The 42,031-nt window shown below is 68.3% G+C and carries 39 protein-coding genes; 17 read left to right on the plus strand and 22 right to left on the minus strand.

The genetic code is table 11. The features are described 5' to 3' along the window. The first annotated feature begins 146 nt into the window (after positions 1-146). From AB0B82_RS25810 to AB0B82_RS25825, 4 genes are all read left to right on the plus strand, one after another. The gene (locus AB0B82_RS25810; protein WP_360173554.1) at positions 147-788 is read left to right on the plus strand and encodes a sugar ABC transporter permease; all 642 of its coding nucleotides are present in this window, start codon (positions 147-149) and stop codon (positions 786-788) included. Further along, positions 785-1,627, plus strand: coding sequence for a carbohydrate ABC transporter permease (locus AB0B82_RS25815; RefSeq protein ID WP_360173557.1), 843 nt, complete (start codon positions 785-787; stop codon positions 1,625-1,627). Before AB0B82_RS25810 ends, AB0B82_RS25815 begins: the two co-directional genes overlap by 4 nt. Next, on the plus strand, positions 1,627-2,748 hold the full coding sequence (locus tag AB0B82_RS25820; RefSeq protein ID WP_360173560.1) for an ABC transporter ATP-binding protein: 1,122 nt from the start codon (positions 1,627-1,629) through the stop codon (positions 2,746-2,748). The genes AB0B82_RS25815 and AB0B82_RS25820 overlap by 1 nt, the downstream gene beginning before the upstream one ends. Positions 2,749-2,916: 168 nt before the next feature. Beyond that, entirely contained in the window at positions 2,917-4,164 is a 1,248-nt protein-coding gene (locus AB0B82_RS25825; protein ID WP_360173563.1) for a CehA/McbA family metallohydrolase, read from the plus strand. Between the two features lie 53 nt (positions 4,165-4,217). On the opposite strand, the gene AB0B82_RS25830 is transcribed toward AB0B82_RS25825, so the two are convergent. From AB0B82_RS25830 to ssd, 9 genes are all read right to left on the minus strand, one after another. Continuing rightward, entirely contained in the window at positions 4,218-4,679 is a 462-nt protein-coding gene (locus tag AB0B82_RS25830) for an NYN domain-containing protein (protein ID WP_360173566.1), read from the minus strand. Positions 4,680-4,805: 126 nt separating this feature from the next. Then, positions 4,806-5,426 (minus strand): response regulator transcription factor, encoded by a 621-nt coding sequence (locus AB0B82_RS25835; protein ID WP_360173569.1) that lies wholly within the window; start codon positions 5,424-5,426, stop codon positions 4,806-4,808. A gap of 180 nt (positions 5,427-5,606) precedes the next feature. Beyond that, on the minus strand, positions 5,607-5,969 hold the full coding sequence (locus AB0B82_RS25840) for an Rv3654c family TadE-like protein (protein WP_360173571.1): 363 nt from the start codon (positions 5,967-5,969) through the stop codon (positions 5,607-5,609). Further along, the gene (locus tag AB0B82_RS25845) at positions 5,966-6,379 is read right to left on the minus strand and encodes a TadE family type IV pilus minor pilin (protein ID WP_360173574.1); all 414 of its coding nucleotides are present in this window, start codon (positions 6,377-6,379) and stop codon (positions 5,966-5,968) included. Before AB0B82_RS25845 ends, AB0B82_RS25840 begins: the two co-directional genes overlap by 4 nt. Before the next feature lie 120 nt (positions 6,380-6,499). Then, a complete protein-coding gene (locus AB0B82_RS25850; protein ID WP_360173577.1) occupies positions 6,500-6,688 on the minus strand; it encodes a DUF4244 domain-containing protein in 189 nt (62 codons plus the stop codon). Positions 6,689-7,021: 333 nt separating this feature from the next. Next, positions 7,022-7,549 carry a type II secretion system F family protein gene (locus AB0B82_RS25855; protein ID WP_360173580.1) on the minus strand — a complete coding sequence of 176 codons (528 nt, stop codon included), beginning with the start codon at positions 7,547-7,549 and terminating at the stop codon, positions 7,022-7,024. Positions 7,550-7,710: 161 nt separating this feature from the next. After that, positions 7,711-8,346 carry a type II secretion system F family protein gene (locus AB0B82_RS25860; protein ID WP_360173583.1) on the minus strand — a complete coding sequence of 212 codons (636 nt, stop codon included), beginning with the start codon at positions 8,344-8,346 and terminating at the stop codon, positions 7,711-7,713. 272 nt (positions 8,347-8,618) lie between these two features. Next, entirely contained in the window at positions 8,619-9,893 is a 1,275-nt protein-coding gene (locus AB0B82_RS25865) for a TadA family conjugal transfer-associated ATPase (RefSeq protein ID WP_360173585.1), read from the minus strand. Continuing rightward, on the minus strand, positions 9,890-10,999 hold the full coding sequence (ssd, locus tag AB0B82_RS25870; RefSeq protein WP_360173588.1) for a septum site-determining protein Ssd: 1,110 nt from the start codon (positions 10,997-10,999) through the stop codon (positions 9,890-9,892). The genes AB0B82_RS25865 and ssd overlap by 4 nt, the downstream gene beginning before the upstream one ends. 203 nt (positions 11,000-11,202) lie before the next feature. Between ssd and AB0B82_RS25875 the strand changes: the two genes are divergently transcribed. Further along, a complete protein-coding gene (locus AB0B82_RS25875) occupies positions 11,203-12,963 on the plus strand; it encodes a glycosyl hydrolase family 18 protein (protein WP_360173591.1) in 1,761 nt (586 codons plus the stop codon). A 28-nt stretch (positions 12,964-12,991) separates the two neighbouring features. Next, on the plus strand, positions 12,992-14,533 hold the full coding sequence (locus AB0B82_RS25880) for a cellulose binding domain-containing protein (protein WP_360173594.1): 1,542 nt from the start codon (positions 12,992-12,994) through the stop codon (positions 14,531-14,533). Between the two features lie 59 nt (positions 14,534-14,592). On the opposite strand, the gene AB0B82_RS25885 is transcribed toward AB0B82_RS25880, so the two are convergent. Together AB0B82_RS25885 and AB0B82_RS25890 are read right to left on the minus strand one after the other, a co-directional pair. Continuing rightward, positions 14,593-15,366, minus strand: coding sequence for a hypothetical protein (locus AB0B82_RS25885; protein ID WP_360173597.1), 774 nt, complete (start codon positions 15,364-15,366; stop codon positions 14,593-14,595). 80 nt (positions 15,367-15,446) lie between these two features. Continuing rightward, positions 15,447-16,334 (minus strand): LysR family transcriptional regulator, encoded by an 888-nt coding sequence (locus tag AB0B82_RS25890; RefSeq protein ID WP_360173600.1) that lies wholly within the window; start codon positions 16,332-16,334, stop codon positions 15,447-15,449. Positions 16,335-16,405: 71 nt separating this feature from the next. On the opposite strand from AB0B82_RS25890, the gene AB0B82_RS25895 reads away from it, so the two are divergent. Next, positions 16,406-17,617, plus strand: coding sequence for an MFS transporter (locus AB0B82_RS25895; protein ID WP_360173603.1), 1,212 nt, complete (start codon positions 16,406-16,408; stop codon positions 17,615-17,617). A gap of 4 nt (positions 17,618-17,621) precedes the next feature. Continuing rightward, entirely contained in the window at positions 17,622-18,071 is a 450-nt protein-coding gene (locus AB0B82_RS25900; RefSeq protein WP_360173606.1) for a YbaK/EbsC family protein, read from the plus strand. On the opposite strand, the gene AB0B82_RS25905 is transcribed toward AB0B82_RS25900, so the two are convergent. Then, positions 18,068-18,970, minus strand: a complete 903-nt coding sequence (locus AB0B82_RS25905) for a helix-turn-helix domain-containing protein (protein WP_360173609.1) — start codon at positions 18,968-18,970, stop codon at positions 18,068-18,070. The two genes, AB0B82_RS25900 and AB0B82_RS25905, sit on opposite strands and share 4 nt — an antisense overlap. Before the next feature lie 2 nt (positions 18,971-18,972). Further along, positions 18,973-20,655: a glycoside hydrolase family 18 protein gene (locus AB0B82_RS25910; protein ID WP_360173612.1), complete on the minus strand. Its 1,683-nt coding sequence runs from the start codon at positions 20,653-20,655 to the stop codon at positions 18,973-18,975. A 436-nt stretch (positions 20,656-21,091) separates the two neighbouring features. Here AB0B82_RS25910 and AB0B82_RS25915 point away from each other — a divergent pair, with 436 nt between their 5' ends. Beyond that, a complete protein-coding gene (locus AB0B82_RS25915; protein WP_360173615.1) occupies positions 21,092-21,895 on the plus strand; it encodes an HAD-IB family hydrolase in 804 nt (267 codons plus the stop codon). Between the two features lie 276 nt (positions 21,896-22,171). On the opposite strand, the gene AB0B82_RS25920 is transcribed toward AB0B82_RS25915, so the two are convergent. After that, positions 22,172-22,954, minus strand: coding sequence for a cell filamentation protein Fic (locus tag AB0B82_RS25920; protein WP_360173618.1), 783 nt, complete (start codon positions 22,952-22,954; stop codon positions 22,172-22,174). A gap of 24 nt (positions 22,955-22,978) precedes the next feature. On the opposite strand from AB0B82_RS25920, the gene AB0B82_RS25925 reads away from it, so the two are divergent. From AB0B82_RS25925 to AB0B82_RS25940, 4 genes are all read left to right on the plus strand, one after another. After that, complete coding sequence (locus tag AB0B82_RS25925; protein WP_360173621.1) at positions 22,979-25,045, plus strand: CDP-glycerol glycerophosphotransferase family protein; 2,067 nt, start codon at positions 22,979-22,981, stop codon at positions 25,043-25,045. Between the two features lie 118 nt (positions 25,046-25,163). Further along, positions 25,164-26,846 carry an arginine--tRNA ligase gene (gene argS / locus AB0B82_RS25930; protein ID WP_360173624.1) on the plus strand — a complete coding sequence of 561 codons (1,683 nt, stop codon included), beginning with the start codon at positions 25,164-25,166 and terminating at the stop codon, positions 26,844-26,846. A gap of 16 nt (positions 26,847-26,862) precedes the next feature. Next, positions 26,863-27,891, plus strand: a complete 1,029-nt coding sequence (locus AB0B82_RS25935; protein ID WP_360173627.1) for an alpha/beta hydrolase-fold protein — start codon at positions 26,863-26,865, stop codon at positions 27,889-27,891. 41 nt (positions 27,892-27,932) lie between these two features. After that, positions 27,933-28,907, plus strand: coding sequence for a GNAT family N-acetyltransferase (locus AB0B82_RS25940; protein ID WP_360173630.1), 975 nt, complete (start codon positions 27,933-27,935; stop codon positions 28,905-28,907). Positions 28,908-28,927: 20 nt separating this feature from the next. Here the strand turns inward: AB0B82_RS25940 and AB0B82_RS25945 are convergent, their stop codons facing one another. The 3 genes from AB0B82_RS25945 to AB0B82_RS25955 all read right to left on the minus strand — a co-directional run bounded on the left by AB0B82_RS25945 (position 28,928) and on the right by AB0B82_RS25955 (position 31,661). Then, complete coding sequence (locus AB0B82_RS25945) at positions 28,928-29,194, minus strand: hypothetical protein (RefSeq protein WP_360173633.1); 267 nt, start codon at positions 29,192-29,194, stop codon at positions 28,928-28,930. A gap of 719 nt (positions 29,195-29,913) precedes the next feature. Next, complete coding sequence (locus tag AB0B82_RS25950; protein ID WP_360173636.1) at positions 29,914-30,447, minus strand: dTDP-4-dehydrorhamnose 3,5-epimerase family protein; 534 nt, start codon at positions 30,445-30,447, stop codon at positions 29,914-29,916. Continuing rightward, positions 30,444-31,661 carry a DUF2786 domain-containing protein gene (locus tag AB0B82_RS25955; protein WP_360173639.1) on the minus strand — a complete coding sequence of 406 codons (1,218 nt, stop codon included), beginning with the start codon at positions 31,659-31,661 and terminating at the stop codon, positions 30,444-30,446. Before AB0B82_RS25955 ends, AB0B82_RS25950 begins: the two co-directional genes overlap by 4 nt. Before the next feature lie 198 nt (positions 31,662-31,859). Between AB0B82_RS25955 and AB0B82_RS25960 the strand changes: the two genes are divergently transcribed. Beyond that, positions 31,860-33,248, plus strand: coding sequence for an FAD-binding oxidoreductase (locus tag AB0B82_RS25960; protein WP_360173642.1), 1,389 nt, complete (start codon positions 31,860-31,862; stop codon positions 33,246-33,248). On the opposite strand, the gene AB0B82_RS25965 is transcribed toward AB0B82_RS25960, so the two are convergent. From AB0B82_RS25965 to AB0B82_RS25975, 3 genes are read right to left on the minus strand one after another with little or no spacing between them, the layout of a single operon-like run. Beyond that, on the minus strand, positions 33,245-33,991 hold the full coding sequence (locus AB0B82_RS25965; protein ID WP_360173645.1) for an SDR family NAD(P)-dependent oxidoreductase: 747 nt from the start codon (positions 33,989-33,991) through the stop codon (positions 33,245-33,247). The two genes, AB0B82_RS25960 and AB0B82_RS25965, sit on opposite strands and share 4 nt — an antisense overlap. Next, entirely contained in the window at positions 33,984-35,225 is a 1,242-nt protein-coding gene (locus AB0B82_RS25970; protein ID WP_360173648.1) for a class I adenylate-forming enzyme family protein, read from the minus strand. The genes AB0B82_RS25965 and AB0B82_RS25970 overlap by 8 nt, the downstream gene beginning before the upstream one ends. Continuing rightward, complete coding sequence (locus tag AB0B82_RS25975; RefSeq protein ID WP_360173651.1) at positions 35,222-35,473, minus strand: acyl carrier protein; 252 nt, start codon at positions 35,471-35,473, stop codon at positions 35,222-35,224. The genes AB0B82_RS25970 and AB0B82_RS25975 overlap by 4 nt, the downstream gene beginning before the upstream one ends. Positions 35,474-35,714: 241 nt before the next feature. Between AB0B82_RS25975 and AB0B82_RS25980 the strand changes: the two genes are divergently transcribed. Then, the gene (locus AB0B82_RS25980) at positions 35,715-38,198 is read left to right on the plus strand and encodes a hypothetical protein (protein WP_360173654.1); all 2,484 of its coding nucleotides are present in this window, start codon (positions 35,715-35,717) and stop codon (positions 38,196-38,198) included. On the opposite strand, the gene AB0B82_RS25985 is transcribed toward AB0B82_RS25980, so the two are convergent. Next, positions 38,185-39,759 carry a family 10 glycosylhydrolase gene (locus tag AB0B82_RS25985; RefSeq protein WP_360173657.1) on the minus strand — a complete coding sequence of 525 codons (1,575 nt, stop codon included), beginning with the start codon at positions 39,757-39,759 and terminating at the stop codon, positions 38,185-38,187. The genes AB0B82_RS25980 and AB0B82_RS25985 overlap by 14 nt on opposite strands. A gap of 160 nt (positions 39,760-39,919) precedes the next feature. On the opposite strand from AB0B82_RS25985, the gene AB0B82_RS25990 reads away from it, so the two are divergent. Continuing rightward, positions 39,920-40,429 (plus strand): GNAT family N-acetyltransferase, encoded by a 510-nt coding sequence (locus tag AB0B82_RS25990; RefSeq protein WP_360173660.1) that lies wholly within the window; start codon positions 39,920-39,922, stop codon positions 40,427-40,429. Further along, positions 40,426-41,478, plus strand: a complete 1,053-nt coding sequence (gene pseI / locus AB0B82_RS25995; protein ID WP_360173663.1) for a pseudaminic acid synthase — start codon at positions 40,426-40,428, stop codon at positions 41,476-41,478. Before AB0B82_RS25990 ends, pseI begins: the two co-directional genes overlap by 4 nt. 344 nt (positions 41,479-41,822) lie before the next feature. Here pseI and AB0B82_RS26000 read toward each other — a convergent pair. Then, positions 41,823-42,031, minus strand: a 209-nt coding sequence (locus tag AB0B82_RS26000) for a hypothetical protein (RefSeq protein WP_360173666.1), incomplete at its 5' end; no start/stop codon positions are given.

Here is a 42,031-nt window from a genome sequence, read left to right on the forward strand (position 1 = left end):
GGCGCTGCCGTCCACAATCGCGTCGTACGCCCCACGCTCCGCGAACAGCAGCACGCTGATCAGCGTCAGCGCCAGCAGGATCAGCCAGGTCGAACTACACCAAGGCCCTGAACGACGCGCTGTTTCACAACGCGTTGTGGCTGACGATGCTGTTCGTCCTCGGCTCGGCGATCATCGGGCAGAACTTCCTCGGTTTCGCGCTGGCCTGGATCCTGCGGCGCACCCGTCCGGCGGTCCGCCGTACCGTCGAAGGGCTCACGCTGCTGGCGTGGATCCTGCCGTCGACGGTGGTCGCGTACCTGTGGGTCGCGTTCTTCGACCGCGACGGCGGCACGCTGAACGGCATCCTCGGTACGCCGGGCACAGCCTGGCTGATCGACTACCCGATGGCCTGTCTCGTCGTGTTCAACACCTGGCGCGGTACGGCGTTCTCGATGATGCTCTACTCGTCCGCACTGCAGGCCGTACCACCGTCGCAGCTGGAGTCCGCGCGGATGGTCGGCGCCTCGGGCTGGCAGACGTTGCGGGACGTGGTCTTTCCGCACATCCGCGGCCATGTCCTCACCAACACGCTGCTGATCTCGCTGTGGACGGCCAACGACTTCTCGCCGTTCCTGCTCACCAAAGGCGGGCCGAACCACGAGTCCGAGACGGTGCCGGTGTACATCTACAACGTCGCGCTGCAGGGCGGTGAGCTCGGGTACTCGTCGGCCATCTCGTTCCTGCTGCTGATCGCGAACCTGCTGGTCTCGCTGGTGTACCTGCGGCTGCTCAGGAGGCGCGCATGAGCTCGCGTTCGTTGCCGGCGACCCCTGCTTACGTCGTCCGGCGGATCGGGTTCTACGTCCTGATCTGCGCGATCACACTGTTCTTCGCCGTCCCGATGCTGTGGATCGCGTCCGCGCCCTTCGACGCCTCGCCGGGGCTGGGCGTGCACTGGCCGGACTGGACGCTGGAGAACGTCCGGAAGACGCTCGACCACCCGTATGCGATGCATTCGATGGTCAACTCGCTGCTGATCTGCGTAACGACCGCGGTGGCGGTGACCGCGTTCGCCGCGTTGGCGTCGTACGCGTTGTCCCGGGTCCGGATCCCCGGCCGGGACGGGCTGCTCTACGGACTGCTGCTGTTGTCCTCGGTGGTCACCGGGACGGCGGCGATGGTGCCGATCTTCGTGATGATGTTCCAGCTCGGGCTGATCGACTCCCGGTTCGGTGTCGCCCTGGTGATGACCGGCGGTCTGCTGCCGGCGGCGATCTTCATCCTGAAGGACTTCGTCGACGCGGTCCCGAAGTCGTACGAGGAGTCCGCGCGGGTCTTTGGCGCCTCCACCGGCCAGATCCTGCGGGACGTCGTACTCCCGGTCGCGCGGCCCGGCCTGGCCACGATCCTGGTCTGGGCGTTCGTCAACTCCTGGGGCAACTTCCTGGTGCCCTTCCTGCTCATCCGGTCGATCGAGAAGCAGCCCGGTGCGGTGCTGATGCAGACCCTCACCGACGAAGGTGGCAGCGTGAACCTGCAGGTGCTGCCGGTCTTCTCGCTGTTGTTCTCGATCCCGGTCGTCGTGCTGTACCTGCTGGTGAACTCGCGTTACGGGTTCCGCTTCCACGGAGGGATCAAGAGCTGATGGCGGGCATCGACATCGAAGGCCTCGCAACCGTCTACCCGAACGGCGTCCGCGCCGTCGACGGGCTGGACCTGCACGTGGCCGACGGCGAGTTCTTCGCCCTGCTCGGTCCGTCCGGCTGCGGCAAGACCACGCTGCTGCGGACGATCGCCGGTCTGGAGTCCGCGTCCGAAGGCACGATCCGGATCGACGCCGCCGATGTGACCCGGACCGAGCCCGGCAAGCGCGGCGTCGCGATGGTCTTCCAGGACTACGCGCTCTTCCCGCACATGAGCGTCGCCGAGAACATCACCTACCCGTTGAAGGTACGACGGGTAGCACCGGCCACCCGTACTGAGACGGCTACGCGGACGGCCGCCGAGCTCTCGCTGGCGGGCCTGCTCGAACGCAAGCCCGGTCAGTTGTCCGGTGGTCAGCAGCAGCGGGTTGCGCTGGCGCGTGCGATCGCCTCCGAGGGCAAAGTGCTGCTGCTCGACGAGCCCCTGTCGAACCTGGACGCGCGGCTGCGGCTCGAGGCCCGCACCTTCCTGAAGAAGCTGCAGCGCGATCTGGGCATCACCACGGTCTTCGTCACCCACGACCAGGCCGAGGCACTCGCTCTGGCCGACCGGATCGCTGTGATGGAGAACGGAAAGCTCCGCCAACTGGGGTCGCCGCGTGAGGTGTTCGCCCGGCCCGCCAACACCTTCGTGGCGAACTTCATCGGGTCGACGCCGATGAACCTCCTCCCGGGGAAGGTCCTGGGTTCGCCCAGTTCGAACGGCTCCGACGCGTCCATCGGCTCGGTCGCCGTGGCCGGCGGTTCGTTGCCTGCAGCGACTTTCTCGGTCCCGGCGGACGCCTCGGTCACGGTCGGCATCCGGCCCGAGTACCTGACGCTCTCGACCGGCGATGTCGCCGGCCCGGCCCTCCGCGGCGAGGTTGTGGTCGCCGAGAACCTCGGCACCCAGTCGCTCGTCACCGTCGACTGCGCCGGCACCCTGATCGGCGTAACGGTCCCCGAAGAGACCGAACCAACCCCCGGCACCCCGGTCTCGCTGACCGCCCCCGCCACCCGAGTCCTCCTCTACACCGACCACACCGGCGAACTCATCACCTCCCAGCCCACCCCCGTCGCGTGACCCACCCGCGGTGCGCGTGACCTGGGGTTCGTCCGCAGCCGGCCGTCCGTCAGGCCGGTCGGCTGCCGGTCCATCCGGCGGGATCAGCAGCAGCTCGCTCGGCCGCGCGTTGAACCTTTCGTTCGGCCGTCCTCGCAGCAGTTCAACCAACAGCAGGGAGATCGTCTGATGGCCGTCACGTCGTACCGTCGACGCTGGACTCTCGACGACCGCGCCGAGTCGGTCTGGCACTCACTCCCCGTCGACGTCCCGGCCGACTGCCCCGGCCTCCTCGTCACCCTCACCGTCCCACCGGTCGAGGGCGCCGTCATCGACATCGGCTGCGAAGGCGCGTCCGGCTGGCGCGGGTGGTCCGGCGGCGCGCGCCGTACGTTCGCGATCACCCCCGACGCGGCAACCCCCGGCTACGTTCCCGGCCCCCTCGAACCCGGCACCTGGTGGGTGGTCCTCGGCCTCCACCGCCTCCCGGTCGAAGGTGTCGAGCTCCTCGTCGAAGCAGTCACCGGCACGGTCGACACCATCCCCGGTCTCTCCGAGTACGTCGACGCGTCAGCCGCGATCACTGCACCTCCGCGCCCACCACGCCGTACCCTCCCCGCCGCGTCCGGCCTGAAATGGATCGCCGGCGACTTCCACGCCCACTCGCTCCACTCCGACGGTTCCACCCCGATCGCCAACCTCGCCGGTCTCGGTGTCTCGGCCGGCCTCGACGTACTCGCCGTCACCGACCACAACACTGTTGCTCATCACCCCGAACTCCCAGGTCTCAGCAAGCGCTTCGGCATCGGCCTCATTCCCGGCCAGGAAGTCACCACCGACACCGGCCACGCGAACGCCTTCGGCGAGATCGGCCCGATCGACTTTCGCCGACCCGCCGCCACCTGGGTCTCCGAAGTCGCACGCCGCGGCGGCCTGCTCTCGATCAACCACCCGCTCGGCGGCGACTGCTCCTGGCGCCACCCGCTCCCCGAACACCCACCGCTCGCCGAAATCTGGCACTCGTCCTGGCTCGATCACACCTGGGGTGGTCCGGTCGCGTGGTGGGAGGCCTGGGGCCTCGAAGGCACCACCCCCATCGGCGGCAGCGACTGGCACAACCCGACGTCCTTCATGCCGCCCGGCTCCCCCACCACCTGGATCGCGGTCGACGCCACCGCCGAAGGTCCCGACGAACTGCCCGCAGCCACCCTCGAAGCCCTGGCCGCCGGCCGAACCGCCCTCTCCTGGTCCTACACCGCCCCCGTCCTCGTCCGAGCCGACGACGAGCTCATCGCCCTGGACGCCCCCAACACCCTCGCCCTCTCCCCCGACGGCACCCGCCACCCGGTCCGCAACGCCCAGACCCACCTCCCGGCCACCCCCGGCCCCCACCTCCTGATAACCCACACCGGTCAGATCCTCTCCACCTGCACCTAGCCAGTAGTTCAAGCGCTCGGCCGCGGCCAAGAGGAACCAGGCATGGCCCCGGCTTACTCAGCCAGTGCGTCCAGTTGTTCCAGGAGCCATCGCGGCCCGATGGTCTTCGCGCCGAGCGGCTCCACGCGGTCCCGCAGGCCGCGATCGGCGGTGACCACGGTGACCTCACGCTGATGGGCTTGACCAACGACCTCCGCGGTCACACTCACGATCGTGTCGTCTCCGGACCCCGCCGCAAGCACCACCCGAACCCGACCGGTCTCCGGCGCACCGTTCCCCGACACCGCCCGGCAAGCCGCCCCCTCAAGGACGACAACCACGTCCGTGTCCGGCGATTGCTCCTGCCAAACCGCAAGCCGAGTCAGCAGCCTCCGAGCTGCCCCTACCCGATCCCGCCACCACCCGTCCGGCCGCGACCCCACCACATTCGCGCCATCAACAACCACCACCCGGCTCCGCGGCTCGTCCACCACCCCAGTCTGCCCGTACGCATGCGCACCGCACAGGCCGACCACGAGTCATCGCCGCGGTACCCGCCCTACCACCGTCGCGCGTGCGGCTGTGGCTAGCCGTGGTGGAGCCCTACCCCAGGCTGGTCGCGGCGACCGAGGAAGCAGCGGGCGCCGGTCGCACAGAGGTGGTCAGTCGAGGAGCCAGCCGTTGCGTTCGGCTATTTGTAGTGCGTCGGAGCGGGTGTGGGCGCCGGTTTTGCCGATCGCCGACCAGAGGCGGGTACGGACGACGCGCTCGGACACGTCGAGCTTCTGGGCGATCCGCGCGATCGAGCCGCCGTCGCGCGCGGCGCGGAGGGTGTCTGTCTCGTCGGAGTCGAGCGGGGTCTCGGAGTAGCGGAGGTTCTCGGCCGCGAGGTTCGCGTCGACCACGCGGAGTCCGAGGTGCACCCGGCGCACGGCGTCCGCCAACTGCGGAGCAGGCGTGTTCTTCAGCGCGATGCCTTTGGCGCCCGCGTCCAGTCCGCGTCGCGTATGGACCGGCCGTCCGTACGTCGTCAGCATCACGACTCGGCACTCCGGCATCGACGTACGCAACTTGGTGGTGACGGTGATGCTGTCCTTGCCCGGACCGGCCGCGTCGAGCAGCGCAACGTTCGCCCGGTACTTCTTCGCGGCACCGACGACGTCGTCGGATCGGTTGAGCTCGGCAACGATCTCCAGATCGCGCTCACGCTCCAGACCGCTACGAAGCAAGCCTCGGCTGAGGATCTGGTCGTCAACCAGCAGCAGCCGAATCGGGTCGGGCAAGCGAGCCTCCGAGGTCAGCGTCCGGGCGCCGGGGAAGTACGTCCGGGAACATGAGCAGTACTCGGTTCCCGATCATGGAGCGCCCTGCCGCAAGCCGTCCACATCAACGCGGCATCTCTACCAGATTGCGACCAGATCGCGACCACTCCAGGACTCGCCTCGGCGATCGGACGAGCTCCGTCAGACGGGACCGGCTCGTGCGGCCGCGGTCAGCGTTGGGCGTGCCACGCGGAGGTCGAGCGAGACCGACACCTCGACAGTCACTGAGCCGGCAGAGATCGCACACTCCGTGAGTTGCACGTCGTTCAGCACGGCTACCCGAACCGCTGCCGCACACGGCGTTGGGTTCGGCCCGGTAGTGGCGGCGGGCGGATCGGTCAGGAACCGGGCGGCGCTGAGGGCGGTCAGGTCGGCCGCGGCGGCGAGCTTGTGGCGCGCAGTGGAGATTGCGGACCACAGGATGGCTGCGGTCAGCGCCGTCAGGATCAGGACGGCGGCGAAGAGGCTGTGGAGTGTGGCGCTGCCTCGTTCGGAACGGGTCATGAGGTCTCCGGTTCGGCTTGGAGGGTGGCCGTCGCCTTGAGGCGTGCCGGTGTGATGGCGCTGAGCAACGGTGGGCCGTCGGCAGGTGCGGCCGTGACCGTGACTGTGATGTCCGATGCGTTGCGCTTGATGTCGATCGTCCCTGTCGGCACGGTGCGATGACCGAGCGCCTTGGCTTGCTCGGGGGACTCTCCGCGTGCGACCGCCCGGGCGACGTCACGCGCGGCATCGATGCAGCGGATGTTCAGGACGACCAGTCCGATGGACCAGACGCCGAGGAGCAGAAACGAAACCAGCACCGGAAGCGCCAGCGCCAGCTCAGCGGTGACGGCGCCACGCTCGCGGTTCTTCCTCCTTGCGGCGCTGGGTCTGGAGGCGGATGGGGTGGGGCGCATGAGGTGGTTGAACATCAGGCTCCTTGGAGTGGCGGCCGGCCGAGGAAGGGGCATCGACCGGCCGCCGGTTCAGCGGTCGCCGGAACGGGACGACGGACCGGGCTGTCGGGGACGACGGCGGGAGGGCTCCGGCGGTCAGATTTGTACGCCCTCCACGCCCGCAAGGGACAAGCCGTAGTTGATGAGCTTCTTGAGCATCTCCGACATTCCCGAGGATCTCAGCAGCGCAACGAGTATGCCGCCGAAACCACAGGCGCCGACGATGATGACGGCGTACTCGGCGGTGATGGCTCCTCGGTCGGAGTTGGCCTGGAGGCTGCGCATGCGAAGGGGGCGCAGTGCCTTGGCGCGTAGCCGGCGGACGCCTGCTCTTCCAAGGGCGAGTCCACCGAGGGGGCGGCGGGCAAGGACACGGCGGTCGCCGGCGGGGCCGTCACCGGCTGGGAGATCGACTGCTGATGGGTGGAACGTCGGGAACTCGGGTGTGTTGGTGGACAGGCTTGGGGTTGCGGTGGGGTGAGGGGAACTGATCGTGGTTGGCGGCATTGACATGGGGGCTCTCCTGCGGGGTTCGGCGCTGATGCTCGGGGTGTTGTTGGTAAAGGTGCCGTTGTCGGATCGCCTTTGTGGCAACGGGTTTTGGGTTGTGGATGAACGTCAGGGACGGAGCAGGCTGGGGATCAGGGCATCGGCGATCGTGGGGACGATCGAGAGCAGGACGAAGGCTGGGAGGAAGCAGAGGCCGACTGGGAGGGTGGCCCGGGACTCTGCGGATCGGGCTTGTTGGTCTGCGGCGTGGTGGTGGGCGCGGCGGGTTTCGTCGGCGAGGTGTTCGAGGGTCTTGGAGAGTGGGGCGCCGGAGCGCAGGGAGCGGGAGATCGCTCTCGCCATGGGGGCGCAGGACGGCTCTGTGCGTAGGTGAGCCCAGGCAGTGGTGGGGTCGGCGCCCAGGGCCAGGTGGTGGGCGATCTTGGTGAAGATGTCGGCGAGTGGACCTGGCAGAGCGTCGGCTACGAGCTTCAGTGCTTGTTGAGGTGGGCGGCCTGATTTGAGGCACGCGGTCAGCAGGTCGATCGCGAGTGGGAGATCGCGCGCGATCCGGGCGCGTCGTTGTCTGGTGCCGGCCGGTTCCAAGCGGGCCAGGGCTTTCGGGATGGCGAAGTACGCGATGACGACGGGGATCAATCCCCAGGGGAGACCGAGGAGCGCGAGTGCACCCAGTCCGGTGCCCGTGGCGGCCAGGCGGTGGGCGCGTGGGAGTTCGGGGCGGGCTCGGGGCTTGAGTGGAGTGAGGCGTCGGAGGCCTGGGCGCGGGGGCAACAGGAGATAGGTGCTGAGGGCAACTGCTAAGGCGGCTGTGAACGTGTGGAGCATGCGAGTCCCATGTGCGGGTCAGTGCGGACAGATGGAGTGCGGGCGCTGGACAGGCGGGTGGTCCACTGGAGGCCGGCTGCTGTCAGCGCTAGGCCTGTGGTTAGGCAGAGCCAGCCGGGTGGGGTGGTGGTGAGGAAGGTGAGTGGGTCGGCTCCGAGGAAGTAGCCGATGGTGATACCGAAGGCTGGGAGAGTGGCGAGGATTCGGGCGGTGGAGCGGGCACCGGCGAGGCTGGATTGGGTTTGGCGGTGGATGGATTCGTCGGCTCGGAGGGAGTCGGCGAGGCGTTCGGTGAGGGTGGCGAAGGCGGCTCCGGACTCTTCGGTGACGCGCCAGGCGGCTGCCAGTGCGCGGAGGCCGGCGGTGCCGGGGGTGGTCGCGGCTCGGGCGAGGGCGGTGGGGACGTCGGCGCCGAGTTTGGCTGCGGCGTGGATGGGGGCGAAGTCGGGGCTGATGGACGCCGCACCTTCCAGGGCTGCGATGGGTGGGCGCCCCGCCGTGAGGTCGGCGGCCAGTACGTCCAGGGCTTCGACGATGTTCGCGCGGCGGGCTGCGATGAGTTGCTGGCGGCGGTGGATCGTGCGTTGGTGGGCGATCAGCGCCAGCACGGCGGCGATGGCGAGGGTCGAGACGAGAGCTTGCGGACCTAGGGCGGCTGTGGCTACGGCCGTTGCGGGGATGAAGAGCCAGGTTCGGGAGAGGCGGGTTCGGGGGTGGCGGCTCGGGCGTGGGACGTGGGGCGGGGTGGTTGCGACTCCTTCCGTGGTGGGTTGAGGACGTTCGGCAGCGCGGGTGGTCAGGCGGTGGAGGCCAGGTGAGCGGGGTGGGACGGCGAGGGTGCAGGCGATGAGGCTCAGCAGGGCCGCGAGGAGCGCTGAGTTCATGCCGCGCCAGCAGGGGCGGTCGGCGGCACGGCAGGCGATAGGCGGGTCGTAGGTGTGGGGGCGGCAGGCGCCAGGCGGGTGGTTGTCGGGGCGGTAGTTGTGGGGTGGGTGGTTGGTGCGTGGGGTTTGGTGAAGATGCCGGCGGTGGGGTGGAGAGTTTGAGTGTTGTCGGGGTGGAAGGTGACGGCGGGGTGGGTGGTCAACGGGGCGTTGGAGGGTTTGGTGAGGGTGTGGATTTCGGCGATGCGGCGGTGGCCGGCGGGGGTGCGGGTCAGGTGGATGACGGCGTGGACAGCGCTGGCGGCTTGGCTGTGGACTGCGGTTGGCGTGAGGCCGGCCAGGGCACCCAGAGCCTCGAGGCGGGCGGGGACGTCGGCGGCTGAGTTGGCGTGGATGGTGCCGCAGCCGCCTTCGTGGCCGGTGTTCAGTGCGGTGAGGAGATCCACGACTTCGGCGCCCCGCACTTCGCCGACGACGAGGCGGTCGGGGCGCATGCGGAGGGCTTGACGGACGAGGTCGCGCAGGGAGATCTCGCCGGAGCCTTCGATGTTGGGTGGTCGGGCCTCCAGACGAACCACGTGCGGGTGGTCGGGGCGGAGCTCGTTGGCGTCCTCGACCAGGACGATGCGTTCGGCGGGATTGACCAAGGAGAGCAGGGAATTCAGCAGTGTGGTCTTGCCGGTGCCGGTGCCGCCGCTGATGAGGAAGGCCAGGCGGGACTCGAGGAGGTCGTGGAGAATCGCGACGCCGGCGGGTGGCAGAGCGCCGGCGGTGACGAGGTCGTCGAGGGTGAAGACCTTGCGGGACGGGACCCGGAGGGACAGGCAGGTGCCCGGGGCTGCGATCGGGGCGAGGACGGCGTGGAAGCGGGTGCCGTCGGCGAGCCGCGCGTCGACGTACGGCGTGGAGTCGTCGAGCCGGCGCCCCGCTGCCGCGGCGAGGCGGGTGGCGAGGCGGCGGATCGCGGACTCGTCGCCGGTGCGGATGGCGACGAACTCGAGGCCGTGGCCGCGGTCGATGTAGACCTCGTCGGGGCCGTTGACGAGGATGTCGGTGACGCCCGGCTCGGCGAGCAGACTGTCCAGCGGCCCGGCTCCCAAGGCTTCTCGGCGGAGGGCGGTGACCACGGCGAGGACCATGGAGTCGCCGCAGACCGTACCGTCGGCGCGGAGGGCTGCTGCTACGTGGGCTGGTGACGGCTCGACGCCGGTGAGGGCGAGCGTGCTGCGGACGCGGTCGAGGAGATCGGCCGGAACGGCGGTCGTGGTCATGTGAACGCCTGCCTCGTGAGGTTCGCGGGTTCGACAGTTGCCAGGTGCGGATTCGTGAAGAGGTCGAGGACCTCGTTGGCCGTGCGGGTCAGCGAGCTCCGGGGAGTCAGCGGGAAATGGCCTTCGTTGATGGCGGCGGGCAGGGATCGATCCAGAGCGAGAGTCGTTGCCAAAGGCAAATTCAGATAGGTGGCCACATCGGCGGGTGCGATCGCTGCCTGCGCGGCACGCGGGATTACCCGCAGGTCGCCGGCGACCGAGCGGAGCGGACCTGCCAGGCGTTTGGCGGCGGCCAGCGAGCGGACGTCGCCGGGGACCACCAGCAGCGTGGCAGTGGCGCGGATGAACCCTTCCTCGACGGTCGGGTCCGGGCGGCGGGGCAGGTCGAGGACCACCAGATCAGCGCTGCGTTGGGCAGCGCTGATGACGGAACTCATCGTGTCGGGTGGCAGAACGGTGACGTCCGAGCGATCCCAGGACAGCACCGACAGGCCGTCGACCGACGGGAGTGCGGAGCGGAGCGCGGCGGCACTGATTCGCCCTGAGGCATTGATGAGTTTGGGCCAGCGGTCGCCCGGCGAACGCTCGATTCCGAGGGCCAGCTCGATCCCACCGCCCAAGGGATCGCCGTCGACGAGCATCGTGCGGAGGCCGCGGCGATTCCCGAGAACGGCAACCGCCGACGCCAGCGTCGTTGCCCCTGCTCCCCCACAGCCACCGACGAAGGCGAGGGTGACGGCGGTGCGCGAGACACCGTCCAAAGCGTCGGACAACTTACCCGCCAGCAGCGGCTCGTCGTCGGGCAGTCGGCAGACGGCATCGGCGCCGACGTCGAAGGCGCAGCGGTAGAGGTCGTCGCCATCGGTCGCCGACCCCACGACGATCACGCCGGGACGCTGCGTGGGGTGAACGCGCGCGAGCGGCTGGGCCAGGTCGCGGCCGACGACGACCAAGGAACAGGCGTGCCAGCTGCGCCGCAGACCCTGCAGATGCGGCTCGACCAGTGGGGTCACGGACGCGGCCGCGGCCAGCCGGAGCAGGTCGTCGAGCAACGCCTCGTCATTAGTTGCCAGGAGCACCGATGCGGTGGGTGGGTTCGTGTCCATACCTAGAACATGCCGTTGCCGGGTCGCTGCCGGGAACGCGACCGGATCCCTGTGGACAAAGGGCTGTCGGGTTTCCGTCAGCAGCGGGAACCCGCCACGACGAGCCCGCGACCAATCCGCCGGTAGCGGTTACGGTACCTTTCGAAGCGTCTTTCTCTAATGCCACCCGGACCGCTTCCGTCCCATCGCTCCGGAGGAACCTGATGAGTCGATTGCGCACACTCGCCGCGACGGCCACGGTCGCGGCCACCGCCTTGATCACCGCCGCCGGCGTCTCCCTCGCCACCCCGGACACGACCGCCGACGCAGCCACCGCGGCGCCACAAGCGGTCGGCGGAGGCGTCAAGACGGCGTACTTCACCCAGTGGGGGATCTACGCCAACGCGTTCTATCCCAAGAACCTGGTCAGCACCGGCGCCGCCGCGAAGCTCGACTTCCTGAACTACGCGTTCGCGAGCATCCACCCGACCGACCACACCTGCTTCATGGCCAACAAGGCCGCGTCGCAAGACGAGAACAACCCGAACGCCGGCGACGGCGCGGGGGACGCCTTCGCCGACTACGGCAAGTCGTACGGCGCAGACATCAGCGTCGACGGTGTCGGCGACGTGTGGAACCAGCCGATCCAGGGCAACTTCAACCAGCTCAAGAAGCTCAAGGCGCAGTACCCGAACCTGAAGATCCTGATCTCGATCGGCGGCTGGACGTACAGCAAGTACTTCTCCGACGCGGCCGCCACCGACGCCAAGCGCAAGACCTTCGTGAGCTCGTGCGTGAACATGTTCCTCAAGGGTGACCTGCCGGTGATCGACGGATTCGGCGGTCTCGGTACGGCGGCCGGCATCTTCGACGGGATCGACATCGACTGGGAGTACCCGGGTTCGCCGAACGGTCACGTCGGCAACCACTACAGCCCGGCCGACAAGCAGAACTTCACGCTGCTGCTGGCCGAGTTCCGCGCGCAGCTCGACGCCTACGGCGCGCAGACCGGCAAGAGGTACTACCTGACCGCCGCGACGCCGGCCGGCCAGGACAAGATCGCCACGATCGAGACCGACAAGATCGGGCAGTACCTCGACTACAACAACGTGATGACGTACGACATGCACGGTGGCTGGGAGGCCACCGGCCCGACGAACTTCCAGGATCCGTTGTACACGGCAGCGGACGACCCGAGTGACCCGATTCCGCCGGGTCAGAGCAAGTACTCGGTCGACTCGGCAGTGCAAGCATGGACCACCGGCGATCCGGCGTACGGCATCCCGGGTGGGTTCCCGGCGAACAAGCTGACGATCGGGTATCCGTTCTACTACAGGGGATGGAAGGGCGTTCCGGCCACGGCGAACGGGAAGTACCAGCCAGCCACCGGACCGGCCGACGGGCATGCGCTCAGTGGCAATGTGCCGGGTGTCTCGTTCTACAAGGAGCTCGTCGGGTTCGTCGACAACCCGTCGTCGACGTACTTCGACGAGGCCACGAAGTCGTCGTGGTTCTACAGCAACGGCACGTTCTGGTCCGGTGACAACGCCCAGTCGATCAAGGCGAAGGCCGATTACCAGCACTGCAACGGCCTGGCCGGCGCGATGATGTACTCCCTCGAGGCACTGGACCCGAGCGTCACCCTCTTCAACCACGTCGTCAACGCAGTCGACGCCGAAACCACCGACTGCAGCGGCCAACCCACCACGCCGCCCACAACGCCGCCCACAACCCCTCCGACGACACCCCCGACCACTCCGCCTACCACACCGCCCACCACACCGCCGACCACTCCGCCGACCACTCCGCCGACCACACCGCCGACCACTCCGCCCGGTACGGCGACCCCGTGGGCGCCCAACACGGCGTACGCGACCGGCGCGCTCGTGACGTACGGCGGGCTCACCTACAGGTGCATCCAGAGCCACACCTCCCTGACCGGCTGGGAGCCACCGAACGTCCCCGCGCTCTGGGGACGGGTCTGATCACGTACCGCCCACTGATCGGAGCATCATGAAACGCATCTCTCTGGCGATAGCGGCCGCAGTCGCTGTCGTCGTCGCCCTCCTGACTGCACAAGCAGCCAACGCAGCAGGTGTCACCGCCAGCTTCACCAAGGTGTCCGACTGGGGCAGCGGGTTCGAGGGGAAGGTGACCGTTACGAACGGCACCACCAGCTCGCTCAGCACCTGGAGCGTCGCCCTCGACTTCCCGTCCGGCTACACCGTCAGCTCGACCTGGGACGCCAACCACACCAGCAGCGGGCAGACGCACACCTTCACACCGCCCAACTGGGCCAGTCCGCTCGCTCCCGGCGCGTCGGTCACCTTCGGCTTCAACGGCAGCCCGGGCAACTTCCCCGGTCTCGCCGCCTGTCGTCTGAACGGCGGGTCCTGCTCAGGCGGAGGTGGCGGCACCGTGCCCGGCGCACCAACCGGCCTGGCCGGTACGTCGACCGCGTCGTCGGTGAACCTCACGTGGTCGGCCGCGTCCGGAGCAACCAGCTACAACGTCTACCGCAACGGTACGAAGGTCGGCAACCCGACTGGTACGTCGTACACGGACTCCGGACTGGCCGCGAACACGACGTACACCTACCAGGTCAGCGCGTCGAACAGCGCCGGTGAAGGTCCGAAGAGCGGATCGATCTCGGTCAAGACCGGCACCGGCGGCGGCAACACCGGCACCAAGCAGGCCGCGCCGTACCTCTACATGGGCTGGGGCGACCCGCCGAACCCGGCCACCGTGATGAACGCGACCGGCATCAAGTGGTTCACGATGGCGTTCATCCTGTCGTCGGGCGGCTGCAACCCCGCCTGGGACGGCAGCCGGCCGCTGCAGGGCAGCGCCGACGCGAACGCGATCGCCCAGATCCGCGCCGCGGGCGGTGACATCGTGCCGTCGATCGGCGGCTGGAGCGGGAACAAGCTCGGCCCGAACTGCAGTACGCCCGAGGCGCTGGCGGGCGCCTACCAGCAGGTGATCAACGCCTACAACCTGAAGGCGATCGACGTCGACATCGAGAACTCCGACGAGTTCGAGAACGAGGTGGTCCAGGACCGGATCCTGAACGCGCTGAAGATCGTCAAGCAGAACAACCCCGGCATCACCACGATCCTCACCTTCGGTACGTCGACGACCGGGCCGAACTACTGGGGCAACCGCCTGATCGAGCGGTCGAAGGCGCTGAACGCGAACATCGACATCTTCACGCTGATGCCGTTCGACTTCGGCAGCTCGAACATCTACAACGACACAGTCGGCGCGTCCCAGGGCCTGAACAACAAGCTGAAGTCGGTCTTCGGCTGGTCGACCGCGGAGGCCTACGCCCACCAGGGCATCTCCGGGATGAACGGCCTGTCCGACCAGCAGGAGCTGACCACCACCCAGACCTGGCAGAACATCACCAACTGGGCGAAGAGCAACGGACTCAGCCGGCTCGCGTTCTGGTCGGTCAACCGCGACCGCGGTTGCCCCGGCGGCGGCGTGGTGTCGAACTGCAGCGGCATCGCCCAGGCCGACTGGGACTTCACCCGCATCACCGCGGGCTTCTGAGCATCACCGCAGGATTCTGAGCAACACCTCAGGGCTGGGTGCGGTCGTCAGGACCGCACTCAGCCCGCTTTGATCGCGTCGATGATCAGGCTGTTGCGGGCCCGCTGTCCCATCGGGACCGACGGGTGCAGGCCGTCGCGGAGCAGGCGGGACAGGCGGTTCGGGCTGGAGGCCAGGTGCTCGGCCCAGCGCACGATGCGCAAGTTGTCGTAGCGCCGCTGCGCGTCCGCGAGCTGCAGGTTGATCCAGGCGCTGTTGCGCTGGTCGGCGACCTTGACGTCCGGGCCGTGCGCGGTTCGGGCCGCCTGCACGTTGACCCAGTAGACGGTCCGCTCCTCGCCGACGATCTCCATGGTCCGATCGACCTGCGCCTCGACTGCCGGCGGCGTGAAGATGTCGTTGGAACCGACCGACATCAGGATCCGGTGCGGCAGGCCGAACTCCTGCGCCCAGGCCTCGAGCGCGTCCACCGCCGGCGTCACCGGTCGGCCCGCCCAGTTGTGGACGGCGATGGTGATGCCCAGCTGGGCGAGCTGCTGGGCGAGGGCAGGGCCGTCCTGAACGCCGATGCTGTCGCCGAACATGAAGATGCCGTCGGTCTCACGGGTACGGCGGATCTGCACCTCCGGCGAGATCGCCCGCGCCTGGCGCTCCCAGGCGCCCAGCACACCGGAACCGTACGCGCCGAGCGAGAACGCCGTGGCAGCTTTGGCCTGCGGCCCGCCCGGAGCGGCCTCGGCGCCACTGGCAGCCACCGTCGATGCAGCTGCCGCGGTCCCGGCTGCGAACAGCAGCCGCCGACTCGGCCGAAACGACCCCAGACGCTTCCTCACGCACGTAAGAGTGCGTGGGAAAGCCCTCTCTCTGCAAGTCGACACCGGAAAAACGAACGAACCCTGCGCAAGTCGGCCGTTCAGCTCGACGTCACCGGGCGTGACCGCACGAACGTCCGGAACCGCTCGGCCGCGGGCGTCAACGGCGTGCTCGATCGCCACGACATTCCGATCTCACGCCGCGCCCGGACGCCGGCCAACGGAACCGACACCGCACCGCTCTCGGTCCCGCGAACCGCACCCGCCGGGAGGATCGCCACACCGAGCCCGGCCCCGACCAGACTGTCGATCGTCGCCAGGTCGGTCGCCTCGAAGGCCAACTGCGGGGTGAACCCGGCCGCACGGCACAGCCGCTCGGTCACGCCCCGGAACCCGAACCCCGGCTGCAGCCCGACGAAGGCCTCGTCCCGCGCCGACTCCAACTCGACCCGATGCCGGGACGCCAGTGGGTGGCCGGGCGGGACGTGCAGGCAGAGCCGCTGCCGCTCGAGCAGGTGCCAGCCGTACCGCTCCGGGTCAGGCCGCGGCGAGACGATCGCAATCTCGGCCTCGCCCGTCTCCAGGTCCTGGACGATGTCGTGCGCAGGCTCCTGCCGCAACTGGAACTGGACCTGCGGCGCCACCGCCCGGAACGCCTTCAGCAGGTCAGGCATCAGGCTGGTCGCGACCGAATGCAGGAAGGCCAGCCGCACGGTCCCGGACTCGGGATCCAGCAGCGCGTCGATCCGGCGCCGCGTGGTGTCGACCGCCGCAGTACTTGCCCGCGCTGCCTCCAGGACGAGCCGCCCGTACGGATTCAGCCGTACGCCGCGACGCTCGCGCTCGAACAACGGCACTCCGAACGCCCGCTCGACCCGCTGCAGCGATCGGGACAGATTCGGCTGACTCGTGCCCAACGCGGCAGCCGCCTCGGTCAAGTGTTCGGTCGCCGCGAGGACGACGAACCAGCGCAGATCCTCGACATGCATGCCGAAATCGTATCGGTTCGCGTCGATATCCACATTTTACGTATCAGAACATTGGTGCGACCGTCGAAGGCATGCACCAGTCCGTCGCCCGCCACCCCGGTTACCTCCCCGGCGACCCGCAGTACCGCAAGCTGTCCGTCGCGCTGTTCGCGGCCGGACTGGCGACCTTCGCCCTGCTCTACAGCACGCAGCCGTTGCTGCCGGAGCTCGTGGACGCGTTCCAGGTCTCCCCCGACCAGAGCGCATTCAGCGTGTCGTTCGCGACCTTCGGCCTCGGACTGGCGCTGCTGGTCGCCGGTCCCGCGTCCGAGGTCCTCGGCCGGACCAACCTGATGCGCTGGTCGGTCGCGGCGACCTCGATCTTCGCACTGGCCAGTGCATTCGCGCCGACCTGGCATCTGCTGCTCGCACTGCGCGGTCTGCAGGGCATCGCGATGGCTGGGCTTCCGGCGGTCGCCATGGCGTATCTGCGGGAAGAGGTGCATCAGGACAGCCACGCCCGCGCCAGCGGCCTCTACATTGCCGGTACGGCGGTCGGCGGCATGGCGGGTCGCCTGATCGCGGGTGGCCTGTCCGACCTCGGCGGATGGCGCGTAGCCACCGGTGGGATCGCCGTGGTCGGCGTACTGTGCGCAGCCATCGTCTGGCTCCTGCTGCCGGCCTCACGCAACTTCCAACCGAACGCCGCCCGTCCACACGACTTGCTGCGAGTACTCAAGGACCCTGCGCTGCTAGCCCTGTACGGGATCGCCGCAACGGCAGTCGGCGCGTTCGTCGCGGTGTACAACGGCGCTGTCTTCCGCCTGTCCAGTACGCCGTACCACCTGAGCGCGGGCGCTGCGGGCCTGGTCTTCTGTGTCTACTTGCTCGGATCCGCCGGGTCGGCGACCGCGGGGACGCTGGCCGACCGTTACGGACGGCGGACCGTTGTTCCGATCGGCTGCCTGATCACACTGGCCGGCGTAGCGATCACGCTGGCCGCTCCGCTGCCGCTGATCGTGCTGGGGCTGGCTGTGATGACCGCGGGCTTCTTCGCGGTGCATGGCGTGGCCAGCGGATGGGTCCCGGCGCGGGCGCATGCGAGTGGGGTCGGAACCGGTCAGGCCTCGAGCATGTACCTGTTCGCGTTCTACCTGGGCTCCTCGGTCTTCGGCGGCCTCGCGGGTACGGCGTGGAGCCGCGCGGACTGGATCGGGGTCGCGGGCGAGGCCGGCGTACTGTTCCTCGTCACGCTGGTCCTCGCGGTGCTGCTCCGGAACGTTCCCAGCCGAGTGCGAAACTAGCCAGGTGACCAAGGCGACCGATGCAGCGGACCAGTTGGGGCTTACCTACGAGGTGACCAGGCACGGCCGGGTGAACTCGTTGGAGGAAGCCGCGGCGGCACGCGGGATCGAGCCGGCGCGGCTGATCAAGACGATCGTGGTCCGATTGTCCGACGACGACTACCGTTTCGTCCTGGTCCCGGGCGACCGTGAGATCGCCTGGCCGAAACTCCGCACCCTGCTCGGGGTGAACCGGATCTCGATGCCCGACAAGGACACCGCGTTCGCCGTGACCGGCTACGTCCGCGGGACGATCACACCGCTCGGCAGCACGCATGCCTGGCCGGTGATCGCGGACGAGCGGATCACCGGCACGATCTCGATCGGCGGCGGTGACCACGGCGTCGGCATCACCGTCGACGCCGGGGCACTCACCAAGGCTCTCAACGCCACGGTGGCGGACGTCACCGATTAGGCCAGTAGACCCTGCTGGCCCGCGCGCAGGCCGGCCTGGAACCGCGTGGTGGCGTCCAAGGCCTTCAGGATGCGTTGCATTCGCCGCTCGACCGTGCGCTGCGCAACTCCCAAGCGACGGGCGATGGCCTGATCCGTCAGCCCGGCAGCGGCCAGGCATAGCAGTTGCTGATCCTCGGGCGACAACGGTCCCGCACCGGACATCGACGGCGCGAGTGGACTCGCCTGCTGCCAGAGCAGTTCGAAGAGCCGGAGCAGTGCGTCCAGGAGCCGCGACGGGCCGAGCTCCACCACCACATCCGGAGCAGTCGGCAACAGCGCCGTACGGCGATCGACGACCACCAACTGCAGCGGTACGTCGCGCAGCATCCGGCTACCGCCCATCGAACGCGCAGCAGCGAGATCACCTGGTTGAGACAGCGAGGCCATGTCGTAAATCACTCGATACGCCACGTCTGACGCGTCCGCGACGTACGGCACCCGATCCAGGACGAGTACCTCCTCCTGCGCGCACTGCTGCGCCTGGTAGAACCGCTGCGCGATCGCCTCGGCACCACGGATCACCGTGAAGGCATCCGGCTGCCGAAACTCGGCGGTCAACGCCGCAGCTCCCAGCCGGGCCTCCACAATGGCGGCCTGCTTTCGCAGCGCGAGCAACTCGACCGCGGCCTCCGGTACGGCGGGCTGGTAGCGGGCCGGACGGCCTGGCGTTCGGGACGCCAGGCCGAGCGACAACAGCGACTTGAGGTGCCGGCCCACGCGGTTGGCCGGCCACTCGACGTACGACGCCAGGTCGGTGGCTGTGGACTCCGGGCGAGCCAGAAGGGCCCGGTAGAGCTGCTCGTCCTCCGAGCAGACACCGAGCGCCTCCAGCAACGGAGCCGGTCGATAGTCGTGCATGATCAGGGCAATGAGTGCACGTGGCCGCCGACCTGGGTCGCGAACTGGTTGCCGTTCGACGCGTCCCAGTTGGTCGACCAGGTCATCGCACCGCGCAGCGACGGCCAGGGCGTGCTCGGCTTGTAGTTGCCGCACCCGGTGCCCTTGGTCAGGCAGTCGAGCGCGTTGTTGACGACCGACGGCGACACGTACCCGCTCCCGGCCGCACTCGGTGACGCCGGCAGGCCCAGGCCGACCTGGTCCGGACGCAGGCCGTTCTGGAGCATGATGCAGGCCTGTGCGGTGATGAAGTCGACGGAGCCCTGCGAGTACACCTGCCCGTCGCAGCCGTTCATCGAGCCGGAGTTGTAGTACTGCACGTTGACGATCGTCAGGATGTCCTTGATCGCCAGCGCCAGCTTGAAGTACTCGAACGACGTGCTCTGCATGTCGATCGTCTGCGGCGCCATCGTGATGACGAGTCCGCTGCCGAACTGGCTGTGCAGGGTCTGCAGTGCCTGGCCCATGTACTGCGCGTTGACGCCGTTCTCGAGGTCGATGTCGATCCCGTCGAAGCCGTACTCGCGCAGTACGGACAGTGCGCTCGACGCGAAGTTCGCGGCCGCGGTCGGGTTCGCCACCGAGATGGTGCCGTTCTGTCCGCCGACGGACAGGATGACCTTCTTGCCGGCTGCCTGCTTCGCGGCGATGTCAGCCTTGAACTGCGCGACGGTGTATCCGCCCAGCCCGGCACTGTCCAAGGTGAACGTGATGCCGCCCGGCTTGGACGGGTCAGCGTCCGCGAAGGCGACCGCGATCAGGTCGTACGCCGCCGGTACGTCGGAGATCTTCTGCACCGTTGCGCCGTTGTTGAAGTTCTGCCAGTACCCGGTGAGCACGTGCGCGGGCAGGCTGCCCACGGGCGGGTTCGTGTCACCGCCGGACGTCGTACCGGACACGGCCGGACCGTAAGGCGAGCAGTTGCCGCTCGGGTCGCATGCCCGCACCTTGAACGAGTACGTCGTCTCCGCACTCAGGCCGGTCGCGGTCCACGTGGTCACGTTGCCGACGTTCTGCGCGGATCCGGCATCGCGTACGACGTCATAGTGGTCGATACCACTGTCGTCGGACGCGGCGGACCAACTCAGCGTCAACGAGTTCGAGGTCGGGCCACTGACGGACAGCCCGCCCGGCGTCGAAGGCGGCGTGGTGTCGGGCGCTCCACCCGGACCGTCGAGGACGACGTCGTCGACCTGGTACGCCGGGAGCGCGTACCAGCTGTGGACATAGATCGTCACCGAGGTCGCGGAGGACCCGGTGGTGAACGGCACGGTCAGCTGACTCCACCCGGAGCTGGTGGTCCACGTCGACGGACCACCGTCCACACCGAGGTAGACGTTCGAGCCTTTCACCCACGCGGACAGCGTGTACGCCGTATTGGGCCGGACCGGTATCGACTGCGAACAGCGGGCGATGTCACTGCCGCTCGGGGTCGCCTGGAGGGCGTACGAACCCGAGTGCGGGGCGGAGGACGTGACACTGCCGGCCGGGCACGACCAGCCGGAGAGCGTGCCGGACTCGAAGCCGGCGTTCGTGACGAGATTCGCGGCGGCCGACGCGGAGCCGGCGGGGACCAGGAAGGCCATGACCACAGCGAGCAGGCTGATGAGGACCGCTGCCTGGGGGCGGTGTGCAGGCGGTGTCATGCCTTACAACCTGTGACCGCGCAATTACATTGTCAAGACCCTGCATAAAGTGAGAACGCTCCCACACGCAGAAAAGCGAGAATCTTTACAGTTACCTGGCTGGACCGGCAGCGGGGAACCTGCCCCGGGAAAGGCGACGGCCCCCGGCGGGGGGGTGACCGGGGGCCGTCTTCGGCCACGGGCTCGGGGGGAGGAGCCGGGGGCCGTTCAGGAGGCGACAGTCTGCCACTGTCAGGGGGAATGTACCCCCCAAGATCGGGCTTCACACATTTCAGTTCGATTTCGACTGATGACGTGTCGCCCGAGCGCCGGTCGCACCCGATCGGGCGCTTCCAGCCAGTGTCACTGTCACACTGCCCACCAGTCTAACGGGATACCGGCCCACACAAAAGCCCGGGTCCCCCGGCGTTTCTTCACGGTGCCTATCCTCGACTGCATGGCGCACCCGGGGACGGCCCGATCGGCCGCATTCTTCGATCTGGACAAGACCATTCTGGCCCGCTCGAGCACGCTCGCGTTCTCGCGACCGTTCTACGCCGGCGGCCTGATCAACCGCCGGACGGTGCTCCGCAGTGCCTACGCCCAGTTCGTGTACCTGCTCGGCGGCGCGGACCACGACCAGATGGAGCGGATGCGCGAGTACATCTCGGCGATGTGCGCCGGCTGGGACGTCTCGACAGTGCAGGCGATCGTCGCCGAGACCCTCGACCACGTGGTCCGGCCGATGATCCACACCGAGGCCGTCGAGCTGATCGACCAGCACCACGCGGCCGGCCGGGACGTGGTGATCGTGTCCTCGTCCGGTGCCGAGGTGGTGGAACCGATCGGCGAGATGCTCGGCGCCGACAAAGTGATCGCCACCCGGATGGTCGTTGCCGACGGCAAGTACACCGGCGAGATCGCCGAATATGCTTATGGTCCGCACAAGGCGACCGCGATCCAGGCGCTGGCCGCGACGGAGGGCTACGACCTCGCCGCCAGCTACGCGTACTCGGATTCGATCACCGACGAGCCGCTGCTGGCCGCCGTCGGGCACCCGTTCGCGGTCAATCCCGACAAGGCGCTGCGCCGGGTCGCGGTCGAGCGCGGCTGGCCGATCCTGACCTTCGCCGAGCCCGGTGAACGCCCGGCGTTCCAAGGCGTACGGCGCCCCGCACTGACCGCCGGTGTGACTGCCGCGATCGTGGCCGGCATCCTGCTGCTGGCCTCGCGCCGCCGGTCCCGGACCCCCGAAAGCTGAAGCGGACTTCATTCTTCTCAACTCGATGAAGCAGGCCGTATCCCCTTCCCAGAAAGGGGTTTCAGGAGTACAAAGGAATCAAGTAAGGGCCTTTGGGCCCGGTAGAGATTGCACGGGAACTCAGGTACCCACGCGGCGACCAGCCCATCCCAAACGGGCAGCGCGACCCAGGCTCAGTCCTGTGGCGGCAAACCGGTGCACGCATGGTAACCAGGGTGACGTGCCGGCGAACGGCGTTCTCCTCAGGAGGGCGCCGTCCGCGCGTTCCGGGGCCGGTCAGGACGGGTCGGCGGCCAGCGGCGAGAGCTCGGCACCTTTTGTCACGACCTCACAGGATCGCAGCAACCAATCACGAACCCCGGTCAGCCCTCGCGCTGTGTAGTCGGTGAGCCCGGACGCATAGGTCGCCCGCAACACATAGTGACCGCCCTCAGGAACCGTGACCGCGACCGGGTCGATGCCGCGAGCAACCAGCAGGCAGCGTTCGGCGGCTCGGGCGACCAGACCGTTCGCGATCGGGAACGGGCGGAGGACGGCGAGCTCGGCGTGCACGATCGCCGCGACCACCAGACCGGGTGCCTTGGTTGGGCGGGTGAGGTTCTCGGCGAGCAGACTCAACCGCTCCCACATCTCGTCCGCACCGGGCGCCGGCGGCAGCCCCGGGATGTCGTCGGGCACCGGTTCCGCACTGGTCCGGAGATGGCCCAACTGGTCTTGCGGGGCCAGATCGGCCGCGGCCAACTGGTGCAGTCTGGTCCAGACCTGCACCGGCGCCTTGTCCAGCTGCGGCGCCAGCGTCATCAGCTCACCGGTGAGCCGGACCGCGCCGGAGGCCAGTCCGTCGGCAGCGCCCCGCCGTACCTCATCGGGCGTCGCCGTGCTGCCGGCCAGCGCGGCGGAGGCATGCGCACCGCGCAGCAGCGCCTCGGCCGTCATGTCCGAACCGACCCGGCGCAGACCGCGGTCCCGGAGCAGTACGTCGACCGCGTCGCGGGCCGCCCGCGCCGCCGAGCCGACCCCTTCCAGACCGCCCAGCGGCTCGAACACATCAGTAGTCATGGGTGCACCCTAGGATGACTAGGCATGGCGCTCGGCACCGTCCCCAGGTTCAGCATCGTGGTTCCCTGCCATGCCTCACGGGCCTGGTTGCGCCCCTGCCTGGACTCGGTGCTCGGCCAGTCGTTCACGGACTTCGAGGTGATCGGCGTCGACGACGCGGACCCGGAGGGCTCCGGGCGGATCCTGGACGAGTACGCCGCCGCCGACCCGCGGGTGCGGGTGGTGCACCTGGACGAGAACGTCGGCCTAGGTCTCGCGCGGAACGCGGGCCTGAAGCAGTGCTGCGGCGAGTACGTCCTGTTCCTGGACGCCGACGACATCTACCTGCCGGGGTCCCTCGAGGCGATCGGGGCGCGGATCGACTCCGCGACGACGCACCGCGGCCGACCGGACATCGTGATGTTCGACTACGAGCGGATCTTCTGGGACGGCCGGGTGCTCGGCAGTCAGCGCCACGACGCGTTCGCGCGGGAGGGCGCCGGCGTCTTCACGGCGGCCGAGCGGCCGATCTTCCTGACCTTCCTCGAGCTCGTGTGGAACAAGGCGTACCGGCGCGAGTTCCTCACCCGGCACGGCTTCGCATTCACGTCCGGCTTCTACGAGGACGCGCCCTGGACGTACTCGACGATGCTCACCGCCGAGCGGATCGCCACACTGGACCGGGTCGTCGTGCATTACCGGCAGCACCGCACCGGCGGCAACATCCACGCCACCAGCGGCCGCCGCCAGTGGGACATCTTCGACCAGTACGACCGCGTGCACGCGTTCATCCAGTCCGATCCGGAGCTGGCCGGCTGGCGCCGGTTCGCGTTCGACCGGTCGCTCGACCACATCCTGGCCGTACTGGCCAAGCCCGAGCGGATCGATCCCGACGACCGGGCCGAGTTCTTCCACGCCGCGCACGCGTTCGCCAAACGCTGGAAGCCCGACGGCTACAGCACCGACCGGACGGCCCGCGGGTTCAAGCGCTGGCTGCTGATCCACGACGACTACGCCACCTACTCGACGCTCAAGCTGAGCGCCCGGATGCTGCAGGTGCCGCGGCCGCGGAAGACCGTCGGCAAACTGCTGCGTCGCGGCAAGCTCGACCCCAAGCTCGTGCTGTACGCCGCCGGCGACTTCACGCAGTACGGCGGCAACCCGCGCGCGATCTTCGAGAAGGCGGCCGAACTCGCACCGGAGCTCCGCGGCGTCTGGGTGGTCGACGACGCGGGCGTCATCCCCGAGGGCGTCGAGCACGTGATCACGCACTCCGCGGCGTACGAGAAGCTGCTCGCCAAGGCGACGTACTTCGTCAGCGACGCCAACTGGCCGACGGACCTCGACAAGCGCGAGGGACAGCTCCACCTGCAGACGCACGACGGTACGCCGCTGCGCACGGTGACGCTGCCGGACAACAAGGAGGAGTACCTGCACCAGGTCGACCGTTGGGACTTCGACCTGTCCTCGAACCGGTACTCCTCGGAGATCTGGGAGCGTACCTTCCCGTCGTACTTCGAGGTGCTCGAGTACGGCTATCCGCGCAACGACTGCCTGCTCACCGCGACCCTCGACGAGGTCCGCGGCATCCGTGCCCGGCTGGGGTACGACGACTCGCACCTGGTCGTGCTGTACGCGCCGACGTCCGACGACTGGTTCGACGCAGCCGAATTGGCTGCAGCGATCGGCGACCACGCCCGCGTCCTCACCACCGATCGCCAGGAGCGTCGCGAGGACCTGATGCTGGCGGCGGACGTCCTGGTTGCGGGCTACTCGTCGATCGCCTTCGACTACGCGAACCTCGACCGGCCGATCGTGCTCCTGGCCGAAGGCCACGCCGACACGTATTTCGACATCGCCGAGTTTCCGCCCGGGGTCGTGGCGCGGTCCGCCGACGAACTGCTCGCCGCGCTCCGCAACGGTGCGTTCGCAGCGCCCGAGGCGGCGAAACACCGGCAGCTGTTCCGGGAGCGGTTCTGCGAGTTCGACGACGGTCACGCGGCCGAACGCGTCGTACGGCGGGTGTTCCTGGGCGAGACCGACGTACCCGCAATCACCCCATTGGCGGACCGCTCGCCCCCACCGTCGGCGTACTTCGTGCATAATGGCTGACATGTCGATCAGCCTGAACCTTGTCCACGCCGAGCGCGTGCGGTTCAGCCTGCGACGACGACGCACTGTCTGAACACCCCAGCCTGTTCCAGTCGCGTCTGTCTGAAGGACCTTTGTCATGTCCGCAGTTCTGCCTGTCCTGTCCGCACGGCTGTCCGCTGCCGCCGGGGCTGCCTTTGGCGGCACCTACGATCCTGAGTTGCGTACAGCAACCAAACCGGAGTTCGGCCACCTCCAGAGCAATCTGGCGTTGCGGATCGGCAACGCCCGTGGCGAATCGCCGCGGGCTGTCGCCGCGCGCCTGGTCGCCGAGCTGCAGGTGGAGGACCTGTGCGAGCGGCCGGAGATCGCCGGGCCGGGGTTCATCAATCTGACGCTGCTTCCGGCGACGCTGGTGAGGGCCGTCAACGAGCCGCAGACGTTCGGTCGCAATGGTCGGCGGGTCGTCGTCGACTACTCGCAGCCGAATGTTGCCAAGCAAATGCACGTCGGCCATCTGCGGTCGACCGTCATCGGCGACGCGTTGTGCAACGTACTCTCCTTCGTCGGGTACGACGTCGTACGGCAGAACCATGTCGGCGACTGGGGAACGCAGTACGGCATGATGATCGAGCAGCTGCTGGACGAAGGTCTCGACGCACTGTCCCTTGATTTGCAGGGATTGCAGCACCTGTACGAACGCAGCCGGAAGCATTTCGACAGCGATAACGCCTTCGCCGACAGGTCGCGGCTGCGGGTCGTCGCACTGCAGTCCGGTGATCCGGAGACGCGGACGATTTGGCGGCACATGGTCGACGTCTCGCTGGCCGACTTCGATCGGGTGTACGCGCTGCTCGGATCGGCGTTGACCAGGGCGGACGTCGTCGGCGAGAGCGCGTACAACGACGATCTGCCGCGCGTCGTCGCCGATCTGGAGGCTTCGGGCCTGTTGACCGAGTCCGAGGGCGCGATGTGCGCCTTTCTGCCCGGGTTCCTCGGGCGCGACGGCGAACCGCTGCCGGTGATCGTGCGCAAGTCCGACGGCGGATTCGGCTACAGCGCAACGGATCTGGCCGCGGTCCGGCATCGAGTCAGCACGTTGCACGCCGACCGGATCGTGTACGTCGTCGACCACCGGCAGGCGCTGCACTTCGATATGATCTTCACGCTCGCACGGACCGCCGGATGGCTGCCGGCGGAGGTGCCGGCTGAGCATGTGCCCTTCGGAACCGTACTCGGCCCGGATGGAAAGCCCTTCAAAACAAGGGCTGGTGGCACGGTGAAGCTGGTCGACCTACTCGAGAGCGCGGTCGCTCGAGCCGACGCGTTGCTCGACGGGCGGGATGGAGTGGATCGGGCTGCGACCGCACGGGCTGTCGGGATCGGTGCGGTGAAGTACGCCGACCTGTCGAGCGACCGGGGCAACGACTACGTGTTCGATCTGGGGCGGATGGTCGCGATGACCGGGAACACCGGGCCGTATCTCCAGTACGCGCACGCTCGGCTGACGCGGTTGCTCTCCAAGGCGGGTACGTCGGGTGAGCTCACCGAGTTGAAGGACCCGGCCGAGCAGCGGCTGGCTCTGCTGCTCACCGGGTTCGCGACGACCGTGGAGCAGGTTGCTGAGACCCTTCAGCCGCATCGGCTGTGCACCTATCTGTACGAGGTCGCTTCGGCGCTGTCGGTGTTCTACGAGCAGTGTCCGGTGCTGGGCAGCGACGGCGCGACCAGAGCAAGTCGGATCGCCCTCTGCGCGGCGACCCGGCAGGTGTTGCAGGATGGACTCGGTCTGCTGGGGATAGAGGCCCCTGACGCGATGTGATTTTGGGGAGGATCGAATGCTGCCGTGGTCGGCCGAGTTCAAGGGTCGTCTGGACCAGACGACGTACACGAGTGAGTTGCTCCGCGGGAATCCGCTCGGCGACCCGCACGAGCGCCCGGTGCTCGTCTACCTCCCACCGGGATACGACGACTCCGACGAGCGGTACCCGTCGATCTACGTGACGATGGGGTACACCGGCCACGTCGGCATGTGGTTCAACCGGGTGCCGTTCCGGCAGCCGTACCCCGAGCTGCTGGACGCGATGTTCGCCGACGAGAGCGTGCCGCGGGCGGTTGTCGTCTTTGTCGACTCCTGGACGCGGTACGGCGGAAGCCAGTGCCTCGACTCCCCCGGCACCGGGCAGTACCAGTCGTACCTGTGCGACGAGATCGTGCCGTGGGTCGATGCGACGTACCGCACGATCCCCGACCGCGACCACCGGGCGATCACCGGCAAGTCGAGCGGCGGGTACACCGCGATGGTGACGCCGATGATGCGGCCGGACGTGTTCGGTGCGCTCGCGACGCATGCCGGCGACGCGCTCTTCGACGTCTGCTACCGGCCGGAGTTCCCCGTGCGCGCGCGGACGCTGCGGGACAAGTACGAGGGCTCTTACGAGAAGTACTTCGAGGACCTCGCCGGCAAGACCGGTCGGACCACCAACGAGGACTTGCACCTGCTCGAGATCTACGGTTACGCATCGGCGTACTCCGCGGAACCCGACGGGACGGTACTGCTGCCGTTCGACGAGCTGGGCGCGATCGTGCCGGACATCTGGTCGCGTTGGCTCGCCCACGATCCGATCGAGATGGCGAAGGTTCCGCAGCACGTTGAGACGCTGCGTTCGTTGCGGGCGGCGTGGATCGACGCGGGGCTCCAGGACGAGTACTACCTGGACTTCGGGGCGCAGGCGTTCGATCGCGCGGTACGGGCTGCCGGGCTGGCCGACGAACGGATCCATTTCGAATTGTTCGAGGGGACGCACGGCGGGATCGAGTGGCGGTACCCGATGGCGGTGCGTTGGCTGGCTGAGCAGCTGGCGTAATTCAGGTGCCGTCGCGGGTGCGGACGTCGTACGGTCGAGGGATGAACTGGCCGGAGGGGATTCACACGCGCCCCATCGACAAGGGCGACGTCGAGGCGTGGGCGGTGCTGATGGCCGCCAAGGAGCAGGCCGACCACGACGGCGAGAATTACAGCGCCGAGGATCTCATCGAGGAGCTGGAGCATCCCGGTCTCGACCTGGTCCACGACAGCATCGGGCTGTGGGCCGGCGACCGGATGATCGGGTACGGCATCGCGCACGTCGCGACGTCCGTGGTCGACATCGACCGGGTCCGGACCGAGGGCACCATCGACCCGGCGTGGCGGCGACGCGGTCTCGGAGCGCTGCTGATGCAGTGGCTGATTCGGCGCGCCGGTGAGCTGCACGCCGCGAACCATCCGGAGACGCGCGGTCTGGTCGGCGCCGGGACCGGTAGCAACAACGTCGGTGCGGCCACGCTGCTGGAGAAGCTCGGATTCAAGGCGGAGCGGTACTTCTTCGACATGCGCCGTCCGCTCGACCAGCCGGTGCCGAACTCGCCGATTAGCGACGGTCTGCGGATGACGTCGTACGACCCGGCGTACGAAGAGGCGCTGCGGCTCGCGCACTTCGAGGCGTTCTCCGACCACTGGGGCTGGACACCGCCGACCCCGGAGCAGTGGCGGGCAGGGTCCGTCGGATCGCGAGCCTTCCGGGCGCAGCAGAGCTTCCTCGTGCTCGACGGCGAGACGGTCGCGGCGTACGTGAACGGTTACGAGTGGGAGGCCGACACCGAGGCGACCGGGGTTCGCGAGCTGTACATCGGCCAGGTCGGCACTCGCCGCGCGTACCGCGGCCGCGGTCTGGCGCGCGCCACCATCGCCAAGGTCCTCACCGAGGCCGCCACCGCGGGCTACGACCGCGCCGGCCTCGGCGTAGACGCCGAAAACCCCACCGGCGCCCTGGGCCTCTACGAAAACCTAGGCTTCACCACGCACAACAAGTTCACCAGCTACGCCCTGCCGATCACGTCGTAGCGAGGTGCTTGCCGAGGGCCTCAGGCTGGTTCAGTGGAGTCGGCCGGTTCGTGCGTCGGCGGCACCGCGTGGCGTGCGTTCGTCGTCCGCAGGGCCACCAGCGCGGCGGCGGCGACGAACAGACTGCCGGTGATCAGGGCCCGCCCGCAACCGTCGGTGGATGCGGCCACCAACCGCTTGCCGGCGGCGAGCGAATCGGCTGTGGCGCGAGTGGCGAAGCCGGACATGATCGCCAGGCCGAGGGCCGCGCCGACGTTCTGTGCGGAACTCAGCACGGCGGCGGCCAAACCGGCGGGTGTTGCTGGCGGTGAACACCGAACACACCTTGTTACCAGCCGGCCGGCGTACCACAGTCCGCCGGTGGCAATGGCTACCGATTTCACCGGTGCCCCTCGATCGTTCGCTGTCTCAGGTCAGCACCCAAGACGGATCGAGTGGCAGAAATGTCAGCACGAGTCTGACGCATTCGGTGCGCAGATCGTCATCCAGGTATCACGCATTCACTTCCGGGAGTATTGGCAGGCGACGGCGCACTTCGTTGTGAACGGATCGGGAATGTCTAGCGACTACCGTCGGGGAAGGAGCTTCGCGCGGCGACATGGTTGGGACTTCTGAACTGTTCCACTGGGCACAGGCGCACGCTGGTGCAGGCGCGGTCACACAGTTCATCCTGCTTGGCCTGGTCTGTGCCTTGACGTGGTTCGATCCGTTGGTTCGCCGCGATCGCATGACCGCCGGCATCGCTATCAGTGGATGGATACTGATGGCGATCGTTGGCGGCTGGCGCTCTGCCTTCGTCGAGAATCCGAGCGGCGTCGTCGCATGGGGTGTCGTTGGGCTCTACTCACTCGTCATGCCGCCCGCCAGCTGGCCTCGACGGCCCTCAACGTCGCGGTTGGAGGGGCGCGCATCTTCAGGCACGCCAACAAGGCCCGCCATCTGCGAGTGACTAAGATTCGAGGCGTCGGGCCACCGGGACAACTGCACGCGAGCACGTGCTGGATGGCTACCGCGCTCTGGGCGGCTGCAGGTCGTCTCGGAGTTGTGCGAGTGACGGGCTCGAGGTGTCTCGCTCCACGGGTTTGAGGTCCTCGGCCGGCCAAGGGATCGCCAGGTCTGGGTCCAGGGGGTTGACGGCTACTCGGGCCGGTGACCAGGGCTCGTTGACCAGGTAGTTGCAGGTGGTGTGGGGGGTGGGGGTGCAGAAGGAGTTGCCTACATCACGGGGGACGAAGAGGGCGTCCGACGGGCCCAGTTCGAAGGTTTCTACCTGGCCGAACGTCTCGTTGTCGCGGAGGTCGACGATCGCGGCGAAAACCCTGCCGGACGAGGGCGACAGGTACTTGTCCCACGGTTCGGCGTGGATGCCACGGAGGACTCCGGGCTCCTCGAAGTACGCGACGTTGTGTTGTACGACGTCCATCCCGAGGTCGGCCAGTTTCCCGCGGTGGAAGTTCTCCTTGAACCAGCCGTCGTCATGCGGCTGCACCTGCAGCTCGATCCGCAGTACACCCGGGATCGAGGTTTCGGCGACGTTCATCGCCGTACCTGGCGGCGGGCGTCGAGTTGGGCCTGGTCGGCGGCGATCAGGCCGGCGTCCCATCCGGCGCCGTTGGTGATGCGGGTGCGCCGGGTCTTCGTGTTCGGGAACAGCTGGGTGAACAGCGCGTCCACCTGCTCCTCCCGCTTCGTCAGCACCGGCAACAGTCGACCGGCGTCCGCTTCGGGTACGGCGGCTTCCGCCGCGGCCGAGACCAGCTCCAGCCGTTCGCCGATGCGTTGCGCGTAGGCCATCAGGAACGACTGCCGGAAGGACCGCGTCCGCGACTCCCCACGACGGCCCACATGCTTGCCTGCAGCAATCATCGCACGGTTGGCCTGGACCAGCAGCGAGGTGCTGAGGATCTCGGTGAGCTGCAGATCCAGCTCGGCACCGACGATCGTCACAACGGCGAGGTCCTCGATCACGACAGTACGGCACCGATTCGCCGAAGCCACCGCACCCACGAGCTGCGCCTTCGCGGAGACGTACGGCGTATCCACCCAGATCCGGCGCGCGGACGAATCGTCCGGCACCTCAACCTCCACCGAAGCCGAGGCCGTCAACAGTGTGCTGTCCAAGGAGAATTTGGCCATCAACTCCTGCGCCTTCCCGGACAGCGCCTCCGCCTCATCCGGGAACTCGGTCGCCTCCGCCTTTGCGAGCAGCGCACGAATCCGCGCCAGCATCTTCTGATTCGCCGGTACGGCGGGGCGCGCGTGGCCGACCGGCGAACCGGGCAGGGGAAGGAGGCGCGCCATCACCGGCAACGTCTGCAGGAAGCCGGCAACCGACAGCGCATGACGCAGCGCCAGATAGCGACCGACCCGCGCGCCGACGGCCCAGCTGGTCAACCGCAGCTCACCGAACGGCTGCGGCACACCGAGATCGACAAGCTGCTCGACCCAGCGAGGATCAAGAGCAGTCGCTGAGTACTGCTGGTGCTCCGCCGAGATCGCAGCCAGCAACAGCGGCTCGACGGCCGCATCCAACTGGCGCCGACCGTGCTGCACCACGTCCGCGGGCGCCCATCCGCGCTCCCAGGCACCACGCACCAGCGCATTCAGAAATCCTTGCAGGCAACGATCGACCTGTCCTTGGTCGCGCTCGTCGTACCCACCCAGCCGAGCCAACTGCAGGTCCGCTCGATCATCGCCGACAGCAACAGCAGCGGCCGCGATCGGCAGCAGCCGCAGAATTTCCTGATCACTCACACGCCCGAGTCTGACAGCCGCGCAGTGTCACCCCAAACGCCATCGACGTCACCTGTGGACAACTCACCGGCACGACGCGATCCCCGCCTGTGCACGAACCTGGACAAAGCAGGCGATTCCGCCGGCGGCCCGTTGCTTCCCGCCACGGTCGGGACGATGCTGCCGGGAGGGGAGGGAATCAAAGGGGGAGGCTTTGTCATGACGCAACTTGCCGGCAGCGGAACCAGCGATCTGCGCGCCGCGATGCAAGGACCGGTGATCGGTCCGGACGACCCGGGGTACGACGAGACACGACGACTCTGGAACGCCGAACACGACCGGCGGCCCGCGGTGATCGTCCGGCCGCAGTCGGCGACCGATGTCCAAACCGCGGTTCGGTACGCGGTGGCCGAAGGACTGGAGATCGCCGTGCGGGGCGGCGCTCACAACACGGCCGGGCTGTCGTCGGTGGACGACGGCATGATGATCGACCTGAGCCTGCTCAACCAGGTGTCGGTGGATCCCACGACCAGGCGCGCGAAGGCGGGCGGCGGTGCACTGCTCGGTGATCTCGACGCCGCGACGCAGCAGCACGGTCTCGCCGTACCGGCCGGTGTGGTCAGCCACACGGGCGTCGGCGGACTCACACTAGGCGGCGGCATGGGACTGTTGACCCGCAAGCACGGGCTCAGCATCGACAACCTGGAGTCGGTGCGGGTCGTCACTGCGGACGGCAACCTCCGCCGCGCTGCCGCGGGCGAGAACCCGGACCTGTTCTGGGCGGTCCGCGGCGGTGGCGGCAACTTCGGGGTGGTCACCGAGTTCGAGTTCCGATTGCACGAGGCCGGACCGATCGTGCACTACGGGATGTCGTTCTGGCCTGCCGATCAAGGCGCCGAGTTCTTCCGGATGACGCGCGAACTGATTCCCGCGTTGCCGCGCGAAGTCAACGTGCTGATCGGCTGCCTGAACGCACCGCCGGCGCCGTTCGTACCGCAGGAACACCAGTTCAAGGCCGGGTACGCGCTGATCACGGTCGGCTTCGGCGCGCCAGCGCAGCACGCTGACGCGATGGAGCAGTACCGCTCCGCGCTGCCACCTCTGTTCGACTTCACCACACCGATGCCGTACGTCGCCGTACAACAGCTGCTCGACGAACCGAACGCCTGGGGCATGTGCCATTACGAGAAGGGGTTGTACCTCGAAACACTGTCCGACGAGGCGATCGCCGTGATCACCGACCACTTCCCGCAGAAGACGTCAGCACAGTCGGTCGCGCTGTTCTACCACCTCGACCACGGCTATCTGGAGACGCCCGACGACGCGACCGCGTTCAGCGGGCGGCGCACCGAGCGGTACGCGATGTTCCTCATCGCGACCACGCCGACTGTCGAAGCACTGGAACCTGAGCGGGCGTGGGTGCGGTCGTTCTGGGACGCGCTGCAACCGCACGCGGCCGGCATCGGCAGCTACGTGAACGGAATGACCGAGCCGGACGAGGCGCGCCTCCAGGCGGCGTACGGCGACAAGTACGACCGACTGCTGCAGACCAAATGCACCTACGACCCGACGAACGTGTTCCGGCGCAACCAGAACATCAAGCCTTAGATCGACGCCGCGCCGTCGATGACCAGGACCTGGCCGTTGATGTTGGTGTTCTCCAGCAACAGCATGCGGACGACCGGGAGGACGTCGGACGGTTCGGTGAGGGCGCCGGTGGGGGTGCGGCGGACGATCTGGTCGAGTTGGGTCTGACCGAGGACCGCGGACATCTCCGACGCGAAGAAGCCCGGCGCGATCGCGTTGGCGAGGACGCGGCCGCCGAGTTCGCGAGCCAGCGACCGGGTGGCTGCGTCCATGCCACCCTTGGTCGCCGAGTACGCCACGAGGCCCGGGTACCCGCGCTGGGCACAGATCGAGGTGATGTTGACGATCCGGCCCTTCAGGCCCTTCGCGAGCATCCGCCGCAGGACGAACCGGGTCAGGACCAGCGGCGCGGTCAGGTTCGTCTGAATGATCTCGGCTACCCGGTCGGCCGAGGTGTGGACGTGCAGCGAGTCCTGACCGATGGCCGCGTTGTTGACCAGGGCATCGATCGGCCCGAGCGTGTTCTCGACGTCCTTGACGAACGCCTGTCCGGCGGCCGTGTCGTTGATGTCGACGGAGCCGTAGTGCAGCTGGTCAGGGTACTTCTCGCCGAGCGCGGTCAGCTCGGGCGTGACGGTCCGCGCGAACGCACCGACCTTGACGCCTTGGGCGAGCAGGTCCTCGACGATCGCCAGGCCGAGGCCGCGCGAGCCGCCCGACACCAGCACCACGGAAGCCGGCGGGACAACACTGATGTCAGACATCGCTCTTCAGGGTTTCCTTCTGCGGGATCTCGTCGAGGAATTTGATGCGCCGCGGTACGCCGTAGTCCGGCAGGCGGGTCGAGCACCATTGCACCAGGTCCGTGTCGGTGATCGGACCGAGCAACCGGTTCGGCACCACCTCGGCCGCGACCATCCGGCCGACCAGCGGCGCCTTGCGCGCGAACACGCGCGCCCAGGACACGCCCGGGTGACCCATCAGCACGTTACGGACCACGCCGGCCGACACCTTGGACCCGCCGACGTTGATCTCGTCGCTGTCCAGGCGGCCGGTGATCAGCACCCGGTCGCCGTCGAACTCGACCCGGTCGCCGGTGTGCACCGCGCCGACGAGGCCGGCGCCGTGATGCGGCGAGCGGATGACGAGCTCGTTGCCGTCGACGCTGATGACCGGGCGGTCCGGGTGCGGCTCGCGGTCCAACCAGTCCTTCGGGAAGCCCGCCTTGCCGTCGTGCACCACGATCGAGGCGCCGACCTCGGAGGAGGCGTAGATCCACGAGATCCGCGCCTGCGGGAAGATCTCCCGGAGCTGGTCGAGGATCGCCTGGTCGACCGGTTCGCCGCCGAGCGTGATCTGCTCGAGCGGTACGCGGCCGAGTGCGTCGGCGTCGCGGTAGATGGCTTGCCGCCAGAACGTCGGCGTACCGGACGCGGCGGTGACGCCGTGCTCGGCGGCGATCGCCGGCCACTCCTCGAGCTCGTGCGGCTCGATCACCACGAGACCCTGGTCGGCCTGGGTGAGCGAGAGCGTGACGACCTGCCACCAGGCGTAGGTCCCGGGTGAGTACGGCAGTAGCCAGGTCCGCGGCGGCTGGTCAGAGGTGACCGTGGTCAGCGTCTCCAGCGTATGCCCGATGCGCTTCGGGCGGCCGGTGGATCCGGAGGTGAGCAGCCAGGCGCGGCCGGACTCCTCGACGCGCTTCAGCTTCGCCGGCGTGACTTCCCCATCGGGCAGCACGATCGCGAAACCGGACTCGCCGAGCTCCTCGCGCATCCGCTCGTCGACCCGCGACTCGGAGGCGACCAGCAGCTCGGTGCCGTGGACCGCGTGGTGGCGCAGCGCGGCGAGTGCGTCGGCTCCGTTGTCCACCAGGACCGCCGCGGGCGACGGGATCTGGGGCAGCTTGTGCAGCGTTCGCCAGGTCAGGCGCTTGCCCGCGACGACGACGGTGTTGTCGTCGCCGATCAGGGCGGTGGTGCGGCGCCGCGTGCTCACGCCGACTGCAGTTGCTCGATGAAGTCCAGTACGTCGCCGACCGTGGTGATCCGGCGCAGCCCAGGGGCATCGAAGTTCAACTCGTCACCGATCTCGTCCTCCACCCGGATGGCCAACTCGGAGAAATCCAGTGATCGGAACCCGATCTCCCGCAAATCTGCCGTGTCATCGGCCGGCAAGGTCCGGCCTTGGGCCGTCATCACCTCACCCATCAATTCCCTGACGCGACCGCGATCCACCGAACTCATAGTCCCGAAGCCTAACGCCGGACCTCCACCACTCACCAACCGTCCCGGCGGCTGACTGGTCACACTCGCCTGCGGCAGCGGATCGGGACGGGGCCGGGGTTACTGAGTGGTGGGCGTCCGTCAATCGTTTGCACCTCCGTACGACGCAACACCGAAGATTACTGAGTGTAAGCGGGAATGCGCGGATGGTAAACGGTTCACCGGTCACGGACCGGACTGCTCCGGACCATAGACTTCCCCGATGATCAGAGCGGCCCGACGGGCCAGACGGACCGCGGCGTGGGCGAGCCTGCCGGTGCTGCCCCTGGCGTGGTTCGTGGCGCTCCAGGAGCACCCGCTGTGGATGCCGGCCGCGTACCTCGGCTATCTGCTGATCGTGGTGGTCGTCCCCGGCACGATGTTCTGGCGCCGGCTGACCGGCGGCACCGGGTGGTTCTCCGCGGACATCGCTCTGGGAACCGCGTTCGGGCTCGCCGTCGAAGCCCTGCTCTACCCGCTCGGGATGCTGTTCAGCATGCCGTTCGCGGCGCTCCTGATGCCCGCGCTGGCGTTCGGGATGTGGCGTGCGTTGCCGAGGCGCCGACTGTCCGAGCAGCCGACGCCGTGGTGGTCGGCGGCCGCGACGATGGTGGTGGTCGGCGTGGCAGCCGCGTGGTTCGTGCGCGTCGGCTCGCAATTGATACCGCTCAACGGCTCGCAAGCGCTGCGGACCAACTCGGACGCCCCGCACAACCTGGCCGTGGCCGGTGAGATCACGCACCATTTCCCGCCGCGCGTCCCGTACGCCGACGGCGGATGGCTCACGAGCCACTGGGCGGCGTACGACCACATCGCGTCGGCGCACTGGATCACCAGCATCCCGCTCGACGTCCTCACCCACCGGATGGTGCCGTTCGCGTGGATCCTGCTCACCGTGCTGGGTGCAGCAGCAGTCGGCATGCTGCTGTCCGGACGTGCGGTCGCCGGCCCGATCGCGGCCGGGCTCGTGGTGGCCGGCGGGGATCTGGTCGCCTGGCCGTGGGCGGTGTCGGACCGGGTGTTCGCGGACGGGCCGTTCTCGCTGGGCGAACTGACGAACCCGCCGCAAGCGTTCTCGACCGTGCTGTTGCTACCGCTGATCGCGGTCACGACGCTGCTGCTTCGCCGTCGGCCGGGAACCACCCGCGGTCAGCTGGTCCGGCTGTTCGTCGCGGCCGGCATCCTGATCGCCGCACTGGCGCTCACCAAGGCGACCGCGCTGCCCGTCTACGCGACTGGTCTGGCGGTTGCCTGGATCTACCTCACCGTCCGTGCCGGTCGGCTCAATCTGCGCGCGTTGGTGATCGGCGTCGGCGTCGCGGCGGCGTACTCGCTGACGTTCTTCGTCGTACTGCGGGGCGCGGCGTCGAGCGTGCGCTTCGACCCGGGCGCGACGTTCGAGAGCCTCGCGGAGCGGATGGGCGGCAGCTCCGCGGTCGCTGTCGTCGCGGTGATCATGGTCGTCGGGTGGATGCTGCCGCTGGCCGGTGCGTTGCTGATCAAGCGGCCGGTCCGCCGGTGTCCGATGATCGTCTTCCTGGTAGGCGGCTTCGTGGGCGCGGTGCTGGGCGCCTCGCTACTGGTTGATCATGGGTACTCCCAACTGTACTTCGTCCGCACCGGTTTCGTGTTCGCGGCCCTGCTGGCAGCCTGGGGGCTCGCCTCGTTGGAACGCCGGCAGTTCTGGATCGCCGGTGTCGCGCTCGCGATCGGCGTCGCGGCGATCTACTGGGGCCGCGAGCGGTCGCCGCGGTCATGCACGACCGCCGAGTGCTTCGGTCAGGGATTCGCGGTCGCCCTGGTCATCGCGGCCCTCGGGATCGGCGTCTTCGGCCTCATCCTGCGCGGGTCCCGCCGGACCTGGGCGGTGATCACGGTCGCGGTTCTGGTCGGTATGACGGTATCGCCGACGGTGGCGTCCGTACGGCGGTTCGCCCAGCCACCGATGACGTCGTACGACTCGATCGCACCGGGCGGGATCGAAGCGGCGCAGTTCATCCGGCGGAACTCAGGGTCCAACGACCGGATCGCCACGAACCTGCACTGTCACCAGGCGCGGGCCTCGCACTGCGGCGCGGGCTCGTACTGGATCGCCGGGTACGCCGAGCGGCGCGTGCTCGTCGAGGGATGGTCGTACCGGGCGCGCGTCGACGACTCGTATCCGGCGTACGTCCAGGGACCGTACTGGGACACCGAGCAACTCGAGCTGAACGACGAGGTGTTCAGCAATCCGAGCCGTCAGGTGATCGAGACCCTGCGAACGAAGTACGGCGTGCAGTGGCTGCTGCTCGACGAGCGGGTCAGCGCCGCGCCGGAGAACCTGGACAAGCTGACCGAACTGCGGTTTCAGCTGGGCACGGTTCGGGTCTACCAGGTGTATCCGCCGCCGCCCGACAACCCGTTCCCGCCGCGCACGCCGACCCCGACCGGCTCTCCGAGCTTCCCGACCACGAGCCCATCCCAAAGTCCGTCACCAGGCCTGTCGCAGAGCATCCCGCCGACGGTTCCGACGGTTCCGACGGTCCCGCCGCAGACGGTCCCGACGCAGCCGCCGGGCTCCACCTTCGGTGTGCAGTCGCCCGGTCAGTCCCAGCCGACCCAGCCGGACCCGACCGGCCCGACCCCGACCGGCACGCTCACGTCGACCCCGGTCCCGGCGCAGTTCAGCACTCCGCCGGGACCTACGGGCTCTTTCAGCGGACGGTGACGGCCGGGATCGCGACGCTCTGGTTGGCCAGCCGGTCGAGCGCGGTCACCGAGTAGATGTACGCCGTACCGGGTGTCGCCGTGGTGTCGACGTACGACTGGCTCGCGCCGGTCGACCGCACCGTGGCGATCAGGTTTCGCGCGTCGTTGTCGGGGCAGTGGTCGCCGCCACGCAGCTCACGCCGGTAGATCGCGTACGACGCGGTGTCCTTCGACGTCCTGGACCACCGCAGCTGGACGCCGTCGTCGGTCCGCGTCGCGCGGACGGCATGCACCGGAAGCGGCGGCCGGGAGTCCAGCGACGGCATCGCGGGGATCAGCGCCGGCCGCGTGTACCAGGTGTTGTTCAGCAGCGTGGTCGCACCGAGCCGGTCCGCGCGGACGTCCTTCGCAGAGAAGTAGATGTTGCCCTTGACCTCGGGAATCGTGCTGGTGAACGCCAGGTGGTCACTCAGCTCGGCCGGGTCCGACCAGTCCGGCGACTGCGTCGACGTACCGACCTTGTAGGTCGCCTCGCCGATGTAGAGATGGACGTGCGTACCGCGGACCTGGTCGGCCCACCACGGGACAAGCTTGTTGTAGTCCGCCGGCGCGAACCCGCCCGCCCAGTAGACCTGCGGGACGATGTAGTCGATCCACTCCTGGCGGACCCACTTGCGGGTGTCCGCGTACAGGTCGTCGTACGTCTGCGCGCCGGCGGTGGTGTCCGAACCTTCGGGGTCGGTGCCCTTGTTGCGCCAGACCGCGAACGGCGAGATACCGAACTTCACCCACGGCTTGGCCGCGTGGATCTTCTGGTTCAGCTCCTGGATCAGCAGGTCGATGTTGTTCCGGCGCCAGTCGGCGATGTTCGCGAACCCGCCGCCGTACTCCGCGTACGCCGCGGCGTCGTCGAAGGTCTGACCCGCGACCGGGTACGGGTAGAAGTAGTCGTCGAAGTGCACGCCGTCGATGTCGTAGTTCGAGACCGCGTCCATGATCGCGTCCTCGACAAGCTTGCGGGCGGCCGGGATGCCCGGGTTGTAGTAGAGCTTCCCGCCGTACGAGACGACCCAGTCCGGATGCTGACGCGCCGGGTGCGTCGGGATCAGCGTGTTGATGTCGGTGCCCATCGACAACCGGTACGGGTTGAACCACGCGTGCAGTTCGAGGTTGCGCTTGTGCGCCTCCGCGACCGCAAACGCCAGCGGGTCGTAGCCGGGGTCACCGCCCTGCTGGCCGGTCAGGTACTGCGACCAGGGCTCCACCTTGGACGGCCAGAAGGCGTCCGCGGTCGGCCTGACCTGCAGGATCACGGCGTTGTGGCGCTGCCGGACAGCGTCGTCGAGCCAGCCGATCAGCTCGGCCTGCTGCTGCGCGGCGCTGAGGCCGGTCTTCGAGGGCCAGTCGATGTTCACCACCGACGCGACCCAACTCGCCCGGAACTGCCGCAGCGGGGTCGCGGAGTCCGGCGCGCACGTCGCCCGGCCGTCCGTCTCCGCAGCTGAGGCCGTCGCTGTCATCCCACCCAGCAACAATCCCGCCGTCACGCCCAGAACACCCATCGCTCGCCAGACTCTCATGTCACTCTCCGACTACAGTTCCGGTGAAGTGGAAAGATGTTTACACAGAAGCGGCTTTGCGGGAAGGCGCCAGGGCAGGTCTGATAGAGCCAACGCCGTAGCGAGCAGGTGCTCGGTGTTGGCAGGCGCTGCGCTACCACGCATGCCCTAGGTTAGGAGCATGCTGCGCGCCGCGACCGACACCGATCTCGACACCATCCGACGACTGCGGAACCAGCAGGCCAATCGGGACGTGAGCATCACCGCGCACGAGATCAGCGCGGACGAGCACGCGGCCTGGTGGGCGAAGACGTCGGTCGATCCCTCCCGGCGGGTACTGATCTACACCCGCGACGGCGAGACGGCCGGTGTCGTCAACTTCTTCGACCTCGACGGCAGCACGGGCTCCTGGGGGTTCTTCCTGGACGCCGACGGGCTCGCGGAGCGGGGTGAGACACTTCCGGCGTGGATCGAGATCATGCGTGAGGCCACGGCGTACGCGTTCGACGAACTCGGCCTCGAGGTGCTCACCGGTGAGGTGCTCGCACACAACACGGTGGTCCGGCAGATGAACCGGCGGTTCCGGTTCACCGAGGGTGAGCCGCAGCAGCGGTACGCCGACGGACGTGAGATCACCGTGATACCGATCAGCCTGCGCAAACAGGACCGTAGAACCCAGAGGAAACGATGAGTAGCACCATCGAGATCGGCGGCGTTCCCGTCGGTCCGGACCACCAGCCGTTCGTCATCGCGGAGATGTCGGGCAACCACAACGGCGATCTGGAGCGCGCGCTGGACATCGTCCGCGCCGTGGCCGAGACCGGTGCGCAGGCACTCAAGCTGCAGACGTACACGGCCGACACGATGACGCTCGACCTCGACCTGCCGGCGTTCCGCCTGCCCGCGGAGCACGAACTGTGGAGCGAGGCGCGACTTTACGATCTGTACGAGGAAGCGCACACACCGTGGGCGTGGCACGAACCGATCTTCGAGCTGGCGCAGTCGCTCGGGATGGTCGCGTTCTCGTCCGCGTTCGACAGCACCGCGATCGACTTCCTCGAGAAGCTCGACGTCCCGGCGTACAAGGTCGCGTCGAACGAGATCGGCGACCTGCCACTGGTCCGCGGCATGGCCGAGACCGGCAAGCCGATCATCATCTCCACCGGATCGGCGACTCTCACCGACATCGACGCCGCCGTCCGCGCCGCGCGCTCGACCGGTAACGAGCAGATCATCGTGCTGTCCTGCACGGCCAGCTACCCGGCACCGCCCGAGCAGTCGAACCTGCGCGGTATCCCGGTCCTCCGCGACGCCCTCGGCGTCCAGATCGGTCTGTCCGACCACACCATGGGCATCGGCGCCGCCGTGGCCGCGGTCGCGCTCGGTGCGACCGTGATCGAGAAGCACGTCACGCTGAAGCGCGTCGACGGCGGTGTGGACTCGGCCTTCTCGCTGGAGCCCTGGGAGCTGGAGCTGCTGGTCGAGAGCACCCGCGTGGCGCAGCTGTCGCTCGGCGAGCCGGTGATCGGCCCGAAGCAGGCCGAGCAGAACGTCCTGCGCTTCCGCCGGTCGCTGTACGTCACCCAGGACGTCCGCGCCGGCGACGTGATCACGTTCGAGAACGTCCGCTCGATCCGCCCGGCCGGCGGCCTCGCCCCGGACATGTTCACCCAGGTCGAAGGCCGGCCGTTCCGCACCGACGCGAAGGCAGGCACCCCCCTCACCTGGGACCTGCTCTAACCGGCAGCTCACCAGGTCAGAGCGACGCACGCCGTACGCCGTCGTCCGGTACTGCTCGAGGTGTGGTGGATCGGCGGTCTCGTTAAGCCGACGCGGGTGGCGCGCCCGCTCCGCGTCGGCGCCCCCACCCGGGACCGTGCACACCCACCCGGGACCGTGCACCCCATCCCGGGACCGTGCACACCCACCCGCGACCGTGCACCCCATCCCGGGACCGTGAACAAGTAATAACCAGTCCACACCCACCACAACCTGTTCAAGCCCCCGACTTCAGCCCGCATCACGACCGGCGCAGGCCAACCACAGCCAACCCCATACGAACGGATAACCCCAACGCCGTTCGGTTAGCCGTCTGGTGTGGTGGGCAATGGGTTGATCGTGATGTGGATGGTGGTGGGGTGGGTGCGCCGGTCGGTGTGGGGGGTTTTGGCGCGGTGTTTGGAGATGGCGCGTTTGACGGCGCGGGTGTGGGTTCGGGGGCGGCGGGTGGGTAGGACGGCGTCGAGGATTGTGGTGCCGATGCGGCCGATCAGGTCGATGTGGGTGCTTGCGG

This window comes from Kribbella sp. NPDC048915 (genome assembly GCF_040649595.1).
Taxonomy (GTDB): domain Bacteria; phylum Actinomycetota; class Actinomycetes; order Propionibacteriales; family Kribbellaceae; genus Kribbella.

Bases quoted from the DNA above. Each gene is read 5' to 3' on its own strand.
- AB0B82_RS25810 (WP_360173554.1), top strand. From the start codon at position 147: ATGCTGTTCGTCCTCGGCTCGGCGATCATCGGGCAGAACTTCCTCGGT.
- AB0B82_RS25815 (WP_360173557.1), top strand. From the start codon at position 785: ATGAGCTCGCGTTCGTTGCCGGCGACCCCTGCTTACGTCGTCCGGCGG.
- AB0B82_RS25820 (WP_360173560.1), top strand. From the start codon at position 1,627: ATGGCGGGCATCGACATCGAAGGCCTCGCAACCGTCTACCCGAACGGC.
- AB0B82_RS25825 (WP_360173563.1), top strand. From the start codon at position 2,917: ATGGCCGTCACGTCGTACCGTCGACGCTGGACTCTCGACGACCGCGCC.
- AB0B82_RS25840 (WP_360173571.1), bottom strand. From the start codon at position 5,969: ATGACCCGTTCCGAACGAGGCAGCGCCACACTCCACAGCCTCTTCGCC.
- AB0B82_RS25845 (WP_360173574.1), bottom strand. From the start codon at position 6,379: ATGTTCAACCACCTCATGCGCCCCACCCCATCCGCCTCCAGACCCAGC.
- AB0B82_RS25850 (WP_360173577.1), bottom strand. From the start codon at position 6,688: ATGCGCAGCCTCCAGGCCAACTCCGACCGAGGAGCCATCACCGCCGAG.
- AB0B82_RS25865 (WP_360173585.1), bottom strand. From the start codon at position 9,893: ATGACCACGACCGCCGTTCCGGCCGATCTCCTCGACCGCGTCCGCAGC.
- ssd (WP_360173588.1), bottom strand. From the start codon at position 10,999: ATGGACACGAACCCACCCACCGCATCGGTGCTCCTGGCAACTAATGAC.
- AB0B82_RS25875 (WP_360173591.1), top strand. From the start codon at position 11,203: ATGAGTCGATTGCGCACACTCGCCGCGACGGCCACGGTCGCGGCCACC.
- AB0B82_RS25880 (WP_360173594.1), top strand. From the start codon at position 12,992: ATGAAACGCATCTCTCTGGCGATAGCGGCCGCAGTCGCTGTCGTCGTC.
- AB0B82_RS25890 (WP_360173600.1), bottom strand. From the start codon at position 16,334: ATGCATGTCGAGGATCTGCGCTGGTTCGTCGTCCTCGCGGCGACCGAA.
- AB0B82_RS25895 (WP_360173603.1), top strand. From the start codon at position 16,406: ATGCACCAGTCCGTCGCCCGCCACCCCGGTTACCTCCCCGGCGACCCG.
- AB0B82_RS25905 (WP_360173609.1), bottom strand. From the start codon at position 18,970: ATGCACGACTATCGACCGGCTCCGTTGCTGGAGGCGCTCGGTGTCTGC.
- AB0B82_RS25910 (WP_360173612.1), bottom strand. From the start codon at position 20,655: ATGACACCGCCTGCACACCGCCCCCAGGCAGCGGTCCTCATCAGCCTG.
- AB0B82_RS25915 (WP_360173615.1), top strand. From the start codon at position 21,092: ATGGCGCACCCGGGGACGGCCCGATCGGCCGCATTCTTCGATCTGGAC.
- AB0B82_RS25920 (WP_360173618.1), bottom strand. From the start codon at position 22,954: ATGACTACTGATGTGTTCGAGCCGCTGGGCGGTCTGGAAGGGGTCGGC.
- AB0B82_RS25925 (WP_360173621.1), top strand. From the start codon at position 22,979: ATGGCGCTCGGCACCGTCCCCAGGTTCAGCATCGTGGTTCCCTGCCAT.
- argS (WP_360173624.1), top strand. From the start codon at position 25,164: ATGTCCGCAGTTCTGCCTGTCCTGTCCGCACGGCTGTCCGCTGCCGCC.
- AB0B82_RS25935 (WP_360173627.1), top strand. From the start codon at position 26,863: ATGCTGCCGTGGTCGGCCGAGTTCAAGGGTCGTCTGGACCAGACGACG.
- AB0B82_RS25940 (WP_360173630.1), top strand. From the start codon at position 27,933: ATGAACTGGCCGGAGGGGATTCACACGCGCCCCATCGACAAGGGCGAC.
- AB0B82_RS25950 (WP_360173636.1), bottom strand. From the start codon at position 30,447: ATGAACGTCGCCGAAACCTCGATCCCGGGTGTACTGCGGATCGAGCTG.
- AB0B82_RS25960 (WP_360173642.1), top strand. From the start codon at position 31,860: ATGACGCAACTTGCCGGCAGCGGAACCAGCGATCTGCGCGCCGCGATG.
- AB0B82_RS25965 (WP_360173645.1), bottom strand. From the start codon at position 33,991: ATGTCTGACATCAGTGTTGTCCCGCCGGCTTCCGTGGTGCTGGTGTCG.
- AB0B82_RS25975 (WP_360173651.1), bottom strand. From the start codon at position 35,473: ATGAGTTCGGTGGATCGCGGTCGCGTCAGGGAATTGATGGGTGAGGTG.
- AB0B82_RS25980 (WP_360173654.1), top strand. From the start codon at position 35,715: ATGATCAGAGCGGCCCGACGGGCCAGACGGACCGCGGCGTGGGCGAGC.
- AB0B82_RS25985 (WP_360173657.1), bottom strand. From the start codon at position 39,759: ATGAGAGTCTGGCGAGCGATGGGTGTTCTGGGCGTGACGGCGGGATTG.
- AB0B82_RS25990 (WP_360173660.1), top strand. From the start codon at position 39,920: ATGCTGCGCGCCGCGACCGACACCGATCTCGACACCATCCGACGACTG.
- pseI (WP_360173663.1), top strand. From the start codon at position 40,426: ATGAGTAGCACCATCGAGATCGGCGGCGTTCCCGTCGGTCCGGACCAC.